General features: G+C 77.2%; 52 protein-coding genes and 4 tRNA genes (2 of these 56 cut by a window edge). 37 read left to right on the top strand and 19 right to left on the bottom strand.

The annotated features are described in order from the left end of the window. On the bottom strand, positions 1–1,007 hold the 5' portion of the coding sequence (locus tag D5H78_RS08180) for a nicotinate phosphoribosyltransferase (RefSeq protein ID WP_218566380.1). The gene continues 262 nt to the left of window position 1, outside the view; the window shows 1,007 of its 1,269 coding nt (coding positions 1–1,007); it begins with the start codon at positions 1,005–1,007; its stop codon lies off the left edge, out of view. A 68-nt stretch (positions 1,008–1,075) separates the two neighbouring features. Here D5H78_RS08180 and clpS point away from each other — a divergent pair, with 68 nt between their 5' ends. The 11 genes from clpS to D5H78_RS08125 all read left to right on the top strand — a co-directional run bounded on the left by clpS (position 1,076) and on the right by D5H78_RS08125 (position 9,222). Beyond that, positions 1,076–1,387 (top strand): ATP-dependent Clp protease adapter ClpS, encoded by a 312-nt coding sequence (gene clpS / locus D5H78_RS19975; protein WP_245941618.1) that lies wholly within the window; start codon positions 1,076–1,078, stop codon positions 1,385–1,387. Further along, positions 1,388–1,927 (top strand): DUF2017 domain-containing protein, encoded by a 540-nt coding sequence (locus tag D5H78_RS08170; protein ID WP_119949876.1) that lies wholly within the window; start codon positions 1,388–1,390, stop codon positions 1,925–1,927. It abuts the gene before it with no gap. Between the two features lie 18 nt (positions 1,928–1,945). Beyond that, the gene (locus tag D5H78_RS08165; protein ID WP_119949875.1) at positions 1,946–2,371 is read left to right on the top strand and encodes a M67 family metallopeptidase; all 426 of its coding nucleotides are present in this window, start codon (positions 1,946–1,948) and stop codon (positions 2,369–2,371) included. A gap of 63 nt (positions 2,372–2,434) precedes the next feature. Further along, positions 2,435–2,719, top strand: coding sequence for a MoaD/ThiS family protein (locus D5H78_RS08160; RefSeq protein WP_119949973.1), 285 nt, complete (start codon positions 2,435–2,437; stop codon positions 2,717–2,719). Positions 2,720–2,722: 3 nt separating this feature from the next. After that, on the top strand, positions 2,723–3,670 hold the full coding sequence (locus D5H78_RS08155; RefSeq protein WP_119949874.1) for a PLP-dependent cysteine synthase family protein: 948 nt from the start codon (positions 2,723–2,725) through the stop codon (positions 3,668–3,670). A gap of 79 nt (positions 3,671–3,749) precedes the next feature. After that, positions 3,750–4,556, top strand: a complete 807-nt coding sequence (gene murI / locus D5H78_RS08150) for a glutamate racemase (RefSeq protein WP_119949972.1) — start codon at positions 3,750–3,752, stop codon at positions 4,554–4,556. Next, a complete protein-coding gene (locus D5H78_RS08145; RefSeq protein WP_119949873.1) occupies positions 4,553–5,299 on the top strand; it encodes an MBL fold metallo-hydrolase in 747 nt (248 codons plus the stop codon). Before murI ends, D5H78_RS08145 begins: the two co-directional genes overlap by 4 nt. Positions 5,300–5,321: 22 nt before the next feature. Further along, positions 5,322–6,041, top strand: a complete 720-nt coding sequence (rph, locus tag D5H78_RS08140; RefSeq protein WP_119949872.1) for a ribonuclease PH — start codon at positions 5,322–5,324, stop codon at positions 6,039–6,041. After that, entirely contained in the window at positions 6,038–6,643 is a 606-nt protein-coding gene (gene rdgB / locus D5H78_RS08135; RefSeq protein WP_119949871.1) for an RdgB/HAM1 family non-canonical purine NTP pyrophosphatase, read from the top strand. The genes rph and rdgB overlap by 4 nt, the downstream gene beginning before the upstream one ends. 133 nt (positions 6,644–6,776) lie before the next feature. Beyond that, a complete protein-coding gene (locus D5H78_RS08130; protein WP_119949870.1) occupies positions 6,777–8,420 on the top strand; it encodes a molybdopterin-dependent oxidoreductase in 1,644 nt (547 codons plus the stop codon). Positions 8,421–8,529: 109 nt separating this feature from the next. Next, positions 8,530–9,222: a fasciclin domain-containing protein gene (locus tag D5H78_RS08125; RefSeq protein ID WP_119949869.1), complete on the top strand. Its 693-nt coding sequence runs from the start codon at positions 8,530–8,532 to the stop codon at positions 9,220–9,222. Between the two features lie 58 nt (positions 9,223–9,280). Here D5H78_RS08125 and D5H78_RS08120 read toward each other — a convergent pair. Together D5H78_RS08120 and bcp are read right to left on the bottom strand one after the other, a co-directional pair. Continuing rightward, positions 9,281–9,365: transfer RNA gene (locus D5H78_RS08120), tRNA-Leu, on the bottom strand. 60 nt (positions 9,366–9,425) lie between these two features. Further along, complete coding sequence (gene bcp / locus D5H78_RS08115; protein WP_119949868.1) at positions 9,426–9,896, bottom strand: thioredoxin-dependent thiol peroxidase; 471 nt, start codon at positions 9,894–9,896, stop codon at positions 9,426–9,428. Between the two features lie 209 nt (positions 9,897–10,105). Between bcp and D5H78_RS08110 the strand changes: the two genes are divergently transcribed. From D5H78_RS08110 to D5H78_RS08080, 7 genes are all read left to right on the top strand, one after another. Further along, positions 10,106–11,146, top strand: a complete 1,041-nt coding sequence (locus D5H78_RS08110; RefSeq protein WP_119949867.1) for an energy-coupling factor ABC transporter permease — start codon at positions 10,106–10,108, stop codon at positions 11,144–11,146. Further along, complete coding sequence (gene cbiQ, locus D5H78_RS08105; protein ID WP_218566358.1) at positions 11,147–11,947, top strand: cobalt ECF transporter T component CbiQ; 801 nt, start codon at positions 11,147–11,149, stop codon at positions 11,945–11,947. Further along, on the top strand, positions 11,944–12,738 hold the full coding sequence (locus tag D5H78_RS08100) for an energy-coupling factor ABC transporter ATP-binding protein (protein WP_119949866.1): 795 nt from the start codon (positions 11,944–11,946) through the stop codon (positions 12,736–12,738). The genes cbiQ and D5H78_RS08100 overlap by 4 nt, the downstream gene beginning before the upstream one ends. Before the next feature lie 81 nt (positions 12,739–12,819). Then, positions 12,820–13,143, top strand: a complete 324-nt coding sequence (locus D5H78_RS08095; RefSeq protein ID WP_218566357.1) for a DUF3618 domain-containing protein — start codon at positions 12,820–12,822, stop codon at positions 13,141–13,143. Between the two features lie 7 nt (positions 13,144–13,150). Next, on the top strand, positions 13,151–13,666 hold the full coding sequence (locus tag D5H78_RS08090) for a DUF427 domain-containing protein (protein ID WP_218566356.1): 516 nt from the start codon (positions 13,151–13,153) through the stop codon (positions 13,664–13,666). Between the two features lie 103 nt (positions 13,667–13,769). After that, positions 13,770–14,075 (top strand): GroES family chaperonin, encoded by a 306-nt coding sequence (locus D5H78_RS08085; RefSeq protein WP_119949968.1) that lies wholly within the window; start codon positions 13,770–13,772, stop codon positions 14,073–14,075. A 35-nt stretch (positions 14,076–14,110) separates the two neighbouring features. Then, positions 14,111–15,493, top strand: coding sequence for a cytochrome P450 (locus D5H78_RS08080; protein WP_119949865.1), 1,383 nt, complete (start codon positions 14,111–14,113; stop codon positions 15,491–15,493). 57 nt (positions 15,494–15,550) lie between these two features. Here the strand turns inward: D5H78_RS08080 and D5H78_RS08075 are convergent, their stop codons facing one another. The 3 genes from D5H78_RS08075 to D5H78_RS08065 all read right to left on the bottom strand — a co-directional run bounded on the left by D5H78_RS08075 (position 15,551) and on the right by D5H78_RS08065 (position 16,155). Beyond that, complete coding sequence (locus D5H78_RS08075) at positions 15,551–15,742, bottom strand: hypothetical protein (protein WP_119949864.1); 192 nt, start codon at positions 15,740–15,742, stop codon at positions 15,551–15,553. 94 nt (positions 15,743–15,836) lie between these two features. Then, positions 15,837–15,908: transfer RNA gene (locus D5H78_RS08070), tRNA-Lys, on the bottom strand. A 67-nt stretch (positions 15,909–15,975) separates the two neighbouring features. Next, positions 15,976–16,155, bottom strand: a complete 180-nt coding sequence (locus D5H78_RS08065; RefSeq protein ID WP_119949863.1) for a hypothetical protein — start codon at positions 16,153–16,155, stop codon at positions 15,976–15,978. A 116-nt stretch (positions 16,156–16,271) separates the two neighbouring features. Between D5H78_RS08065 and D5H78_RS08060 the strand changes: the two genes are divergently transcribed. Further along, positions 16,272–17,792, top strand: a complete 1,521-nt coding sequence (locus D5H78_RS08060) for a cation:proton antiporter (protein ID WP_119949862.1) — start codon at positions 16,272–16,274, stop codon at positions 17,790–17,792. A gap of 3 nt (positions 17,793–17,795) precedes the next feature. Here the strand turns inward: D5H78_RS08060 and D5H78_RS08055 are convergent, their stop codons facing one another. Continuing rightward, a complete protein-coding gene (locus D5H78_RS08055) occupies positions 17,796–18,974 on the bottom strand; it encodes a glucose-1-phosphate adenylyltransferase family protein (RefSeq protein ID WP_119949861.1) in 1,179 nt (392 codons plus the stop codon). Between the two features lie 122 nt (positions 18,975–19,096). Between D5H78_RS08055 and D5H78_RS19070 the strand changes: the two genes are divergently transcribed. Both D5H78_RS19070 and pcaD read left to right on the top strand, forming a co-directional pair. Continuing rightward, on the top strand, positions 19,097–20,050 hold the full coding sequence (locus D5H78_RS19070; RefSeq protein WP_165865652.1) for a Gfo/Idh/MocA family protein: 954 nt from the start codon (positions 19,097–19,099) through the stop codon (positions 20,048–20,050). Then, positions 20,047–20,820, top strand: coding sequence for a 3-oxoadipate enol-lactonase (pcaD, locus tag D5H78_RS08040; protein ID WP_119949859.1), 774 nt, complete (start codon positions 20,047–20,049; stop codon positions 20,818–20,820). Before D5H78_RS19070 ends, pcaD begins: the two co-directional genes overlap by 4 nt. Here pcaD and D5H78_RS08035 read toward each other — a convergent pair. The 3 genes from D5H78_RS08035 to orn form a co-directional block, all read right to left on the bottom strand. After that, the gene (locus tag D5H78_RS08035; protein WP_119949858.1) at positions 20,817–23,594 is read right to left on the bottom strand and encodes an FAD-binding and (Fe-S)-binding domain-containing protein; all 2,778 of its coding nucleotides are present in this window, start codon (positions 23,592–23,594) and stop codon (positions 20,817–20,819) included. The two genes, pcaD and D5H78_RS08035, sit on opposite strands and share 4 nt — an antisense overlap. A 130-nt stretch (positions 23,595–23,724) precedes the next feature. Further along, positions 23,725–23,800 (bottom strand) — tRNA-His (locus D5H78_RS08030). A gap of 64 nt (positions 23,801–23,864) precedes the next feature. Beyond that, positions 23,865–24,485 carry an oligoribonuclease gene (gene orn, locus D5H78_RS08025; RefSeq protein ID WP_119949857.1) on the bottom strand — a complete coding sequence of 207 codons (621 nt, stop codon included), beginning with the start codon at positions 24,483–24,485 and terminating at the stop codon, positions 23,865–23,867. A gap of 38 nt (positions 24,486–24,523) precedes the next feature. Between orn and D5H78_RS08020 the strand changes: the two genes are divergently transcribed. Next, the gene (locus tag D5H78_RS08020; RefSeq protein WP_119949856.1) at positions 24,524–25,819 is read left to right on the top strand and encodes a cation:proton antiporter; all 1,296 of its coding nucleotides are present in this window, start codon (positions 24,524–24,526) and stop codon (positions 25,817–25,819) included. A 48-nt stretch (positions 25,820–25,867) separates the two neighbouring features. On the opposite strand, the gene D5H78_RS08015 is transcribed toward D5H78_RS08020, so the two are convergent. Next, positions 25,868–26,944 carry an aldose epimerase family protein gene (locus D5H78_RS08015; RefSeq protein WP_119949855.1) on the bottom strand — a complete coding sequence of 359 codons (1,077 nt, stop codon included), beginning with the start codon at positions 26,942–26,944 and terminating at the stop codon, positions 25,868–25,870. A gap of 52 nt (positions 26,945–26,996) precedes the next feature. Continuing rightward, positions 26,997–27,860, bottom strand: a complete 864-nt coding sequence (locus D5H78_RS08010; RefSeq protein WP_218566355.1) for a carbon-nitrogen hydrolase family protein — start codon at positions 27,858–27,860, stop codon at positions 26,997–26,999. A gap of 164 nt (positions 27,861–28,024) precedes the next feature. Here D5H78_RS08010 and D5H78_RS08005 point away from each other — a divergent pair, with 164 nt between their 5' ends. From D5H78_RS08005 to chrA, 3 genes are read left to right on the top strand one after another with little or no spacing between them, the layout of a single operon-like run. Beyond that, positions 28,025–28,555 (top strand): Chromate resistance protein ChrB, encoded by a 531-nt coding sequence (locus D5H78_RS08005; protein ID WP_119949853.1) that lies wholly within the window; start codon positions 28,025–28,027, stop codon positions 28,553–28,555. Beyond that, positions 28,552–28,983 carry a chromate resistance protein ChrB domain-containing protein gene (locus tag D5H78_RS08000; protein ID WP_119949852.1) on the top strand — a complete coding sequence of 144 codons (432 nt, stop codon included), beginning with the start codon at positions 28,552–28,554 and terminating at the stop codon, positions 28,981–28,983. The genes D5H78_RS08005 and D5H78_RS08000 overlap by 4 nt, the downstream gene beginning before the upstream one ends. After that, positions 28,980–30,368 (top strand): chromate efflux transporter, encoded by a 1,389-nt coding sequence (chrA, locus tag D5H78_RS07995; protein ID WP_119949851.1) that lies wholly within the window; start codon positions 28,980–28,982, stop codon positions 30,366–30,368. Before D5H78_RS08000 ends, chrA begins: the two co-directional genes overlap by 4 nt. Positions 30,369–30,426: 58 nt before the next feature. On the opposite strand, the gene D5H78_RS07990 is transcribed toward chrA, so the two are convergent. Continuing rightward, positions 30,427–30,499, bottom strand: a tRNA-Arg gene (locus tag D5H78_RS07990). Between the two features lie 174 nt (positions 30,500–30,673). Between D5H78_RS07990 and D5H78_RS07985 the strand changes: the two genes are divergently transcribed. The 4 genes from D5H78_RS07985 (at position 30,674) to D5H78_RS07970 (ending at position 34,915) form a co-directional block, all read left to right on the top strand. Continuing rightward, positions 30,674–31,174, top strand: coding sequence for a single-stranded DNA-binding protein (locus D5H78_RS07985; protein WP_119949850.1), 501 nt, complete (start codon positions 30,674–30,676; stop codon positions 31,172–31,174). A gap of 78 nt (positions 31,175–31,252) precedes the next feature. Beyond that, positions 31,253–32,923, top strand: coding sequence for an energy-dependent translational throttle protein EttA (ettA, locus tag D5H78_RS07980; protein WP_119949849.1), 1,671 nt, complete (start codon positions 31,253–31,255; stop codon positions 32,921–32,923). Positions 32,924–33,143: 220 nt separating this feature from the next. Beyond that, positions 33,144–34,445 carry a dicarboxylate/amino acid:cation symporter gene (locus D5H78_RS07975; protein ID WP_119949967.1) on the top strand — a complete coding sequence of 434 codons (1,302 nt, stop codon included), beginning with the start codon at positions 33,144–33,146 and terminating at the stop codon, positions 34,443–34,445. 26 nt (positions 34,446–34,471) lie between these two features. Then, complete coding sequence (locus tag D5H78_RS07970; RefSeq protein ID WP_119949848.1) at positions 34,472–34,915, top strand: acyl-CoA thioesterase; 444 nt, start codon at positions 34,472–34,474, stop codon at positions 34,913–34,915. Between the two features lie 246 nt (positions 34,916–35,161). Here D5H78_RS07970 and D5H78_RS07965 read toward each other — a convergent pair whose 3' ends face one another. Both D5H78_RS07965 and D5H78_RS07960 read right to left on the bottom strand, forming a co-directional pair. Next, positions 35,162–36,769 carry a glycoside hydrolase family 13 protein gene (locus tag D5H78_RS07965; protein ID WP_177891165.1) on the bottom strand — a complete coding sequence of 536 codons (1,608 nt, stop codon included), beginning with the start codon at positions 36,767–36,769 and terminating at the stop codon, positions 35,162–35,164. Continuing rightward, positions 36,766–37,272 carry a globin gene (locus D5H78_RS07960; RefSeq protein ID WP_119949847.1) on the bottom strand — a complete coding sequence of 169 codons (507 nt, stop codon included), beginning with the start codon at positions 37,270–37,272 and terminating at the stop codon, positions 36,766–36,768. Before D5H78_RS07960 ends, D5H78_RS07965 begins: the two co-directional genes overlap by 4 nt. A 61-nt stretch (positions 37,273–37,333) precedes the next feature. Here D5H78_RS07960 and D5H78_RS07955 point away from each other — a divergent pair, with 61 nt between their 5' ends. Then, complete coding sequence (locus D5H78_RS07955; protein WP_218566353.1) at positions 37,334–38,893, top strand: DUF1800 domain-containing protein; 1,560 nt, start codon at positions 37,334–37,336, stop codon at positions 38,891–38,893. A 5-nt stretch (positions 38,894–38,898) separates the two neighbouring features. Then, positions 38,899–40,173 carry a DUF1501 domain-containing protein gene (locus D5H78_RS07950; protein ID WP_119949965.1) on the top strand — a complete coding sequence of 425 codons (1,275 nt, stop codon included), beginning with the start codon at positions 38,899–38,901 and terminating at the stop codon, positions 40,171–40,173. 52 nt (positions 40,174–40,225) lie between these two features. Here D5H78_RS07950 and D5H78_RS07945 read toward each other — a convergent pair whose 3' ends face one another. Beyond that, entirely contained in the window at positions 40,226–42,409 is a 2,184-nt protein-coding gene (locus D5H78_RS07945; protein WP_133412023.1) for a putative bifunctional diguanylate cyclase/phosphodiesterase, read from the bottom strand. Positions 42,410–42,502: 93 nt separating this feature from the next. Beyond that, positions 42,503–44,056, bottom strand: a complete 1,554-nt coding sequence (locus D5H78_RS07940; protein ID WP_119949964.1) for an SDR family oxidoreductase — start codon at positions 44,054–44,056, stop codon at positions 42,503–42,505. Positions 44,057–44,209: 153 nt separating this feature from the next. Here D5H78_RS07940 and D5H78_RS07935 point away from each other — a divergent pair, with 153 nt between their 5' ends. Both D5H78_RS07935 and D5H78_RS07930 read left to right on the top strand, forming a co-directional pair. Further along, entirely contained in the window at positions 44,210–45,874 is a 1,665-nt protein-coding gene (locus tag D5H78_RS07935; RefSeq protein WP_177891163.1) for a S8 family serine peptidase, read from the top strand. A 110-nt stretch (positions 45,875–45,984) separates the two neighbouring features. Then, the gene (locus D5H78_RS07930; protein ID WP_119949844.1) at positions 45,985–48,537 is read left to right on the top strand and encodes a putative bifunctional diguanylate cyclase/phosphodiesterase; all 2,553 of its coding nucleotides are present in this window, start codon (positions 45,985–45,987) and stop codon (positions 48,535–48,537) included. Here the strand turns inward: D5H78_RS07930 and D5H78_RS07925 are convergent. Both D5H78_RS07925 and D5H78_RS07920 read right to left on the bottom strand, forming a co-directional pair. Beyond that, entirely contained in the window at positions 48,513–49,664 is a 1,152-nt protein-coding gene (locus D5H78_RS07925) for a mechanosensitive ion channel family protein (protein WP_119949843.1), read from the bottom strand. The two genes, D5H78_RS07930 and D5H78_RS07925, sit on opposite strands and share 25 nt — an antisense overlap. 38 nt (positions 49,665–49,702) lie before the next feature. After that, entirely contained in the window at positions 49,703–51,835 is a 2,133-nt protein-coding gene (locus D5H78_RS07920; RefSeq protein ID WP_119949842.1) for a prolyl oligopeptidase family serine peptidase, read from the bottom strand. Positions 51,836–52,012: 177 nt separating this feature from the next. Between D5H78_RS07920 and D5H78_RS07915 the strand changes: the two genes are divergently transcribed. The 4 genes from D5H78_RS07915 to malQ form a co-directional block, all read left to right on the top strand. Next, positions 52,013–52,543, top strand: a complete 531-nt coding sequence (locus D5H78_RS07915; protein WP_119949841.1) for an HNH endonuclease — start codon at positions 52,013–52,015, stop codon at positions 52,541–52,543. 69 nt (positions 52,544–52,612) lie between these two features. Then, positions 52,613–52,984, top strand: a complete 372-nt coding sequence (locus tag D5H78_RS07910) for a hypothetical protein (protein WP_133412022.1) — start codon at positions 52,613–52,615, stop codon at positions 52,982–52,984. 45 nt (positions 52,985–53,029) lie between these two features. Then, complete coding sequence (locus tag D5H78_RS07905) at positions 53,030–54,484, top strand: amidase (protein WP_119949839.1); 1,455 nt, start codon at positions 53,030–53,032, stop codon at positions 54,482–54,484. A gap of 73 nt (positions 54,485–54,557) precedes the next feature. Beyond that, positions 54,558–56,469, top strand: the 5' portion of a protein-coding gene (gene malQ, locus D5H78_RS07900) for a 4-alpha-glucanotransferase (protein ID WP_119949838.1). Its footprint extends 233 nt past the window's final position; only the first 1,912 of its 2,145 coding nucleotides appear in the window; the start codon lies at positions 54,558–54,560; its stop codon lies beyond the right edge, outside the window.

Here is a 56,469-nt window from a genome sequence, read left to right as displayed (position 1 = left end):
TGCTTGCGCCCGCCCACCGACGGCTTGCCCGCGGACCGCTTGGCGACCGGCACGAGCGGCGCGGCCGGGTCGTCCGAGGTGGCGCGCGCCACGAGCTTGTAGACCATGCCGGCCGTCGGGGCGCCGGAGCCGGTGACCAGGCGGGTGCCGACGCCGTACCCGTCGACGGGCGCGGCCGCGAGCGCGGCGATGGCGTACTCGTCGAGGTCGCTCGTGACGACGATGCGGGTGCCGGTCGCGCCGAGCCGGTCGAGCTCGGCGCGCACCTCGTGGGCGAGGATCGCGAGGTCGCCGGAGTCCAGGCGGACCGCGCCGAGCCCCGGGCCCGCGACCTCCACGGCGGTGCGGACGCCCCGGAGGGTGTCGTACGTGTCGACGAGCAGGGTGGTGCCCGTGCCGAGCGCGGCCACCTGGGCGGCGAAGGCCTCGCGCTCGGTGTCGTGCAGCAGCGTGAAGGCGTGCGCGCTGGTGCCCGTCGTCGGGATGCCGTGCCGGCGCCCCGCCTCGAGGTTGCTCGTGGCCGCGAAGCCCACGACGTACGCCGCCCGCGCCGCCGCCACCGCGGCCTCCTCGTGAGTGCGGCGCGAGCCCATCTCGATGCACGGGCGCCCGCTCGACGCGCACGTCATGCGGCTGGCCGCCGAGGCCACGGCGCTGTCGTGGTTGAGGACGCTGAGCACGAGCGTCTCCAGCAGCACGGCCTCGGCGAAGGGCGCCTCGACGACGAGCACCGGCGAGCCCGGGAAGAAGCACTCGCCCTCGGCGTAGCCCCAGACATCGCCGGAGAACCGGTAGTCGGCGAGCCAGTCGCGGGTCTCGCGGTCGATGCCCGCGCGCTCGAGCTGGGCCAGCTCGTCGGGGCCGAACCGGAAGCGCGCGACCGCCTCGAGGAGGCGGCCCGTCCCCGCGACGACGCCGTAGCGGCGGCCCGGCGGCAGGCGGCGGGCGAAGACCTCGAAGACCGAGCGCCGGTGCGCCGTGCCCGCGCGCAGCGCCGCCTGGAGCATGGTCAGCTCGTAGTGGTCGGTGAGCAGGGCGGGGGAGGCCGTCACGGGGCCAGCCTAGAGTTGGGGCCGTGACCGCCCCCGCCGTGCTCGCCTCCACCGCCCCGGTGGAGCTCGACGAGCCCGTCGCGGAGGGCGTCGTCGCCCCCGACCACCCCTGGGTGTGCATCGTCTGGAACGACCCGGTGAACCTCATGAGCTACGTGAGCTGGGTCTTCCGGACCCACTTCGGCTACAGCCGGGAGAAGGCCGACGAGCTCATGCTCGACGTGCACCAGGAGGGCCGCGCCGTGGTGTCCAGCGGCACCCGCGAGGAGATGGAGCGCGACGTGGAGGCCATGCACGGCTACGGGCTGTGGGCGACCCTGCAGAAGGACGACTGAGTGGGCGGCAGGTTCCGCGCCTCGCGCGGCGGCGTCAGCGTGTCCTTCACCGAGGTCGAGGTCACGGTCCTGCGCCAGCTGCTCGGCGAGCTGCTCGAGCTCCTGGCCACGCGCGACGACGGCGAAGCCGCCGACCCGCTGGCGGCCATGGTCGGCATCGGCACCGAGACCCGGCGCCCGGAGGACCCGGCGCTGGCCCGGCTGTTCCCCGACGCCTACCGCGACGACCCCGACGCCGCGTCGGACTTCCGCCGCTACACCGAGGCCTCGCTGCGCGAGCGCAAGACCGCGGCGGCCCGCACCGCGCTGGCGACCCTGGACGACGGCCCCGGCCGGCGCACCCTCGACCGCGGGGCGGCCGTCGCCTGGCTCGGCACGCTCAACGACCTGCGCCTGGCCATGGGCGAGCGCCTGCACATCACCGAGGACTGGGAGGCGGACCTGGCCGACCTCGCCGAGGACGACCCGCGGGCGTACGCCGTCGCGGTCTACGACCTGCTGACCATGATGCAGGACTCCCTCGTCCACGCCCTGGACTAGACCGCCTACCCTCGCCCCGTGCTGACCATCGACCGGGCGACGTACGACGCGATCTGGGCGCACGCGCGCGCCGACCACCCCGACGAGGCCTGCGGGGTCGTCGCGGGCCCCGCGGGCTCGGACCGGCCGGCCCGCTTCGTCCCGATGGCCAACGCGGCCCGCTCGCCCACGTTCTACGAGTTCGACTCGATGGACCTGCTGCGCCTCTACCGCGCGATGGACGCCAACGACGAGGAGCCGGTCGTCGTCTACCACTCGCACACCGCGACCGAGGCGTACCCGTCGCGCACCGACGTCTCGTACGCCTCCGAGCCGGGCGCCCACTACGTCCTCGTCTCGACCCGCGACCCCGCCGTGGAGGAGTTCCGCTCCTTCCGCATCGTCGACGGCGAGGTCACGGAGGAGCCCGTGCGGGTCGTCGAGGCCTACGGCGCGGTGGAATAGCGGACGGGACGGGCCCGGTTGGCCCCCCTGGACGACCCGTACGAGCACCTGGAGCAGCGGCCGATGGCCATCGACGTCAGCATCCCGACGATCCTGCGCACCTACACCGACGGCGCGAAGGCCGTGGCCGTCGAGGCCGACGGCGGGTCGAGCACGCTCGACGACGTCTTCGCCGTGCTCGACGCGCAGCACCCCGGCATCCGCGGGCGCCTCGTGGAGGACGGCAAGCTGCGCCGCTTCGTCAACGTCTACCTCAACGACGAGGACGTCCGGTTCCTCGGCGGGCTCGAGACCCCGGTCGCCGACGGCGACAACGTGACGGTCCTGCCCGCCGTCGCCGGCGGCTGAGCCGTGCGGTTCGACTCGCTCCTGGACTCCCTCGGCGGCACGCCGCTCGTCGGGCTGCCCCGCCTCTCGCCCTCGCCCGAGGTGCGCCTCTGGGCCAAGCTCGAGGACCGCAACCCGACGGGCTCGGTCAAGGACCGGCCCGCGCTGCGCATGGTGCAGGAGGCGGAGCGGTCGGGCCTGCTGCGGCCGGGGGCGACGATCCTCGAGCCGACCTCGGGCAACACCGGCATCGCGCTGGCCATGGTGGCCAAGCTGCGCGGCTACTCGTGCGTCATGGTGATGCCGGAGAACACCTCGGTCGAGCGGCGCCAGCTGCTCGAGATGTGGGGCGCGCGGATCGTCCCGTCGCCGGCGGCCGGCGGGTCCAACGAGGCGGTGCGGGTCGCCAAGCGCCTGGCGCAGGAGAACCCCGACTGGGTGATGCTCTACCAGTACGGCAACCCGGCGAACGCGCTCGCGCACTACGAGACCACCGGGCCGGAGATCCTCGCGGACCTGCCGACGATCACGCACTTCGTCGCGGGCCTCGGCACCACCGGCACGCTCATGGGCGTCGGGCGGTACCTGCGCGAGAAGGTCCCGGGCATCCGGGTCGTCGCGGCCGAGCCGCGCTACGGCGAGCTGGTCTACGGCCTGCGCAACATCGACGAGGGCTTCGTCCCCGAGCTGTACGACGCCTCGGTGCTCACCACCCGCTTCTCCGTCGGCCCGCGCGAGGCCGTGCGCCGCACCCGCGAGCTGCTGGAGCAGGAGGGCGTGTTCGCCGGCATCTCCACCGGCGCGATCCTGCACGCGGCCCTCGGCGTCGCCGCGAAGGCCGTCAAGGCGGGGGAGCGCGCCGACATCGCGTTCGTCGTCTGCGACGCCGGGTGGAAGTACCTCTCGACGGGGGCGTACGCCGGCACGCTCGAGGAGGCCGAGGAGGCGCTCGAGGGGAGCCTCTGGGCCTAGCCCGCGGGGGCGGGGCGTGGCGGACGACACGCTCCCGGACCGGCGACGGGCCGCGGCGCGGCGCCTACCCTCGGTCCTCGTGGCGGACGCACCCATCGGCATCTTCGACTCCGGGGTCGGCGGGCTCACCGTGGCGCGCGCGGTCCTGGACCAGCTGCCCCACGAGCAGGTGCACTACGTCGCCGACACGGCCCACCAGCCGTACGGGCCCAAGCCCATCGCGCAGGTGCGGGCGTACGCGCTGGACGTCATGGACCACCTCGTGCACGACGGCGGGGTCAAGGCGCTCGTCATCGCCTGCAACAGCGCGTCCGCCGCGGTGCTGCGCGACGCCCGGGAGCGCTACGACGTGCCGGTCGTCGAGGTCGTCCTGCCCGCCGTCCGCACCGCCGCCGCCGCCACCCGCTCGGGGCGGGTCGGGGTCATCTGCACGCAGGCCACGCGCACGAGCCGGGCGTACGACGACGCCATGGCCGGCAACGTCGGCATCACCCTGACCACGCAGGCGTGCCCGCGCTTCGTCGAGTTCGTCGAGCAGGGCGTGACGAGCGGCCCGGAGCTGCTGCGCGTCGCGCACGAGTACCTCGACCCGGTCGCCGCCGCGGGCGTCGACACGCTGATCCTCGGCTGCACGCACTACCCGCTGCTCACCGGCGTCATCTCGTACGTCATGGGCAGCGGCGTCACGCTCGTCAGCAGCGCCGAGGAGACGGCGAAGGACGTCTACAAGGTGCTCGTCGAGGGCGACCTGCTGCGCGACCCGGCGCTGCCGCCGCCGGTGCACACGTTCACCGCGACCGGCGACGTCCGGCTCTTCACCGAGCTCGGCCAGCGCTTCCTCGGCCCGGAGATCGGGCTCGGCGCCGCCGCCGGGGCCCTCGCGTGAGGCTCACGGTCGTCGGGTGCAGCGGGTCGTTCCCCGGCCCCGACGGGCCCGCCTCCTGCTACCTCGTCGAGGCCGACGGGTTCCGCGTGCTGCTCGACCTCGGCAACGGCGCGCTCGGCGCCCTGCAGCGGTACCTGCCCCTCGACGACGTCGACGCGGTCCTGCTGTCCCACCTGCACGCCGACCACTGCCTGGACCTCTGCCCGTTCTACGTGGCGCGCAGGTACCACCCGGACGGGCCGCGCCGGCGCATCCCCGTCCTCGCGCCGGCCGGGGCCGCGGACCGGATGGCGCGGGCGTACGACCTCGAGCCGCAGCCGGGCATGCACGGCGAGTTCGACTTCCAGGACTGGCAGGAGGGCAGCCGCGCGCTCGGGCCGTTCGCCGTCACGGTCGCGCGGGTCAACCACCCCGTCGAGGCGTACGGGATCCGCCTCGAGCACGCCGGCCGGTCGCTGACGTACTCGGGGGACAGCGACGACTGCCACGCGCTGTCCGCGCTCGCCGACCGGACCGACCTCTTCCTCTGCGAGGCCGCCTTCCACGAGGGCCGCGACGCGGTGCCGGACCTGCACCTCACGGGCCGGCGGGCCGCGCAGGTCGCCGCCCGCGCGGGCGTCGGGCGGCTCGTGCTCACCCACATCCCGCCGTGGAACGACCGGATGCGCACCCTCGCCGAGACCGACGGCGTGTACGACGGCCCGGTCGAGCTCGCGCAGCCGGGCGCGTCGTACGAGGTCTGAGGGCGCCTCTAGGGTCGGTCGCATGACCCGACCCGACGGCCGCGCCCCCGACCAGCTCCGCCCCGTGAGGTTCACCCGGGGGTGGCTCGACCACGCCGAGGGCTCCGTGCTCGTGGAGTACGGGCGCACCCGCGTGCTGTGCGCCGCGAGCGTGACCGAGGGCGTGCCGCGGTGGCGCAAGGGCTCCGGGCTCGGCTGGGTGACGGCGGAGTACGCGATGCTGCCGCGCGCGACGAACACGCGCGGCGACCGCGAGTCGGTGAAGGGCCGCGTCGGCGGGCGCACGCACGAGATCTCGCGGCTGGTCGGGCGCTCGCTGCGCGCCGTCGTGGACTACCGGGCGCTGGGCGAGAACACCATCGTCCTCGACTGCGACGTGCTGCAGGCCGACGGGGGGACGCGCACCGCCGCCATCACCGGGGCGTACGTCGCCCTCGCCGACGCCGTCGCCTGGCTCGGCGCGCGCACGAAGCTGCCGGGGCAGCCGCTGACCGGGTCGGTGGCGGCGGTGAGCGTCGGCATCGTCGACGGCGAGGCGCGCCTGGACCTGCCGTACGAGGAGGACGTGCGGGCCGAGACCGACATGAACGTCGTCATGACCGGCGACGGGCGGTTCGTCGAGGTGCAGGGCACCGCGGAGGGGGCGCCGTTCGACCGCGCAGAGCTCGACGTGCTGCTGGGCCTGGCCGAGGGCGGGTGCGCCGAGCTCGCGCGCCTGCAGCGGGAGGCGCTGGCCTCGTGACTCGGCTCGTGCTCGCCACCCGCAACGCCCACAAGGTCGAGGAGCTGCGCCGCATCCTCGGCGCGGCCGGGCTCGACGTGGAGCTCGTCAGCGCGCTGGACTTCCCGGACGTGCCCGACGTCGCCGAGATCGGCGCCACCTTCGCCGAGAACGCGCTGCTCAAGGCCCGCGCCCTCGTCGGGGCCACCGGGCTGCCGGCCGTCGCCGACGACTCCGGCATCGCCGTCGACGCGCTCAACGGCATGCCCGGCATCTTCTCCGCCCGCTGGGCGGGGCGGCACGGCGACGACGCGGCCAACCTCGCGCTGCTGCTCGCCCAGACGGCCGACGTGCCGGACGAGCGCCGGGGCGCGGCCTTCGTCTGCGCGGCCGCGCTCGTCACGCCGGCGGGCGAGGAGCGCGTCGTGGAGGGCGTGCTGCGCGGCACCCTCGCCCGGGAGGGGCGCGGGGCCGGCGGCTTCGGCTACGACCCGGCGTTCGTCCCCGAGGGCGAGGTGCGCACCACCGCCGAGCTCGACCCGGCGGAGAAGGACGCGATGAGCCACCGCGGGCGCGCGTTCCGCGGGCTCGCGCCGCACGTCGCGGCGGTGCTGGCGGGCTGAGCGGGCCCTGGGGATCCGCAGAAGGCGCCCTTCTCGCGCTAGAGGCGCGAGGAGGGCGCCTTCTGCGGATCCCCCGGAGGCGCAGTGGCGGACGCCACCCGTCCGCGGGGGGCGGTGGCGGCGAACCAGGGGCGTGAGCACCGACCAGCAGGCCCGTCCGGCACCGCAGCAGCCCGCGAGCAGCGCTCGGGGCGTGCGCGCGGCGGGGGCGCTGTGCGGGGTGCTCGCCGCGGCCGTCACGCTCGGGGTCGCCGAGCTGGCCGCCGCGCTCGTCGGGCGCACCGCGTCGCCCGTCGTGGTCGTCGGCGGGGCGTTCGTGGACCGGACGCCGCGCTGGCTCAAGGAGTACGCGATCCGCCGGTTCGGCGAGGACGACAAGGCCGTGCTCGTCGGCGGCATCCTCGTCGTCCTCGTGCTCGTCGCCGCCGCGCTGGGCGCGGTCGCCGTGCGGCGGCTGCGGGTCGGGTACGCGGGCGTGGCCCTCCTGGGCGCGGTCGGCGCGGCGGCGGCGCTCAGCCGCCCGCAGGCGCAGCCGCTCGACGCGCTGCCCTCGCTCGCCGGCGCCCTCGCGGGCGCCGCCGCCCTGCACGTGCTGCTGGTGTCCGCCGTGCCCGGTCGGCCGGTGGACCGCAGCGGGGCGCGGCGGGCGGTGCCCGGGGCGCGACGGGTGCGCGAGCGCCTCGCCGCCGGCGACCGCCGGGGCGGGCTCGACCGGCGGGGCCTGCTGCTCGCGGGCCTCTGGTCCGGCGTCGTCGCGGTGGCGGCCGGCGGGCTCGGCCGGGTGCTGCTGCGCCGCTCGGACGCCGCCGCCTCCCGCGCGGCCGTACGGCTGCCGCGCCCCGCGAGCCCGGCACCACCGCTGCCGGCGGGCGTCGAGGTCGCCGCGGACGGCGTGGCGCCCTTCGTCACGCCGAACCGGTCCTTCTACCGCGTCGACACCGCGCTCGTCGTGCCGCAGGTGCGGGCCGAGGACTGGTCGCTGCGGGTGCACGGCATGGTCGAGCGCGAGCTGCGCCTGGACTTCGCCGAGCTGCTCGCCCGCCCGCTCCTCGAGCGCGACATCACCCTGACCTGCGTGTCGAACGAGGTCGGCGGCCCGCTCGTCGGCAGCGCCCGCTGGCTCGGCGCCCCCCTCGCGGACCTGCTCGCCGAGGCGGGCGTGCGCTCGGGGGCCACGCAGCTCGTCGCGCGCTCCGTCGACGGGATGACCATCGGCACGCCGGTGTCCGCCGTCATGGACGGGCGCGACGCCCTGCTGGCCGTGGGGATGAACGGTGAGCCGCTGCCGGCGCAGCACGGCTTCCCCGTGCGCATGGTCGTGCCGGGGCTGTACGGCTACGTCTCGGCCTGCAAGTGGCTCGTCGACCTGGAGCTGACGACGTTCGACGCGTACGACGCGTACTGGGTCGACCGGGGGTGGGCCGAGGAGGCGCCGATCAAGGTGTCGTCCCGGATCGACACCCCGAAGGCCTTCGCCCGGGTCGAGCCCGGCACCACCGTGCCCGTCGCGGGGGTGGCGTGGGCGCAGACCCGCGGCATCGCGCGGGTCGAGGTGCGGGTCGACGGGGGCCCGTGGCAGGAGGCCCGCCTCGGCGCGTCCGCCGGGGACGACACGTGGCGCCAGTGGGTGTGGCCCTGGGCCGTCGAGGGCGGCGGCAGCCACACCCTGCAGGTCCGGGCCACGGACGCGGACGGCGTCGTGCAGGTGGAGGAGCGCGCCACCCCGTTCCCGTCCGGGTCGACGGGCTGGCACAGCGTCGTCGTCACCGGCGGCTGAGCGGCGGGACCCATCCGTCGGGCGCGCAGCACCGAACCACCACCGCAAGCAAGCACACGCACCACGAAGCCAGCAGCAGCGTCCTGCTGCTCCCCCGAGGAGGACACCCATGATCCGCACGCGCCTCACCGCCGCCGCCGCCCTGTCCGTCCTCGCGCTCGGGCTCACCGCCTGCGGCGACGACGCCGAGAGCTCCACGGGCAGCGGGTCGACCGCGCCCGAGACGTCGATGGAGCAGCCGATGGGGACGCCGATGGCGACCCCGTCGGAGGACGGCACGGAGACCCCGATGGAGGGGGCCATGGCCGGCGGGCTCGTCGGCCCGGGCTGCGCCGACTACGCCGCGCAGGTGCCGACCGGTGCCGGCTCGGTCGAGGGCATGGCGCAGGACCCGGTGGCGACCGCGGCGAGCAACAACCCCCTGCTCACCACCCTCGTGTCGGCCGTGAGCGGCCAGCTCAACCCGGACGTCGACCTCGTCGACACGCTCAACGGCGGCGAGTTCACGGTCTTCGCCCCCGTCGACGACGCCTTCGCGCAGGTCCCGCCCGCGACCCTCGAGGCGCTCAAGACCGACAGCGCCGCCCTGACCGAGGTGCTGACGTACCACGTCGTGCCCGGCCGGCTCTCGCCCGAGCAGGTCGTCGGCGCGCAGACCACGGTGCAGGGCCAGCAGGTCGAGGTGACCGGCAGCGGAGACATGCTCAAGGTCGGCGACGCCGACGTGGTCTGCGGCGGCGTCCAGACCGCCAACGCCACGGTCTACCTCATCGACGGCGTCCTCACCCCGCCGGCGGGCTGACCACCGGCGCAGCGACGGCCGGTCCCCGCGAGGGGGCCGGCCGTCGCTGCTCGCGCGCTGGTGCGGGAGGAGGGACTCGAACCCTCACGCCCGAGGGCACGGGATCCTAAGTCCCGCGCGTCTGCCGGTTCCGCCACTCCCGCCCGGCCGCGAGGGTACGCCGTGCGCACCCGGCGCGGCGGGCGCGGCGGGCCAGCGCCGCGTCAGGCGTCGACGCCCAGCTCCTTGCGCAGGCGGGCCACGTGGCCGGCGGCCTTGACGCCGTACATGGCCCGCTGCACGACCCCCTGCTCGTCGAGCACGACGGTCGAGCGGATCGTGCCGGTGACGGTGCGCCCGTAGTTCTGCTTCTCGCCCCAGGCGCCCCACGCCTCCATGACCTCGTGCCCGGGGTCGGACAGCAGCGGGAAGGTGAGGCCGTCGCGCTCGCGGAAGCGGGCGAGCTCGGCCGGCTCGTCGGGGGAGACGCCGAGCACGGCGTACCCGGCGCCCTGCAGCGACGCGAGGCTGTCGCGGAAGTCGCAGGCCTGCGTGGTGCAGCCCGGGGTCATGGCCCGCGGGTAGAAGTAGACGACGACCTTGCGCCCGCGCAGCGACGACAGCGCCACCGGCTGCCCGTCGGCGTCGGGGAGGGTGAAGTCGGGGGCCTGGTCGCCGGGCTCGAGCCTGCTCACGGGGTCGCTCCTGGGTGTCTGCGGGTGGGTTCGGGGTGGCTGCGGGGTGTCTGCGGGGGTCTGCGGGTGCCGCTGCCGGGACAGCGGCCGCCGGGGCGCGCGGCGCCACCGTAGGGGACCGGCCGCGCGGGCGCGCACCGGCTTGTTGCGAGGGTTTCGCAGGTGCGAGCGGCTGGCCTATGCTCCAGCGCGGAGGCAGGAGGTCCCCCATGCACGTCCCCGACGGTTTCCTCGACGTCCCGACGTCCGCCGCCACCGCGGTGGTCGCCGCCGGCGCGGTCGGTGCGGCCCTGCGCCGCTCCCGGGCCGAGCTCGACGAGCGCACCGCGCCGCTCGCGGGGCTCACCGCCGCGTTCGTCTTCGCGGTCCAGATGCTCAACTTCCCCGTCGGCGTCGGGACGAGCGGGCACCTCATGGGCGGGGCGCTGGCCGCCGTGCTCGTGGGCCCCTGGACGGCGCTGCTGTGCCTCACCGTCGTGCTCGTCGTGCAGGCGCTGCTCTTCGCCGACGGCGGCACGACCGCGCTGGGCACGAACGTCCTGCTCATCGGCGTGGTCACCGTCGTCGTGGGTTGGGCGGTCACCCGGGCCGCGCTCGCGGTGCTGCCGCGCCGGCCCCGCTCGGTCGTGCCCGCCGCGGCGCTCGGCGCCCTGGTCTCGGTGCCCGTCGCGGCCGCCGTCTTCGCCGGCCTCTTCGCCGTCGGCGGCGCCGCGGACCTCCCGGTCGGCACCCTGCTCGCGACGATGGTCGGCTGGCACCTGCTCATCGGCGTCGGCGAGGCGGTCATCACCGGCCTCACCGTGAGCGCCGTCGTCGCCGTGCGGCCCGACCTGGTGCGCGCCGCGCGCGGGCTCGCCCCGGCGCTCGTGCTGCGCGACGCGCAGGGCCGCGAGACCTCCGCCCCGGTGCCGGTGGCGGCCCCCCGCCGCGTCGGGCGGCGCGGCGTCCTGCTCGGCGGCACCGCGGTGACGCTGCTGCTCGCGGGGGTCGTCAGCGCCTGGGCCAGCTCCAGCCCCGACGGGCTCGAGCGCGTGGCGGAGGACCGCGGCTTCCTCGACACGGCCCGGGAGCACGCGGTGACCTGGGGGCTCGGGGACTACGGCGCCGTCGGGGGCATCCCGGTGGGCGTGGCCGGGGTCCTCGGGGTCGCCGTCGTGGTGATCGTCGGCACGCTGCTCTTCCGCCTCGTCGCGGCCCGGCGCCCCGACGCGGCCGCGCCCCGGGGCGAGCGGGAGCGGGCGGGGGTCTGAGTGGCCGTCGCCCACGCGCACGGCCCGGTGCGGGCGGCCCGCCCGGCACCGGCCGCCGCCCGGCCGCAGGACCCGGTGAGCGCGCTGCCGGCGCACCTCGCCGTGCCGGCGCTGCTCGGCTTCGTCGCGGTCGTGGTGGCGACGCCCTGGTCGCTCGCCCCGGCGTTCGCCGGCTACGCCGCCCTGCTCGTCGCCGTCGCCGTGCTGGCGCGCGTGCGGCCCGCGGCGTTGCTGCGCCGGATGCTCGTCGAGGTGCCGTTCGTCGTCTTCGCGCTGCTGCTGCCGTTCGTCGCGACCGGGCCCCGCACCGAGGTGCTCGGCGTCGCCGTGTCGAGCAGCGGGCTCGCCGCCGCGGGCGCGCTGCTGGCCAAGGGCACGCTCGGCGTCGCCGCGTCGGTGCTGCTCGCGCTCACCACGCCGCCGCGCGAGCTGCTCCTCGGCCTGCGCCGCCTGCGCGTGCCGCCCCTGCTCGTGGAGATCGCCTCGTTCATGGTCCGCTACGGCGACGTGGTGCTCGCCGAGATGCGCCGGATGCGCGTGGCCCGGGCCTCGCGGGGCTTCCAGGCGCGGCACCTCGGCCACGCCCCCGTGCTCGCCCGGTCGGCGGGCGCGCTCTTCGTCCGGTCGTACGAGCGCGGCGAGCGCGTGCACCTGGCGATGCTGTCCCGCGGCTGGACGGGCTCCATGCCGGTGCTCGACGAGGCCCCCACCCGCCGTGCGGACGCCCTGCGCGCCGCGCTCCTCCCGGCCGGCGCCCTCGCGGTCCTGCTCGCCACCGCGCTCGCCACGACCCTCGCGTGACCGTGCCCGCGCTGCGGGTCGAGGGGCTCGCCTACGCCTACCCCGACGGGCACCAGGCCCTCTTCGGCGTCGACCTCGAGCTCGCGCCGGGGGAGCGGGTCGCCCTGCTCGGGCCCAACGGCGCCGGCAAGACGACCCTGGTCCTGCACCTCAACGGCATCCTCACCGGCGGGGCCGGCACGGTGCAGGTCGGCGGCCTGCGCCTGGACCCGCGCGACCGCGCGGCGGTCGCGGAGGTCCGCCGGCGCGTGGGCGTCGTCTTCCAGGACCCCGACGACCAGCTGTTCATGCCGACCGTGCGCGACGACGTGGCCTTCGGCCCGGCGAACGCCGGGCTGCGCGGCGCCGAGCTCGACGCGCGGGTCGCCGAGGCGCTGGCGGCGGTCGGCATGCAGGGCGTGCAGGACCGCCCGCCGCACCACCTGAGCTTCGGGCAGCGCCGCCGCGTCGCCGTGGCCACGGTGCTGGCGATGCGCCCGCAGGTGCTCGTCCTCGACGAGCCGTCGAGCAACCTCGACCCGGCCAGCCGCCGCGAGCTCGCCGAGGTCCTGCTCGGCCTCGACGTGACCGTGCTCATGGTGACCCACGACCTGCCGTACGCCCTCGAGCTGTGCCCCCGCTCGGTCGTCCTGTCCGGCGGGACCGTCGTCGCCGACGGGCCCACCCCCGACCTGCTGGCCGACGCGGAGCTGCTGCGCCGGCACCGCCTCGAGCTGCCGTTCGGCCTCGACCCGCGGGCCGTGCGCCCGCCGGCCCGCGGGGGCCGCGCCGGGGGCATGGGCCCGGCCTGACGGGGGCAGAGCAAGCGCTAGGGTCGGCGACCGAGCCGACCACCGCGCGCCCCTGCGCGCCCGACGACGACGGAGGTGCCCGTGGCCGAGCAGAGCTCCTCGGACCTGACCCTGCAGGCGCGAGGAGGCCCGCTCGGACCCGAGCCGACCGGCCCGCGCCCCAACCGCTCCCCGGAGCAGATCGAGCGCGACATCAAGGCGACGCGCGCCCGCCTCGCCGGCACCGTCGACGACATCGCCGAGCGGGTCGCGCCGAAGACCCTCCTCGCCCGGGCCAAGGAGTCCGCGCGCGCCCAGGTCGTCGACCCGGTGACCGGCCAGCCGCGCTACGAGCGCCTCGGCGCCGTCGCCGGCGTCGTGCTGCTCATCGTCACGGTGCGCGTGGTGCGCGCCCGCCGGCGCTGAGGCGGCCGTGAGCAGGGCGCTCCCGCCCGGGGTCGTGCCCGAGCCGGCCGGCCCCGGGCAGGAGAGCGTCTGGGACTACCCCCGCCCCCCGCGCCTGGAGCCGGCGGGGCGCCACGTCGTCGTCGAGCTCGGCGGCGTCGTGGTCGTCGAGACCCGCGACGCGCTGCGGGTGCTCGAGACGAGCCACCCGCCCGTCTACTACCTGCCGCTGGCCGACGCCGCGCCCGGGGCCCTCGTCCCCGGCGCCGGGCGCGTCTCGCTGTGCGAGTACAAGGGCTGGGCGCGCTCGTGGACCGTCGTGGCGGGCGGGCGCCGCGAGGTGGACGCCGGCTGGGACTACCCCGACCCCGTCCCCGGCTACGCGGCGCTGCGCGGGCACGTCGCCCTCTACGCGGACCGGATGGACCGCTGCCTCGTCGACGGCGAGCCCGTCCGGCCGCAGCCCGGGGGCTTCTACGGCGGCTGGGTCACCTCCTGGGTCCGCGGGCCGGTCAAGGGCGGCCCGGGGTCGTACGGCTGGTGACGGTAGCGTCGAGCGGGTGAGCGCCCCCGACGACCGCACCACCAGCACCCGCCCGGGCACCCGCCCCGCCCCGGGGGACGACGACGCCGCGCTGCCGGTGCGCATGCTGCACGACCGCGTGCTGGTCCTCGTCGACGCCGAGGCGGGGGAGCGGCGCTCCTCGGCCGGCATCCTCATCCCGGCGACGGCGAGCCGGGGCAAGCGGCTGTCCTGGGCCGAGGTGCGCTCCGTCGGCCCGCACGCGCGCAGCGTGCAGGCGGGGGACCGCGTGCTGTTCGACCCCGAGGACAAGGCGGAGGTCGAGGTCGGCGGCCGCGAGTACGTCCTGCTGCGCGAGCGCGACCTGCACGCGGTGGCCGCGCAGCGGCTCGAGGACGGCGGCGACGGGGCCACCGGCCTCTACCTGTGACGGCGGACCCCGCGCCGGTCCCCGTACGGGGGAGGGTGGGCACCCGCCCGCGCACCGCGCCCGGGCCCGAGGGGCTCGACATGCTCCGCGCGGTGCCGCGCACCCGCGCGGACGCGCCCGGGTTCCTGCTGGAGGTGCAGCGCCGCTGGGGCGACGTCGTGCAGTTCCCGGTGCCGCGGCCCACGACGTTCCTCGTGAGCCACCCGGACGGGGTGCGCCGGGTCCTGCAGGACGGGCACAAGGCCTACGACAAGGCGACGGTGCAGTACCGCACGCTCAGCGCGGTGTCGGGGCGGGGGCTGCTGACGAGCGACGGCGAGCTGTGGCGGCGCCAGCGCCGGCTCGCCCAGCCCGCCTTCCACGACCGCACCCTCGTGGCCGTCGCCGAGCGGACGGGGGCCGCGGCGCGGCGCCAGCTCGAGCGCTGGGCGGGGGTGCGCGACGGCGCCGTCGTGGACGTCGACGCCGCGATGATGCACACCACCCTGGACGTCGTGGGCGGGACGTTCTTCGGCGCGGACCTGACCGGGGCCGGCGGGGCCGGGGGCGGCGCGGGCACCGCGCAGGGCCTCGTCGACGCGGTGCTCGCCGCGCTCGAGGTCGTCGTCGCGCGGGCGCGGACGCCGCTGCCGGCGCGGGTGCCGCTGCCCGGGGACCGGCGCCTCGCCCGCGCCCTGGCCACCATCGACGGGACCCTCGCGGGGGTCGTCGCCGCCCGCCGGGCCCGCGGGCCGCGGCCCGCGGGCGCCGACCCGGACCTGCTCGACCTGCTGCTCGCCGCCACCGACGGCGACGGGCCGATGGACGACCGGCAGCTGCGCGACGAGCTCGTCACCGCGCTGGTCGCGGGCCACGAGACCGTGGCGTCGGCGCTCACCTGGACCTGGCACCTGCTCTCGCGCGACCCCGCCGCGGCCCGCTGGCTGCACGAGGAGCTCGACGCCGTGCTCGGCCCGGACGAGGTGCCCGGCCACGAGCACGTGCCCGCCCTGGTGCGCACCCGCGCGGTCCTCGACGAGGCGCTGCGGCTCTTCCCGCCGGCCTGGGTCGTCACCCGCCGGGCGCTGCAGGACGACGTCGTCGGCGGGTACGCGGTGCCCGCCGGCTCCCTGGTCATCGTGAGCCCGTGGGTGGTGCACCGGCACCCGGGGGCCTGGGCGGACCCGGAGCGGTTCGACCCGGCGCGGTTCCTGCCCGAGCGCCGGGGGACGGTCGTGCGGGGGGCGTACCTGCCCTTCGGGGCAGGGCCCCGGCTGTGCATCGGGCGGGGCGCCGCGCTCGTCGAGGGCACCCTGCTGCTCGCCGCGCTGGCGCGGCGGGTCGGGCTCGAGGCGGTGCGCGCCCGGGTGGGCGTCGACGCGCTCGTCACGCTGCGCCCGCGCGACGGGCTGCCGCTGCGGCTGCGCCGCCGGGCCTGAGGGCCCGGCGGCGCTGCGGGGCCGCGGGGTCGCGGGGTCGCAGGGTCGCAGGGTCGCTCAGACGACCCCGAGGACCACGAGCAGCAGGATCACCGCGATCACGAGCGCGAGGATGGCGATGGTGCGGGTCGTCACGGGGACCTCCGGTGCCGGTGCCGCCCCCGGGCGGGGCGACCTCTGGGTCCTCGTCGTCCCCCGGGCGGCACCGGGCCATGCGCGCGGGCCGGACCCGTCGCCCGTACGGGTCAACGCCGGGACGCAGCGTCACGACGGCAGGGGCGCACGGGCCCGGGAACGCCGGTGGGCGCCCTCCAGGAGGAGGGCGCCCACCGGTCGTCACGGGTGCGCCGCCAGGGACTCGAACCCCGAACCCGCGGATTAAGAGTCCGCTGCTCTGCCATTGAGCTAGCGGCGCGTGCGAGGAAGGACATTAGCAGGCAGGGGGCCCGCGCACGAAACCGGCCCCCGCCGCGCCCCGCCCCTCAGGCGGCCCACCAGGCGTCGGCCGGGACGCCCTCGGCGTCGAGGATCTCGCGCGAGGCCGGGCCGTCGGCCAGGCACAGGTCGAGCAGCAGGGTGAGCGGCACGTGGTGGGCCAGCAGGCTCATCACGGGGTCGCCCGGCGAGGTCGCCGCCGGGACGCCGGTGCGGGTGGTGTCCATGCCTCGATGATCGGCGTCACTCTGCGTGAGGTGTTGCTCCGCACGGGTGGGACGGACGGCCCGGGACCGCACCGCCGCGCGACTGCCCGCCCCCGTCCGGGGAAGCCTGCCGCCCCGTGGGGACCCTCGAGGTGCTGCTGCTGCTCCTGCTCGCGGCCGCGCTGCTGCCGGCGCTCGCCGAGCGCACCGGGCTGCCCGCCCCCGTGCTCACCACCTGCGCCGGCGCCGTGCTCGCGCTCGTGCCCGCGGTGCCGCGGCTCGAGGTCGACCCCGAGCTCGTGCTGCCGGTCCTGCTGCCGCCGCTCATCTTCGCCGCGGCCTCGCGGGTCAGCACCCGCGCGCTGCGCCGCGACGCCGCGGCGCTCGTCAGCCTCGCGGTGCTCCTCGTGCTCGTCACGACGGTCGCCGTCGCCCTCGCCGTGCGCCTCGTCGACCCGACGCTCCCGCTGGCGGTGGCGGTGCTGCTCGGCGCCGTCGTCTCCCCGCCGGACCCGGTCGCCGCGAGCTCGGTCGCGGGCCGGGTCGGGCTGCCCCGGCGGCTGCTGGACCACCTGGAGGGCGAGGGCCTCTTCAACGACGCGACGGCGCTCGTCGTCTTCCAGGCCGCGCTCACCGTCGCCGCCGGCGGCGCGCTGACCCTCGGCGGCACCGCGCGCCTCGTCCTGCTGTCCACCGTCGCCGGGGCGCTGCTCGGGCTCGCCCTCGGCCGCCTCGCCAGCGCCCTCCTCGAGCGCCTCGACGACCCCCGCGCGGAGGTGCTGCTCACGGTGCTCCTGCCGTACGGCGCCTTCGTCCCGATCGACCTGCTCGGCGGCTCGGGCGTCGTCGCCGTCATCGCGGCGGGCCTGTACGTCGGCCAGTTCGGCGCCGGCTCGCTCTCCCCGGCCGGGCGGCTGCAGGGCGGCGCCGTCTGGGGCGCGCTCGAGCTCGCGGCGACCGGCGTCGCGTTCGGCCTGGTCGGCGCCGAGGTCGTGCAGGTGCTGCAGGACCGCCCGCCGGGCGGCACCCAGCTCGCGGCCGCCGCGGTCGTCTGCGCCACCGCGGCGGCCGCGCGGCTGCTGTGGGTCGCGCCCGCCGGGCTGCTCCTGCGCCGGGCCGGGCGCCTGCAGGGCGGGGTGTGGCGCGAGTCCGTGGTCATCTCGTGGGCCGGGATGCGCGGGGTCGTCACCGTCGCGACCGTGCTCGCCCTGCCGGAGGACCTGCCGGGGCGCAGCACCGTGCAGGTCTGCGCCCTCGCCGTCGTCCTCGTCACCCTGCTCGGGCAGGGCCCCACGCTCGCCCCCGTCGTGCGGGCCCTCGGGGTCACCGGCGAGGACGACGTGGCGGCCGAGGTCGAGCGGCTGCGCGGCGAGGCCGCCCGCGCCGCGCTCGCCCGGCTCGACGACCTCGTGGCCGAGGGCCGGGTCGAGACCGGGGAGGCGGAGCGGGTGCGGCGGGCGTACGGGTGGCGGCGCGACGCGCGGCGGGCGGCCGCCGACGGCGACCCGCGCCTCGAGCGGCACGCCGAGGTGCTGCGCGCGCTGCACGACGCGGAGCGCGACGTGGTCCTCGAGCGCCGCCGCAGCGGCAGCGCGCCCGACGCCGTCACCTCGGTGGTGCTGCGCGACATCGAGGCCCGGGCGCTGCGGGGGCGCTAGCGGTCAGTCCTCCGGCGGCTCCGGGTGCACGGCGCCCTGCGGCACCCGCTGCCCCGCCCCGACCGTCGTGCGCAGGCCGACGAGCGTCACCGCACCGGGCCCGCCGACCTGCGCGTCGGGCCCGACCTCCACGCCGTCGTCGAGGACGCTGCGCTCCACGCGCGCCCCGCGGCGCACCACGGCCCCGGGCAGCAGGACGCTCTCCACGACCGTCGCCCCGGCCTCGACGACGGCTCCCGGGGACAGGACCGAGCGGGACACGCTGCCGGCGACGGTCGCGCCGGGGGAGACGAGGGCGTCGGAGACCTCCGCGCCGTCGTGCAGGCGGGCGGCCCCCCAGCCGCGGGTGTGCGTGCGGACCGGCCACGCCGGGTCGTCCAGCACGATCCGCGGCGGGCCGGCCAGCAGGTCCATGTGCCCCTCCCAGTACGACTCCACGGTGCCGACGTCGCGCCAGTAGCCGTCGAACCGGTGCTCCCGCGCCCGGCCCTGCTCGACGAGGCGGGGCAGGAGCTCGTACCCCAGGTCGGTGAGGCCGTCCTCGCCGGCGTCCGCCGCCAGCTCCTCGAGCAGGTCGAGCACCGGACCGGGGTCGAGCACGAAGACCTCGTTGCTCACCAGGTCGCCGCGCGGCTCGTCGGGCTTGTACACGTAGTCGACGATCCGCCCGTCCTCGGCCTGCACGACGCCGTAGCGGCCCGCGTCGGCCGGGTCCACCCGCGTGGTCACCATGGTCACGGCGTCGCCGGAGGCGAGGTGCTCGGCCACGACGTCCGCGTAGTCGAGCCGGTAGACGGCGTCCGCGCTCACGACGACGAGGGCGTCCGGACCGAACTCCCGCACGAGCTCGGCGTTGCGCCACAGGGAGTCGGCGGTGCCGGCGTGCCAGCCCCCGCGCGCGGTGCCCTGGTGCGGCGGGATGACGAGCAGGCCGCCGGTGGTGCGGTCCAGGTCCCAGGGGCGCCCGCTGGACAGGTGGTCGTTCAGCGAGGTGGTGTGGAACTGCTGGGACACCCACACGTCCGCGATGCCCGAGTGCAGGCAGTTGCTCAGCGGGAAGTCGATGAGCCGGTTCACCCCGCCGAAGGGCACCGCCGGCTTGGCGCGGTCGTGCGTGAGCAGCTGGAGGCGCCCGCCGGCGCCGCCGGCGAGGACGAGGACGAGGGTGCGGGGCGGTGCCACGGTGGCCTCCGGGAGCGCGTGCGGTTGCGGGTGTCGGCGCCGTACCCCGGGGCAGGCAGGGCCACGCCCCGGGGCGGAGGCCGCCGCGGGGCCGTACGGTGCGGTGGACGAGGAGGTGCTGCGTGGGCGGCTGGGGCGGTGCGGTGCGCTGGGGGTTCCTCGGCGCCGGGCGGATCGCGCGCGAGCTGGCGCCGGTGGTGCACGCGTCGCGCGGCGCCTGCCTGCAGGCGGTCGCGTCGCGCGACGTCGAGCGGGCCCGGCGGCTGCGCCCGCGCGGGCGGGCGTACGGGAGCTACGCGGCGCTGGTCGCGGACGACGACGTCGACGCGGTCTACGTCGCCCTGCACCACGACGCGCACGCCGAGTGGGTGGTCGAGGCGCTGCGCCACGGCAAGCACGTGCTCTGCGAGAAGCCCCTCGGGCTCGACGCCGGCGAGGTCCGGCGCATGGCCGACGCGGCGCGCGAGGCGGGCCGGCTGCTCGTCGAGGCGTCCTGGTACCGCTGGCACCCGCGCACCCTGCGCGCGGAGGCCCTGCTCGCCACCGGCGCGGTCGGGGAGGTGCGGCGGGTCTGGACCGGCTTCACCGGCCGCGTCGAGGAGGGCGGCTTCCGGCACGACCCGGCGCACGGCGGCGGCGCGCTGCTGGACGTCGGCTGCTACGCCGCCTCGGCGGCGCTCTGGGCGACCGGCTGGCAGATGCTCGAGGCGGTCAAGAGCGTGGAGCTCGAGCGCGGGCCGACCGGCGTGGACCTGCGCGGGACCGCCCTGCTGCAGCTCGGCCTGGCCACCGCGGAGGTGCGCTTCGCCATGGCCGACGACGTGCAGCAGTGGCTCGCGGTCGAGGGCGACGACGGGCGGCTCGACGTCGTCGGCAGCCCGTACAGCTCGCGCGCGGAGCCCTCGGTCCTGCTCGTCGGGGGGCACGCCGAGCACTTCGCGCCCGTCGACCCGTACCAGCTCATGGTCGAGGGGGTGTCCGGCGCGGTGCGCGGCGACGTCGACGAGGTGCTCCCGCTGGAGCAGTCGCTGCGCACCGCCGAGCTGCTGGACGCGGTGCGGGGGAGCGCCTCGTGAGCGTCGACCTGCACCACGTCGTCGAGGGGCCCTCGGACGCGCCGGTGCTCCTGCTCCTCGGCAGCCTCGGCAGCGACCTGTCGGTCTGGGAGCCCCAGCGCGCCCTCGCCGGGTCGCTGCGCCTCGTGCGCGCGGACCTGCGCGGGCACGGCGCCTCGCCGGTGCCGCCCGGCCCGTACGCCCTCGAGGAGCTCGCCGACGACGTCGTCGGCCTGCTCGACCGCCTCGACGTCGACGTGGCGCACGTCGCGGGGATCTCGCTGGGCGGGATGGTCGCGCAGGCCGTCGCCGTGCGCGCCCCGGAGCGCGTGCGCTCGCTGGCGCTGCTGTGCACGTCGGCCCGGACCGAGGACCCCTCGCCCTGGCACGACCGGGCGGCGACCGTGCGCCGCGACGGGCCGGGCGCCCTCGCCGCGACGGTCGTCGGCCGCTGGCTCACCGCGCCGTACGCCGCGGCCCACCCCGAGGTCGCCGCGCGGCTGCGGGCCATGGTCGCGGCGACCCCCGCCGAGGGGTACGCCGGCTGCTGCGAGGCCGTCGCCGGGCTCGACCTGACCGCCGAGCTGCCCCGCGTCGAGGCGCCCGCGCTCGTCGTCTCCGCGGCCCAGGACGCTTCGCTGCCCCCGGAGCACCAGCGGCGCATCGCGGACCTGCTCCCGCGCAGCCGGCTCGTCGAGCTCGAGGGCGTCGCGCACCTCGCGAGCGTCGAGCGGGCCGACGACGTGGCCCGGCTGCTGCGCGACCACGTGCAGGACGCCCAGCGGCGCTAGCGGGTCGCCTCCTCCACCAGCTCCAGCAGGTGCCGGTACGGCCGCCCCGTCGCCCGGGTCATCCCGACCTCGCAGGTGCGCCCCGTCGAGGCGTACGCGTCGAACGCGCGCCCCTCGAGCTCGCGGGCCTCGGGCGCCGTCGCGCTCGCGGTGAGCTCGGGGTGCAGCATCCCGCGGTCGCCGGCGAAGGCGCAGCAGCGCCAGGCCCGCGGCACGACGACCTCGTCGGCGACCGCCCGCGCCAGGGCCAGCACGGCCGGCCCGGTGCCGGCGCGGGTGGACGAGCAGGTCGGGTGCAGCGCGAGCGCGCCGAGCCGCCGGGTGACCGTGAGCCGGGGGAGCACCTCGGTCGCCACCCAGGCGACGGCGTCGAGGACCGGCACCCCGTCCAGCCCGGCGAAGCCCTCGGCGCAGGACGACGCGTCGGTCACGACCGGGACGGCGCCGCCGCGGGTCGCGGCGCGCAGCACGGGCACGACCCGCTCGCGCACCCGCGCGTGCCCGGCGGGCAGGCCCTTGGAGGACCACGGCGTGCCGCAGCACAGGTCCGCGACCCCGTCCGGCACCGCGAGGCGCAGCCCGGCGCGCGCGGCCAGGGCCCGTACGGCCGCCTCGACCCCCGCCCCGTCCCCGGCCGGCGCGAACAGCGCGCCGAGGCAGGAGGGGACGAACACGGCGTCGGGCCGGTCCTCGCGCAGCGCCCGGCGCGGCCGTCCGCCCGCGGGCAGGTCGGCGTCCCAGCGCGGCACGCGGTCCGCGCCCAGCACGGCCCGCCCGGCCCGGGTGGCGCCCGCGGCGGCGGGCGGCACGGCCGTCGCCGCGTCGAGGGCGCGGCCCATCGTGCGGGTCGCCGCGCCCCAGTGCCCCGCGAGCGCGGACCACGCGCGCTGCTCGACCCGGGTCGCCGACTCCGCGCGCAGGCGCTTGACGAGGTCCCCCGTGTTGATGAGCACCGGGCAGGCGGTGGCGCACATGCCGTCGACCGCGCAGGTCTGCACGGCGTCGTAGTCGTAGTCCTCGCGCAGCGCGCGGGCCAGCGCGGCGTCGCCGGCGGCCTCGGCCGCGGCGATCTCGCGGCGCAGCACGATGCGCTGGCGCGGCGTCGTCGTGAGGTCCTGGCTCGGGCACACCGGCTCGCAGTAGCCGCACTCCACGCAGCGGTCCACCTCGGGCTCCACCTGCGGCACCGTCTTGAGGTGCCGCACGTGCGCGGCGGGGTCGTCGCTGACGAGCACGCCGGGGCTCAGCGTGCCGCGCGGGTCGCACAGCGCCTTGACCTCGCGCATGACGGCGTAGAGCTCGTCGCCGAACTGGCGCCGGACGTACGGCGCCATGACCCGCCCCGTGCCGTGCTCGGCCTTGAGGGTGCCCCCGTGGCCGAGGACGACGTCGACCATCTCCTCGGTGAACGCCTCGTACCGCGCGGGGGCCCGCCCGTCGGGGAAGCGCTCGACGAGCATGAAGTGCAGGTTGCCGTCCTTGGCGTGCCCGAAGGTCACGGTGCCCTCGTAGCCGTGGCGCGCGTAGAGCACGTCGAGGTCGTCGCAGGTGTCGGCGAGCGCGGCGACCGGCACGGCCACGTCCTCGAGCAGCGCCGTGGTGCCGGAGGGGCGGGCGCCCGCCACTGCGGCGTACAGGCCCTTGCGGATGTGCCACAGCGCGGCGCGCCCGGCCGCGTCGCCGCTGAGCCGGGCGGGTGCGGCCAGCGGCAGGCCGGCGACGAGCCGCTCCGCCGCCGCGACGCGCCCCGCCAGCTCGTCCGCGTCGGAGGACTGCCACTCCACGAGCAGCGCCGCGTGCCGGCGCACGTCGAGCCCGCGCAGCACGGCGTCGGCCCGGGGGTCCCGCTGCGCCACCCGCAGCGCCTGCGCGTCCAGCAGCTCGACGGCCGCCGGCCCGGCGTCGACGAGCGCCGGCACGGCGTCCATGGCGTCGCGGAGGCTGTCGAGCACGAGCAGCCCGGTCGCGGCGAGGGGGTGCACGGGCACGGTGCGGAGCACCGCGCCGGCGACGAAGCCGAGCGTCCCCTCGCTGCCCACGGCCAGGTGCGCCAGGACCTGCACCGGGTCGTCGTGGTCGACGAAGGAGTTGAGCCCGTAGCCCATGGTGTTCTTCATCGCGTACTGCGCGGCGATGCGCCGCAGCGACCCCGGGTCGCTGCGGACCCGGTCGCGCAGGCGCAGCAGGCCCGCGTGCAGGCCGGGCTCGAGGGCCCGCAGCCGCGCGTCGGCGTCGGGCGCGCCGGAGTCCACGACCGTGCCGCTCGGCAGCACGAGGACGAGCGACTCCAGGGTCCGGTACGCGTTCGCCGTGGTCCCGCAGGTCATGCCGCTGGAGTTGTTCGCCAGGACCCCGCCGACGGTGCACGCCGACTCGCTGGCCGGGTCCGGGCCGAGCCGGCGCCCGTACGGGGCCAGCGCGGCGTTGACCTGGCGCAGCACCGCGCCGGGCTGCACCCGCACCCGGGCGCCGCCGTCGAGGACCTCCAGCCCGCGGAAGTGCCGGCGCACGTCGACGAGCAGGTGCTCGGTGACGCCCTGCCCCGACAGGCTCGTGCCGCCCGAGCGGAAGGTCAGCGGCAGCCCGGCGGCGGAGCAGGCGCGCAGCAGGGCGGCGACCTGGTCGGCGTCGCGCGGGGTGGCCACGGCGCGGGGGACGAGCAGGTAGTGCGAGGCGTCGTGCGCCAGGCGCCGGCGGTGGCTCTCGCGCTCGCTCACCGCGCCGGGCAGCGCGCCCGCCAGGCCCGCGAGGGCCTCCTGCACCGGTGCCGCCACGCCGCGCCTCCCGTCGTCCCCGACCGTCGGGCGACCCTAACCCGGGGGGCGAGGCGCGCGGTGGGGGCGGGAGGGGGCTCGCCGCGGCTCCCGCGACGGCGCGGAGCGCCCGCGGGAGCGGCGGCGGAGGTGGGGTGAGCGACGGGACTTGAACCCGCGACCCCCGGGACCACAACCCGGTGCTCTACCAGCTGAGCTACGCCCACCACGGCGCGCGGCTCGACGCCGCGCGCAGCAGGAGGAGCATAGCGGGTCGTGCGGGCCCGCTCGTCACGCGCTCCCGGGCTCCTGCGCCGCCTCGCGCACCACGCGCTCGGCGACGGCCCGCGCGGTCGCCGAGTCGGGCCCGGGCTGCGGCACGAACAGGGCGTCGCGGTAGTAGCGCAGCTCGCGCACGCTCTCGCGGATGTCGGCCAGCGCGCGGTGCCCGCCCTCCTTCTTCGGCGAGGCGTAGTAGACCCGCGGGTACCAGCGCCGGGCGAGCTCCTTGACCGAGGACACGTCGACCATGCGGTAGTGCAGGTGCGCGTCGAGCGCCTTCATGTCGCGGGCGATGAAGCCGCGGTCGGTGGCGATGCTGTTGCCGCACAGCGGCGCCTTGCGGGGGTCGGGCACGTGCTCGCGCACGTACGCCAGCACCTGCTGCTCGGCGTCCTCCAGCGTGGTGCCGTGCGCCAGCTCGTCGAGCAGCCCCGAGGCGGTGTGCATCTCGCGCACGACGTCCGGCATGGTGGCCAGCGCGGCCTCCGGGGGGCGCACGACGACGTCGACGCCCTCGCCGAGGACCCGCAGGTCCGCGTCGGTCACGAGCGCGGCGACCTCGACGAGCGCGTCGCGCCCGAGGTCCAGCCCCGTCATCTCGCAGTCGATCCACACCAGCCGGTCCGTCATGGGGCTCACCCTAGGTGCCGCTGGGTAGGGCACCGCCGATGGACGCGACCTCCCTGGCCTACGCGGCCGCCGGGTCCGGCGCGCTCCTCGCGGCGCTGCTGCCGCGGGCGCTGCGCTCGGCCCCCGTCTCGATGCCCATGATCTTCCTCGCGCTGGGGGTCGTGGGCTTCGCCGTCGTCGACGGCCTGCCCACGCCCGACCCCGTCGAGCACGCCGCCTCGACGACCCACCTGAGCGAGGCGGCGGTCATCGTCGCGCTCATGGGCGCGGGGCTCGCCCTGGACCGCCCGCCCTCGTGGCGCGGCTGGTCCTCGACCTGGCGCCTGCTCGGCATCACCATGCCGCTGACCATGCTCGCCGTCGGGTTCGGCGGCTGGTGGCTCCTCGGGCTCGGCGTCCCCGCCGCGGTGCTCCTCGCCGCGGTCGTCGCGCCGACCGACCCGGTGCTCGCCACCGAGGTGCAGGTCGGCGAGCCGAGCGGCGAGGAGGACAGCGAGGACGAGCCGCGCTTCGCCCTCACCTCCGAGGCCGGGCTCAACGACGGGCTGGCGTTCCCCTTCACGTACGCGGCCATCGCGATGCTCACCGCCGGCACCGCGGCGCCGTCCGCGTGGCTGGGGGAGTGGCTGCTCGTCGACGTGCTCTGGCGCGGCGCGGTGGGGGTCGTGGGCGGCCTGCTCGTCGGCCGGGTGCTGGCCCGGCTGTTCTTCCACTCGCGCATCGCCTCGCTGCGCCTGGCCGAGGAGGCCGAGGGCTTCGTCGCGCTCGCCTGCACCTTCCTGGCGTACGGCCTCACCGAGCTGGCCGAGGGGTACGGCTTCGTCGCGGTGTTCGTCTGCGCCTGCACGATCCGGGCGGCCGAGCGCGACCACGGCTACCACCAGGTCATGCACCAGTTCATCGAGCAGGTGGAGCGCCTGCTCACGGTGGCGGTGCTCGTGCTGCTCGGCGGGTCCGTCGCCGACGGGCTCTTCGCCGACCTGGGTTGGCAGGAGTGGGCGCTGGCGCTGGGGACGCTGCTCGTGGCCCGCCCCCTCGCCGGCTGGGTCGGGCTGCTCGGCGGGCGGACCGGCCCGCGCGAGCGCTTCGCCGTCGCCTTCTTCGGGGTGCGCGGGATCGGTTCGGTCTACTACCTGGCCTACGCCACGGAGCAGACCGGCTCACCCCAGGTCGAGGGCCTGTGGGGCGTCACCGGGCTGGTCGTCGTGCTCTCGGTCGTGCTGCACGGGGTCACGGCGAGCCCGGTCATGCGGTGGGTCGACCGCGAGCGGGTGCGCCGCGCCTCGCGCCTCACCGGCGGGCGCGACCCGGACCTGCCCACGGTCAACGTCTGACCCCGGCCCCGGCCCCGGCCCCGGCCCCGACCCCGGGCAGGGACCGGCTCAGGGCAGGGTCGAGAAGCGGTGCTCCGTGCGGGACCGGTACGTCTCGCCCGGGCGCAGCACCGTGGAGGGCCGGTCCGGGTGGTTGGGGGAGTCCGGGGCGTGCTGGGTCTCCAGGCACAGCCCGTCGCCCTGGCGGTAGGTCCCGCCGCCGATCCCGACGAGGCCGCCGTCGAGGAAGTTGCCCGAGTGGAACTGCACGTCCGGCTCGGTGCTCCAGACCTGCATCCGCCGCCCCGACGCGGGGTCGTCGAGCTCCGCGGCGAGCGCGAGGTCCTCGCCGTCCGACGGCTCGTCGAGCACCCAGTCGTGGTCGTAGCCCAGGCCGAGCAGCAGCTGCGGGTGCGGGTCGCGCAGCCCGGCGCCGACGCGGGTCGGCGCGCGCAGGTCGAGCGGCGTCCCCTCGACGTCGAGCAGGCGGCCCGTGGGCACGAGCCCCTCGGCGACCTCGGTGACGCGCGAGGCGGGGATGCGCAGCAGCTGGTCCTCGACGCTGCCGCTGCCCTCGCCGCCGAGCGCGAAGTACGAGTGGCTGGTGAGGTTGACGACGGTCGGCGCGCTGGTCGTGGCCTCGTAGCGCACCGACCAGGTCGACGGGCCGACCTCGTACACCACGCGCACGGACAGCTCGCCGGGGAAGCCCTGGTCGCCGTCGGGGCTGACGAGGGTCAGCTCGAGCGCGGCGGCGCCGGGGGCGGCGGCGTCGACCGGGCGCGCGTCCCAGACGCGGGAGTGGAAGCCGCCCGGGCCGCCGTGCAGCGCGTTGGGGCCGTCGTTCGCCGGGACCCGGTGCTCGGTGCCGTCGAGGACGAAGCGCCCGCCGCCGAGCCGGTTGCCGTAGCGCCCGATGAGCGCGCCCATGTAGCGCCCGGGGCCGGCGTAGTCGGCGGGCGCCGGCAGGCCGAGCACGACGCTGCGCGCGCGGCCGTCGCGGTCGGGCACCTCGAGCGACTGGACGATGCCGCCGAGGGTGAGCACCCGTGCGACCAGGCCGCCGTCGGAGGCGAGCGTCCAGCGCTGCACGGGCAGCCCGTCGGCGGTGCGGCCCGCGTCCTCGCTGCTGGTCCTGGCGGCCACGACGGCTCCCCTCCTGGGCGGCGCGCCCCCGGACCGGGGGCGGGCCGCCACGCTAGCGGGGGACCCCGACGAGGGAGGCGTACGCCCCCGGGCGCCGGCCGGCCAGGTGGTCGACGCCGCGCCGCGCGGCGCCGACCTCGCCGGCCACGTCGACCTCGGCGACGGCGAGCCCGGCCTTGGCCCAGGTGCGCGCGAGCACCTCCCCGCCCGGCCCCACGACCTTGGCCTGGCCGACGAAGCGCAGGCCGCCGTACGAGCCGGTCTGGTTGGCCGAGGCCAGCACCACCTGGTTCTCCGCGGCGCGGGCGCAGTCGTAGAGGTCGAACAGCCGCGACTGGCGGTCCTGCGAGAGCCGGCTGACCCGGGCGCCGACGCGGGTCGGCCAGGCGCAGAGGCTCGCGATGACCTCGGCGCCGTCCACCGCCAGGGCGCGGGCGGACTCGGGGAACACCTTGTCGTAGTCGACGAGCATCCCGAGGCGCCCGACCGGGCTGTCGAACGCGGTGAAGCCGTCGCCCGCGAGGTACGCGTCCGCCTCCCCGGGCGGGCGGTGGACCTTGCGGTGCCGGCCGAGGACCCCGTCGCCGCTCACGGCCACCGCCGCGTCGTAGCGGCCGCCGCCCTCGGCGGCCTCGCAGTAGCCGACGCAGACGACCATCGCCCCGGCGGCCGCGCCGACCCGCAGCAGCACGGGGTCGTCCGGCTCCAGCGCGGGCGGCAGGGCGGCCGGGTCGGGCTGGCGCAGGTCGGGCAGGTAGCCGCCCAGCGCGCCGTCCGGGAGCACGAGCAGCGAGGCACCCGCGTCGCGCGCGTGCTGCACGATCGTCGTCACCCGTTGCAGGTCGAACTCGAGGCTGCGCCCGAAGTGCGCCGCGGCGGCGGCGATGCGCACCGCTCCGGCGCTCGTCGAGGTCACGGGAGGAGTCCACCCCGCCGGTGTTTCCGCTGCGTCTCGCGCGGATCAACCTGCGGTGTCGGTGCCGCTGCGTGCCCGTCCCGTGGCGCCCCGTGCTAGCCACCGGCGCCGGAGGGGGTGCCGGACCGCTGGACAGGGCAGTGCGACCGTGGTTGCATGCGACCGTGGTCGCACAGGAGAGCCCCGGCGAGTGGGTGCTGCTGCAGTACCGGCTGCCGCGCGAGCCCTCGACGCCGCGCAGCGCGGTCTGGCGCAGGCTGCGCGCGCTGGGCGTCGCCCAGCTCGGCGACGGCCTCGTCGCCCTGCCGCACGACGCCCGCACGCGCGAGCAGCTGGACTGGGTCGCGGCCGAGGTCCGCGAGGCCTCGGGAACGGCCGCGCTCTGGCTGGCGCGGCCGGCGACGGCCGCCCAGGAGGCCGAGCTGGCGCGCACGATGGCGCGGGCGCGGGCCGAGGAGTACCGCGCGGTGCGCGACGAGGCGCTGGCCGGGCTGCAGCGCACCGGCGGAGCGGGTGCCGCGTCCCTGCCCCCGGCCGAGCACGCCCGGCTGGTCAAGCGCCTGCGCGCCGAGCTGCGCCGGGTGCGGCGCCGCGACTTCTCCGCCCCGCCCGAGCGCGCCGAGGCCGTCGCCGCGGTCGAGGAGCTGGCGCGCGCCGCGGCCGCCGCTCCCGTGGCGGCGGGGCGGCACCCGTGAGGTGGGCGACGCGCGCCGGCGTGCACATCGACCGGGCGGCGTGCGCCTGGCTGCTGCGGCGGTTCGTGGACCCCGGGGCCGTCTTCGTGTTCGTCGCCGACCCCGCGCAGGTGCCCGCCGACGCGACGCCGTTCGACGTGCCCGGCGTCGACCTCTCCCACCACGGCCGCGACTGCAGCTTCGAGACGGTCCTGCGCCGCTACGAGCTCACCGACCCGGTCCTGTGGCGGATCGCGGCGCTGGTCCACGAGGCGGACCTCGACGACGGGCGCTACGACGCCCCCGAGGCCCCCGGCTTCGACCTCGCCCTGCGGGCCCTGTCCATGGTCGAGGGCGACGAGCGGGTCCTCGAGCTGACCGGCCCGCTGTTCGACGGCGTGTACGAGTTCTTCCGGCGCGAGCTGCTCCTCGGGAGGGAACCCTCATGACCCACGGCGAGACCGCCCCCGCACCCCTGCGGCGCGGCGAGGACGTCGTCCCGTTCCGCGAGGCGGTGCGGACCTGGTTCGCGATCTCGCTGCAGACGTTCGGCGGGCCCGCGGGCCAGATCGCCGTGATGCAGCGGACCCTCGTCGACGAGAAGCGCTGGATCGGGCAGCAGCGGTTCCTGCACGCGCTGAGCTACTGCACCCTGCTGCCCGGCCCGGAGGCGCAGCAGCTCGCGATCTACGTCGGGTGGCTGCTCAACGGCCGGCGGGGCGGGCTCGTGGCCGGGACGCTCTTCGTGCTCCCGGGCGTCGTCGCGCTGCTCGCCCTGTCCGCCCTCTACGTCGCCGCCGGCGACACGACCGTGGTCCGGGCGCTGTTCGCCGGCCTGGCGCCCGCGGTGCTCGCGGTGGTGGCCCAGGCGGTGGCCAAGGTCGCCGGGCGGGCGCTCGGGCACCCCGCGCTCGTGGCAGTGGCCGTGGCGGCCTTCCTCGCGCTCACGCTGCTCGGCGTGCCGTTCCCGGCCGTGGTCGCGGCGGCGGCCGCCGCCGGTTGGGCGCTGGGGCGCTGGGTGCCGGGGAGCATGCGCCCGCGCCCGGCCCACGGGGCGTCCTCGGACGGCCCGGCGCCCCTGGTCCCCGACGACGCGCTGCACGCCGAGCGGCCGAGCCGCGCGCACGCGGTGCGCGTGCTGCTCGCGGGCCTCGTGGCCTGGGGCGTCCCGGTGCTCGCGGTCGCCGCGCTCACCGGCACCGGCAGCGTGTTCACCGAGCAGAGCCTGTTCTTCTCCGGCGCCGCGCTGGTCACCTTCGGCGGCGCGTACGCCGTCCTGGCGTACGTCGCCCAGCAGGCCGTCCAGGTCTACGGCTGGCTGGCGCCCGGGGAGATGGTGCGCGGCCTCGCGCTGGCCGAGAGCACGCCGGGCCCGCTCATCATGGTCGTGCAGTTCGTGGCCTTCCTCGGGGCGTACCGCGACCCGGGCTCGCTCGACCCCTGGGTCGCCGGGGTGCTCGCCTCGCTGCTCACCACGTGGGTGACCTTCGTGCCCTGCTTCGTGTTCATCTTCCTCGGCGCCCCGTACGTCGAACGGCTGCGGGGCAACCGGGCGCTGTCCTCGGCCCTCGCCGGGATCACGGCGGCGGTCGTCGGCGTCATCGCCAACCTCGCCCTGTTCTTCGCCCTGCACACGCTGTTCGCCGAGACCCGGGTGCTCGAGCAGGGGCCCTTCCGCCTCGAGGTGCCCGAGCTCGCGAGCGTCGAGCCGGTGCCCGTCGGGATCGCGCTGCTCGCCGCGCTCCTGCTGCTGCGCCTGCGCTGGTCGGTGCTGCGCGTCCTGGGCGCCTGCGCGCTCGTCGGCGTGGCCGCCGGGCTGCTCGGGCTGGTCTGACCCGCTGGGCTGCGGCCCGGCCCGGCCCGGCCCGGTCGGGCGGGGCGCGGGGGCGGGGCGCGCCCGGCAGGGATCGAACCTGCGACCGACGGATTAGAAGTCCGCTGCTCTGTCCGCTGAGCTACGGGCGCCCGAGGGGGATCGTACGGCGGGGCTCCGGCGCGTCGTCCACAGCGCGCGCGGGGCGCCGTCGTCCACAGCCGGCGGGCCGGGCCCGGCGGGCGGGGGCCGCGCCGGCGCAGGGTCGCAGGACCGCGGCGCCCGCCGCGGCGCACCGCCCCCGAGCCCGACGAGAGGCGCGACCCATGACCCTGAGCAAGCCCCGGCTGACCCTGGCCGGCAACCTGACCCGCGAGCCGCGGGTGCTGTCCGAGGAGCCGCCGCGCGTGGCCTTCGGCCTGGCCGTCAACCCCGAGCGGCGCGACGCCGCGAGCGAGCAGTGGGTGCCCGACGGCGACGTGCAGTACTACGACGTCGTCTGCTTCGGCGCCCTCGCGGCGAACGTGCGCGAATCGCTGAGCAAGGGCGACCCGGTCCTCGTCGTCGGCGGGCTCCGCCGGCGGGGCTGGCAGCGCGCCGACGGCTCGGACGGGACGACGTACGAGATCGCGGCCGACGCGGTGGCGCCGGACCTGCGGCGCGGGACCTCGCACTTCCGGCGCACCCGGCGCGGCGCGCCCGCCGAGGCCCGGGCGGCGGACCCGGCCGGGCAGGAGGAGGGCGCCGCGGGGGAGGTGGCCGCGGGGGAGGTCGACGGGGGGCCGGTGGTCGTCGACCTGCGGACCGGCGAGCTGGTCGACGCCTGAGGCCCGGGCGCGGCGAGCGCCCCCGGACCGCCGCCCGGCGGTCCGGGGGACGGGCCCGCACCGACTAGGCTCGAACGCATGGCGGAGTTCATCTACACGATGCGCAAGGCGCGCAAGGCCCACGGCGACAAGGTCATCCTCGACGACGTCACGCTGTCGTTCTACCCGGGGGCCAAGATCGGCGTGCTCGGCCCCAACGGCGCCGGCAAGTCGACGGTCCTGCGCATCATGGCCGGGCTGGACCAGCCGTCCAACGGCGACGCCATGCTGTCCCCGGGCTACTCGGTCGGCATCCTCATGCAGGAGCCCGAGCTCGACGAGACCAAGGACGTGCTCGGCAACGTCCAGGAGGGCGTCGGGGAGGTCAAGGCCAAGCTCGACCGGTTCAACGCGATCTCCGAGGAGATGGCGAGCCCCGACGCGGACTACGACACGCTCCTCGCCGAGATGGGCGAGCTGCAGGAGCAGCTCGACCACGCGGGCGCCTGGGACCTCGACTCCCAGCTCGAGCAGGCCATGGACGCGCTGCGCTGCCCGCCCGGCGACGCCGACGTCAGCGTGCTCTCCGGCGGCGAGCGGCGCCGGGTCGCGCTGTGCAAGCTCCTGCTGAGCCGCCCCGACCTGCTCCTGCTCGACGAGCCGACCAACCACCTCGACGCCGAGAGCGTGACGTGGCTCGAGCAGTTCCTCGAGCGCTACGAGGGCACCGTCGTCGCCGTCACCCACGACCGGTACTTCCTCGACAACGTGGCCCAGTGGATCCTCGAGCTCGACCGGGGCCGCGCCTACCCCTACGAGGGCAACTACTCGACGTACCTCGAGACCAAGCAGTCCCGCCTCAAGGTCGAGGGGCAGAAGGACGCCAAGCGCAAGAAGCGCCTCGCCGAGGAGCTCGAGTGGGTGCGCTCGAACGCCAAGGCCCGCCAGACCAAGAGCAAGGCGCGCCTCGCCCGCTACGAGGAGATGGCGGCCGAGGCCGAGAAGATGCGCAAGCTGGACTTCGAGGAGATCCAGATCCCGCCGGGCCCGCGCCTGGGCAACGTGGTCATCGAGGCCAAGGGCCTGACCAAGGGCTTCGGCGACCGGCTGCTCATCGACGACCTCACCTTCTCGCTGCCGCGCAACGGCATCGTCGGCGTCATCGGCCCCAACGGCGCCGGCAAGACGACGCTGTTCAAGATGCTCGTCGACCAGGAGTCCCCGGACGCCGGCGAGCTCAAGGTCGGCGAGACCGTCGACATCTCGTACGTCGACCAGAACCGCGGCGGCATCGACCCCAAGAAGTCGCTGTGGGAGGTCGTCTCCGACGGCCTGGACTACATCCAGGTCGGCAACGTCGAGGTGCCGAGCCGGGCGTACGTGAGCGCGTTCGGCTTCAAGGGCCCGGACCAGCAGAAGCCGGCGGGCGTGCTCTCCGGCGGCGAGCGCAACCGGCTCAACCTCGCGCTCACCCTCAAGCACGGCGGCAACGTCCTGCTGCTCGACGAGCCGACCAACGACCTCGACGTCGAGACCCTGTCGTCGCTGGAGAACGCGCTGCTCGACTTCCCGGGCTGCGCCGTGGTCGTCAGCCACGACCGCTGGTTCCTCGACCGCGTCGCGACGCACATCCTGGCGTACGAGGGCGACTCCGACTGGTTCTGGTTCGAGGGCAACTTCGAGTCGTACGAGAAGAACAAGCTCGAGCGGCTCGGGCCCGACGCGGCCCGCCCGCACCGGGTGACGTACCGCAAGCTGACGCGCGACTGACGTCGGGCAGGTCACACGGCACGGGGCGGCCACGGGGGAAGAGACCCCCGGGGCCGCTCGTTGCCACCACCGGCATGGGCATCTTCAGGCTGACCTCGCGGCGCACGGTCGACTACGGCCGTCGCGTGACCTGCGCCTGTCGCGGCTGACCGCTCCTCCTCGACCGTCAGCCCGTCAGCCCCGCTCCACCAGGAGACCCGTGTCCACCGTCCTCGCCCCCGTGCGCCGCACGCCCTTCTGGGCCCAGGTGCTGCTCGGCCTCGTGCTGGGCCTCGTCCTCGGGCTCATCGCCCGCGCCTACGACGTCGCCTGGCTGGCGACCACCCTCGACGAGGTCGGCTCGGCCTTCGTCGGCCTGCTGCGCCTGCTCGTCCCGCCGCTGGTGTTCACCGCGGTCGTCGCGAGCATCGTCAACCTCCGCGGCGTCGCGAACGCCGCGCGCCTCGCCGGGCGCACCCTGCTGTGGTTCGCCGTCACCGCCGCCGTGTCGGTCACCCTCGGCATCGTCATCGGCCTGGTCACCGACCCCGGCCGCAGCGTCACGCTCTCCACCGAGGGCGCCACCGCGCCGGAGACCACCGGCTCCTGGACCGACTTCATCGGCCAGCTGCTGCCGCAGAACCTCGTCGGCGCCTTCGGCCCCGACGGCAGCGTCCTGTCGGTGCTCGCGCTCGCCATCGCCACCGGCGTCGCGGTCCTCGCGGTCGGCCCCGAGCGCACCAAGCCGTTCACCGACCTCGTCGACGCCGTCCTCGCCGTGGTGCAGAAGGTGCTCTGGTGGGTCATCCGCCTGTCGCCGCTGGGCACGCTCGGCCTCATCGGGCGCTCGGTCGCCGAGTACGGCTGGGACCTGCTCGGCCCGCTCGCGACCTTCGCCGTCGACGTCTACGTCGGATGCCTCGTCGTGCTGCTCGTGGTCTACCCGCTGGTGCTGCGCTTCGCCGCCGGCCTGAACCCGGTCAAGTTCTTCGCCGGCGCGTGGCCCGCCCTGCAGCTCGCCTTCGTCTCGCGCAGCTCGGTGGGCACCATGCCCGTCACCCAGCGCGTCACCGAGCGCCTCGGCGTGCCCAAGGAGTACGCCTCCTTCGCCGTGCCGCTGGGCGCGACCACCAAGATGGACGGCTGCGCGGCCATCTACCCGGCGCTCGCGGCGATCACCGTCGCGCAGCTGTTCGGCGTCAGCCTCGGCCTCGGCGACTACCTGCTCATCGCGTTCGTCTCCGTGGTCGGCTCGGCCGCGACCGCCGGCCTCACCGGCGCCGTCGTCATGCTGACGCTCACGCTGTCCACGCTGGGCCTGCCGCTCGCCGGCGTCGGCCTGCTCCTCGCGATCGACCCGATCCTCGACATGGTCCGCACCATGACCAACGTGGCCGGCCAGGCGCTGGTCCCCGTCGTCGTCGCGGCCCGCGAGGGCGTGCTCGACCGCAGTGCGTACGACTCCGTGCGCGCGTTGGAGGACGTCGTGCTCGAGGCGGCCCCGGCCGCAGGGGTGCGCGCGGGGGACCCCGTCCGCGCCTGAGCGGGCCTCTGGCACCCTGTCCGGCCATGACGCGCTACACGTTCGCCTGCCCCATGCGCTGGTCGGACATGGACGCCTACGGGCACGTGAACAACGTCCGCTTCCTCACGTACCTCGAGGAGGCGCGCGTGGAGATGTTCGTCGCGCTGCACCGCGAGCAGCAGGCGCGCGCGGCGACCGGCACGAGCGAGGACGCCGCCCTCCTGGAGGGCGGCGTCCTCGTCGCGCGGCACGAGATCACGTACAAGGCGCCCCTCGTGCACCGCACCGCACCGGTGCCCATCGACGTGTGGGTGCGCACGATCGGCGGCGCGTCGTTCGAGCTGGGCTACAGCGTCCACGACGACGAGGGCTCCACGGTCTACGCGACCGCCACGTCGACCCTCGTCGCGTACGACTTCCGCAGCGCCCGCCCCCGGCGCCTGCTGGACTACGAGCGGGCGTACCTCGAGCGGTACCTCGAGGCCTGAGCCGACCCCATGAGGGGCACCCCCAGGCGCCGCCGTCGCCATGAGGGGCACCCTCAGGCCCTCCGTCGCCATGAGGGGCACCCTCAGCAGACTCGACTCTGCTGAGGGTGCCCCTCATGCGTCGCGGGTGCCTGGGGGTGCCCCTCATGGGTGACGCAGGGGCGGGTCCCGAAGGCGCACCGTGCGCAACCTGCGCACGGTGCGCACCCTGAGCGACGTCGCGGGGGCGCGGGGGCGCGGGGGCGCTCAGCCCAGCCGGTACCAGGCGGCGGTGTCCGGCGGCAGCACCGCGGGGTCCGCGAGCTCCTCGCTGGCGAGCAGCGGCGCGCCGTACGCGGGCAGGGCGAGCGGGCGCGAGGACAGGTTCACCGCGCAGACGATTCCCGGGTCGCGGGCGAAGACGAGCGTGCCCTCGGGGGAGTCGAGCCAGCGCAGGGTGCCGTCGCCGAGCGACACCTCCTCGCGGCGCAGGCGCAGCGCCGAGCGGTAGAGCGCGAGCACCGAGGACGGGTCGCCCTGCTGCGCCTCGACCGACAGGCCCGACCACGCGGCCGGCTGGGGGAGCCACGAGCCGCCGGGGCCGAAGCCGTACGAGGCGCCGTCGCGGGTCCACGGCACCGGCACCCGGCAGCCGTCGCGGCCGCGCTCGGTGCGCCCGCTGCGCTCCCACACCGGGTCCTGCAGGACCTCCTCGGGCAGGTCGGTGACCTCGGGCAGGCCGAGCTCCTCGCCCTGGTAGACGTACGCCCCGCCGGGCAGCGCGAGCATGAGCAGCGCGGCGGCCCGGGCCCGGCGCAGGCCCTGCGCGCCGCCGCCGTAGCGCGTGACGTGCCGGACGATGTCGTGGTTCGACAGCACCCACGTCGACGGGGCGCCGACCTCGTCGAGGGTCTCGATGCAGGTGTCGACGACGCGGCGCAGCGCGGCGGCGTCCCACGGCGCCTTGACGAAGTCGAAGTTGAAGCACTGGTGCAGCTCGTCGGACCGGACGTAGCGGGCCAGCCGCTGCGGGGTCGCGACCCACGCCTCGCCGACGGCCATGCGCTCGCCGTCGTACGCGTCGAGGACCTCGCGCCACGAGCGGTAGACCTCGTGGATCTCGTCGCGGTCCCAGAACGGGTGGTCGGTGCGGTCGGTGTGCCCGAGGAGCTGCTGCTCCTCGCCGACGTCCGGCATCTCGGGGTCCTTGGTGAGCCCGTGCGCGACGTCGATGCGGAAGCCGTCGACGCCGCGGTCGAGCCAGAACCGCAGGATCGCCAGGAACTCCTCGCGGACCTCCGGGTTCGCCCAGTCGAGGTCGGGCTGCTTGACGTCGAACAGGTGCAGGTACCAGTCCCCGTCGGGCAGGCGCTCCCAGGCCGGGCCGCCGAACACCGACATCCAGTCGTTCGGGGGCTCCTCGCCGGCGGGGCCGCGGCCGGGGCGGAACACGTACCGCGCCCGCTCGGGCGAGCCGGGACCGGCGGCGAGCGCGGCGCGGAACCACGCGTGCTCGTCGGAGGTGTGGTTGGGGACGAGGTCGACGACGACGCGCAGGCCCAGGGCGTGCGCGTCCGCGACGAGCGCGTCGGCGTCGGCGAGCGTCCCGAACTGCGGCTCGATGTCGCGGTAGTCGGCGACGTCGTAGCCGCCGTCGGCCATGGGGGACGGGTAGAACGGGGTGATCCACACCGCGTCGACCCCGAGGTCGCGCAGGTACGGCAGCCGCGAGCGGATGCCGGGCAGGTCGCCCACGCCGTCGCCGTCGGCGTCGGCGAAGCTGCGGACGTACACCTGGTAGATCACCGCGTCGCGCCACCACGGCACGGGGGCCGCGGCGGGGGACGACGACGGGGCGGGGAGGGCTTCGGTCACGGGCCGCTAGTCTGCCCGCCCGGCCCGCGCGGGGTGAGACCGAGGTCCTGCGGGGTGGGCACCGTCGCCGGGTGGTCGGCGTCCACCTGCACGTTGACGAGGCTGTCCGCGGCCATGACGAGGTAGTCCCACAGGGCGCGCTCGGCGTCGGGGGCCAGCCGCGCCTCGTCGACCGCGACCCGCATGCGGCGCAGCCACGCGTCGCGCTCGGCGGTGCCGATGCGGAACGGCCCGTGCCGCATCCGCAGCCGCGGGTGGCCCCGCTGCTCGGAGTACGTCCGCGGCCCGCCCCAGTACTGCTCGAGGAACAGGGTGAGCCGCTCGCGCGCCGGGCCCGGGTCGTCCTGCTCGGGGTAGAGCGGGCGCAGCACGGGGTCCTCCCACACGCCCTCGTAGAAGCGCTCGACGATCCGCGCGAAGGTCTCGTGCCCGCCGACGGCCGCGTAGAAGGCGGGGCCCGGGCGGGCGGGGTCGGGGCTCACCCCGTGCGTCGGCTCGCTCATGCCCCCATCATCGCCCGTCCGGCGTACGCACCCGGGGGGCGGGCGCGCCGAAGCACAGGGGGTGAGCCCTGCCACCAGCACGACCCGCCGGCGCTGGGTCCCGCGCCTGCGCACCGCACCCGCCGCGACGGCCCCGGCGACGGGCGCCCCCGCACCCGCCGCGCCCGCCCAGGTCGCCACCACGTCCCCCGCCCCCGGCGCCGCCTGGACGGTCGCCGACCCGCTGCTGCACCTGCTGCGCCGCGCGACGTACGGCCCGACGCCGGCGTCGGTGGCGGCGGCGCGCGCCCTCGGCGCGGGCGCCTGGCTCGAGCAGCAGCTCGCCCCCGGCAGCATCCCCGACCCGGTGTGCGACGAGGTCGTCGGCCGGCTGGAGGGCCTGCGCTGGGAGATCTGGGAGGTCCGCGACCGCCTGTCCAGCTTCGGCAGCTGGACGATGATGGGCCGCCTCACCACCGCGGCCGTCGCGCGCGCCGTGTGGAGCGAGCGCCAGCTGCTCGAGGTCATGGTCGACTTCTGGGGCAACCACCTCAACGCGACCTGCCCCTCGAGCGAGGTCTGGGACAACCGGGCCCACTACGACGAGACCGTGCTGCGGCGCCACGCGCTCGGCACCTTCTCCGACATGCTCGTGGCGGCCACCACGCACCCGGCGATGCTGCGCTACCTCGACGGCGCCTCGTCCACCGACCGCGCGCCCAACGAGAACCTCGGGCGCGAGCTGCTCGAGCTGCACACGGTCGGCATCGGCGCGGGCTACACCGAGGCCGACGTCCGCACGAGCGCCCTCATCCTCACCGGCCTGTCGGTCAACTCGGACTCGGGGGAGTACCAGTACAAGCCGTGGAACCACTGGGTCGGCCCCGTGTCGATCCTCGGGTTCAGCCACGCCAACGCCACCGAGGTCGGCGGGCACGACGTGGCGGTGGCGTACCTGCGGCACCTCGCGGCGCACCCGTCGACCGCCCGGCACCTCGCGCACAAGCTCTGCGTGCGCTTCGTGGCCGACGAGCCCCCGGCCGCGCTGGTGGACCGCCTCGCGGCGCTCTACCTCGCCGAGGGCACGGCGATCGTGCCGGTGCTGCGCGCCCTCTTCACGAGCCCCGAGTTCGCCGCGTCCGTCGGGGCCAAGACCAAGCGGCCGTACGAGGACCTCGTCTCGACCCTGCGGGTCCTGCAGGTGCGGCCGGAGGCCACCGGCACGAAGGGCATGGACGCGTTCGGCTGGCAGGCCGAGGGCCTGGGCCAGCGGCCGCTCGCGTGGCCGGCGCCGAACGGCTACCCGGACGTCGCCGCCGCGTGGCAGTCCCCGGCGATGACGCTCGGGCGCTGGAACATGCACCGCGCGCACGTCGACGCCTGGTGGTCGAAGGAGCTGACCCGGCCCACGCCGCGCCAGCTGCTGCCCGCCACGCTCCCGGCGACGTACGGCGAGCTGGTCGACGCGATGTGCCTGCGCCTGGTCCAGCGGACGGTCGCGGCGCCGCAGCGCGCGGCCCTGCTCGCCTTCCTCGGCAAGACCGCGAGCACGGCGGTGAAGCCCACCGACGGCGCCGTGCAGTGGAACCTCGGCGAGCTCGCCGCCCTCATCCTCGACAGCCCCTACTTCCAGGTCCGGTGACCCCGATGAGCGCTCCCTGCACCTGCCCCCACGAGACGCCCGCCCCGACCGGCATGAGCCGGCGCACGCTGCTGCGCGGCGCGGCCGCCGTGGCCGGCCTCGCCGCGCTGGAGAGCACGACGCTCTCGACGCGCCTGGCCTTCGGCGCGACGGCGTACACCGGCGACGTCCTCGTCGTCCTGTCGCTGCGCGGCGGGTTCGACGGCCTGTCGTGCGTGGTCCCGCACGGCGACCCCGCCTACTACGCCAACCGGCCCGGCATCGGCGTACCGAAGGCGGCGCTGCTGGCGCCGGACGCGATGTTCGGCCTGCACCCCGCCATGGCGCCGCTGCTGCCGTTCTGGCAAGCCGGCACCTTCGGGGCCGTTCACGCCGTCGGCCAGGCCTCGCCCACGCGCTCGCACTTCTCCGCCATGGAGGAGATGGAGCGGGCCGCGCCCGGCTCCTCGGCGCGCACCGGCTGGCTCGACCGCACCCTCGGCCTCAGCGCCGCGACAAGCGCTTTCCAGGGCACGTACGTCGGCAGCGGCGGCTCGCCCTCCGCCTTCGCCGGCCCCGTCGCCGAGATGGCGATGCGCAGCGTCGACAGCTTCAGCCTCAGCGGGGTGGACGCCAAGAACCGCGCCCGCTGGGAGACGGCGCTCAAGGCCATGCACGACGGCGCCCCGCCCGTGCTCGCCGCGCCCGCCGCCACGACCCTGGCCGCCACCGCGACCACCGGCGCGCTCGCCGCGCAGGGCTACGCGCCCGCCAACGGCGCGGCCTACCCCTCGGGCGGGCTCGGCTCGGCGCTCAAGGAGGTCGCGCGCCTGGTCAAGGCCGGCGTCGGCCTGCAGGCGGCGGCGGTGGACTACGGCGACTGGGACATGCACGCGGGCCTCGGCCGCGCGGACTCCGGCTGGATGCGCGACAAGCTCACGGAGCTGTCCAGGGCCCTCGCCGCGTTCGCCACCGACCTCGGCCCGGCGATGTCCGGCGTCACCCTCGTCACCCTGTCCGAGTTCGGCCGCCGGGTGAAGGAGAACGCGTCCGGCGGCGTGGACCACGGGCACGGCAACGCCGTGCTCATGCTCGGGGGCGGGGTCGTCGGCGGCCGGGTGCACGGCACCTGGCCGACGCTGGCGGCCGGCGCGCTCGTCGGCGGCGACCTGCGCGGCACCACGGACTACCGGGCGATCCTCGGCGAGGTGCTGCAGAAGCGCTGCGGGGCGGGCTCGCTCAGCACGGTGTTCCCGGGCCTCGCGGCGACGACGTCCGGGGTCGTGCGCGCCCGGTCCTGACCGGTGCGCGGGCCGCAGGGCGCCGGCGCTCCAGGAGCGCCGGCGCCCCCGCTCACGACGCGGGGCTGGGCGCCGGCTGCCGGGGCCGCGCCCAGGCCGCGAGCCGCTCCGGCGGCAGCGGCCGGGCCAGGTGGTAGCCCTGGCCGTACCGCCACCCGGCGCGCACGAGCAGGCGCTGCTGCTCCGCGGTCTCGATGCCCTCCGCGACGCCGTACAGCCCGAGGCCCTCGGCCAGCCGGGCGACGGCCTCGACGACCGCGCCGGCGCGCGGGTCGGGGAGCGGGTCGACGAACGAGCGGTCGAGCTTGAGCCCGTCCACGGGCAGGTGCAGCAGGCGCCCCAGCGACGAGTAGCCCGTGCCGAAGTCGTCCACCGAGACGGGGACGCCGCGCTCGCGCAGCCCCTGCAGCACCGGGACGGTGCGCTCGGGGTCCTCCATGACCGCCGACTCGGTGAGCTCCACGGCCACCCGGTCGTACGGGACGCTGTGCCGCGCCACCGCCGCGTCCAGGGTCTCCAGGAGCGGGCCGTGGCGCAGGTGCCGCGCGCTGACGTTCACCGTGACCACGCCGACGTCGAGGCCCTGCCCGCGCCAGGCGGCGAGCTGGGCGACGGCCCGGTCGACGACGAGCTCGCCGAGCGCCACGACGAGGCCGCCGGACTCGGCGAGGGGCACGAACACGTCGGGCCCGACCCGCCCGTGCAGCGGGTCCTCCCACCGCGCGAGCGACTCCACGCCCACGACGGCGCCGGTGCGCAGGTCGACGATCGGCTGGTAGTGCAGCTCGAGCGCGCCGTCGGCCAGGGCGCGGCGCAGGCGGGCGAGCAGGCTCAGGCGGGCGGTCGGGTCGTCCGTCCGGGCGTCGTAGACGGCCGCGCCGCCGCGCCCGGCGCGCTTGGCCCGGTACATCGCGGCGTCGGCGTGCGCGAGCAGCTCGACGGCGTCCTGGGCGTCGGACGGGTAGAGGCTCACGCCGAGCGAGGCGCCGACCCCGTCCCGCACCTGCTCGCCGGTCCCGACGAGCGGGGCCGCGAGCCCGGCGCGCAGCGCCGCCGTCACCGCGACGGCGTGCTCGGGGCCCACCCCGGGCCCGTGCAGCACCACCATGAACTCGTCGCCGCCGTGGCGGGCGATCAGCGAGCCGGCGGGCGCCTCGGCGCGCAGGACGTCCGCCACGTGCGCGAGCAGCCGGTCCCCGGCGCCGTGCCCGTGCGCGTCGTTGATGTCCTTGAAGTCGTCGACGTCGAGGTAGAGCAGCGCGACCTGCTCGCCCCGCTCCTGCGCCGCCGCGAGGACGTCGGCGAGGTCGCGCTCGAGCGCGGCCCGGTTGAGCAGCCCGGTCAGCGGGTCGTGGTACGCGAGGTGCGCGAGCCGGTCCTCGAGCGCCCGGCGCTCGGAGATGTCCCGCAGGTAGCCGGTGAAGCGGGGCTCGCCGTCGACGTCGCTGCGCGTCATCGTCAGCTCCACCGGGAGCCGGCTGCCGTCGCGCCGCACGGCCTCGAGCTCGAGGCGCCGGCCGAAGCGGCCCGAGGGCTCCTGCTGCGCGTTGCGGGCGACGCCCGCGTCGTGCCCCGCCCGCATCTCCGGCGGCACCACGAGCGACGACAGCGGCACCCCGAGCGCCTCCTCGCGGGCCCAGCCGAAGCTCACCTCGGCCGCGCGGTTCCACTCGGTCACCCGTCCCCGGGCGTCCATGACCACGACGGCGTCCATCGCGGTGGCGAGCACGGAGCGCGTGGTCTCGCGGCTGCGGCGGGCCTCCCGCAGCGAGGCGCGCAGCGACACCTCGCTCACCGCGCTGGCGGCGAGGTCGCGCAGGACCTGCGCGTCGTCCTCGGTCCAGCCGTGCGGGAGGCGGTCCACGACGCAGAGCACGCCCAGCACCCCGCCGCCCGGGGCCAGCAGGGGCTCGCCGAGGTACGCCCGGACGCCGTGCGCCTCGAGCCGTGCGGGGTCGGTCGCGCCACCCAGGCGCCGTACGTCCTCGACCGCGACGGGGCGCGCCTGCGCGGCGACCCGTCCGCACAGGTCGGCGACCGCGGGGAACCGCTCCGGCAGCGGCGCGTGGTCGCTGCGCTGGGACAGCACGTGCTGCTCCGGCCCGTCGAGGAGGGACAGCAGCGCGACGGGCGCCCCGCAGGCGGCGGCGGCCGCCCGGGTCAGGCGGTCCAGGGCCGCCCGGTCGACGTCGCCGAGCCGCAGCCGCGGCCGCGCGGGCCCTCCCTCGTCGTGCACGTGCAGCACCGCGCCCCCCGGGTCGGCGCGCCCGCGGGTCGGGCGCAGCGCGGTCCATGATCGACAGGGCAGCGCCGCACCTTGAGCGACGGGTCAGGACGTCGCGCTGCGGACCTCCCGGCCCGACGCCGTGCGCGGGTCGGTGCCCGAGCGCTCCAGCTGCTCGGCGGCCACCGCGACGTTGCGCTGCATCTCCCCGAACACGATGCCGTGGAACGGCCAGACCGAGGCCCAGTACGCGTGCCCGGCCAGCCCGTGCGGGTGGAACAGGGCGCGCTGGCGGAAGACGGTGCGCCCCTGCTCGTCCCGCTCGACGAGCAGCTCGAGCCACGCCAGTCCCGGCACCCGCATCTCCGCGCGGAGCCGGATGAGGCGCGGCTCGTCGACCTCCTCCACCCGCCACCAGTCCAGGGCGTCGCCGACGTAGAGGTCGTCGGGGTCGCGCCGGCCCCGGCGCAGCCCGGGCCCGCCCTGCAGCCGGTCGAGCAGCCCCCGCACCCGCCAGGCGAGCGGGAAGGAGTACCAGCCGCGCTCGCCGCCGATGCCCTCCAGGACCCGCCAGAGCGACTCCGGCGAGGCGTCGACGACGCGCGAGCGGTCGTCGGTGTAGAGGCTGCCCCCGGCCCAGTCCGGGTCGCTGGGCAGCGGGTCGCTGGGGGCGCCGTACGTGGTCGCCGACGACCAGCGCGTCGGCACCTGCAGCTCGCGGATGCGCGTGAGGGCGAGCTCCACCGCGCGGTCGAAGCCGACGAGCCCGCCGGGCGGGTCGGGGACGTACTGCGCGATGTCGTGCTCGGAGCACACGACCGTGTTGCGCAGCGACTCCACGAGCGGGCGGGCGATGGCGTTCGGCACCGGCGTGATGACCTCGACCCAGTGGCTCGACAGCCGGGGGGTCAGCACCGGCACCGGGACGATGAGCCGCTTGCGCAGCCCGGCGATGCGCGCGTACCGCTGCATCATCTCCTCGTACGACAGCACGTCCGGACCGCCGATGTCGAAGGTGCGGCTCACCTCGGGCGGCAGCTCCGCGGCGCCCACGAGGTAGCGCAGCACGTCGCGGATGGCGATCGGCTGGATCCTGCTCTTGACCCACTTCGGGGTGACCATGGCCGGCAGCCGCTCGGTGAGGTAGCGCAGCATCTCGAAGGACGCCGAGCCCGAGCCGATGATGACCGCGGCGCGCAGGACGGCGGTCGGGCGCGTGGAGTCCAGGAGGATCTCGCCGACCTCGGCCCGCGAGCGCAGGTGCTGGCTCAGCTCCTCGTCCTCGGGGAGCAGCCCGCCGAGGTAGACGATGCGCCCGGTGCCCGCCGCGCGGGCGGCGCGGGCGAAGGTGCGCGCCGTGGTGCGGTCGGTGATCTCGAACGACGGGCCGGTGCCGAGGGCGTGGATGAGGTAGTACGCGACGTCGACGCCCTCCAGCGCCCGGCGGACCCCCTCGGGGTCGGTGGCGTCGGCCTCGACGACCTCCACCTCGCCGGCCCACGGCTGGTCGCGCACCTTCGCGCGCGCCCGGGTCATCACCCGCACCCGGTAGCCGGCGGACAGGAGCTCGGGGACGAGGCGCCCGCCGATGTAGCCGGTCGCGCCGGTGACGAGGCACAGCCGCCCCGGGCGGGCGGGCGCAGGACTGGGGTCCGTCATGGCGTCGAGCCTCCCCCGGGACGGGCCGTGCTGCACCCGGGGAGCCCGCACGACCCGTACGGCCCTGCGCCCGGGACCATCGGCCCGGGCCGCGCGGGTGGACCCGGGGCCCAGCCCTTGATGCGGAGCGTGACTGTCTCGACACTCGACGTCATGAGCACGGAAGCCACCTCCCGGGCGCCGCAGCGCGCCCCCCACCTCGCCAGCACGTCCTGGCGGGGGACCGCCCGGCGCGCGCTGGCCGCCGGGCTCGCCACCGGGGCCGCCCTGGGCGTCGCCGGGCCGGCCGCCGCAGCCGGGCCGGAGCCGCGGCCGGCAGCGGTCCAGCCGCTGAAGGACCGGTGGGGCGACGACACCACGGGCGAGGGCGGCAAGGCCGCCGCCCTCGACGGGGTGTGGCGCGCCGAGCGCGACCTCGGCTCGCTGTCCACGATCACCCGGGCCTACGGGGCGCAGGCCGTGTGGGCCACCCGGGACGCCGCGGGGCGCACCGTGACCGGCAAGGGCGTCACCGTCGCGGTGATCGACACCGGCGTGGCCGCGGTGCCGGGCCTCGACGCCCCCGGCAAGGTGCTCAACGGCCCCGACCTCAGCTACGACAGCCAGCAGGCCGGGACGCGCTACGTCGACGGCTACGGCCACGGCACGCACATGGCGGCGATCGTCGCCGGGCGCGACAGCGCGGTCCGCGCCGGCACCGAGCGCGACCCGCGGCACTTCGTGGGCGTGGCGCCGGACGCGCGCATCCTCAGCGTGAAGGTCGGCGCGAGCGACGGCGGCGCCGACGTCAGCCAGGTCATCGCCGCGGTCGACTGGGTCGTCGCCCACCGGGCCGAGACCGGCACGCGGGTCATCAACCTCTCGTACGGCACCCTCTCGCAGCAGCCCGCCGCGGTGGACCCGCTTGCCCGCGCCGTCGAGAACGCCTGGCGCAAGGGCATCGTGGTCGTGGCCAGCGCCGGCAACGACGGGCTGGCCAGCCCGCGCCTGGCGATGCCCGCCGAGGACCCGTACGTCATCGCCGTCGGGGCCGTCGACCACCGCGGCACGCCGGACCCCCGGGACGACCAGGTCGGGTCCTTCACCAACGGCGGCAGCACCGCCCGCCGCCCCGACGTGCTCGCCCCCGGCAAGTCCGTGGTCTCGCTGCGCGTGCCGGGCTCGGACGCCGACCGCCACCACCCGGAGGGGCGCCTGCCGGGCGACGCCGCCGGCCGCTTCTTCCGCGGCAGCGGCACGTCGCAGGCGGCGGCCGTGGTCTCCGGCTCGGTCGCCCTGCTGCTGCAGGCCCGCCCGTCGCTGACCCCCGACCAGGTCAAGGCGCTCCTGCGCGGCACGGCCGACCCGCTGGCGGTGGGGCACCCGGCGATGGGCGCCGGCGTCATCGACCTCAAGGGCGCCCTCGCTGCTCCGGCCCCCACCGCGCGGCAGGCCTGGCCGGCCTCCACCGGCCTCGGCACCCTCGAGGCGAGCCGCGGCGGCGACCACGTCGTCGACCCGGCGAACGGCCGCGCCCTCTTCGGGGAGGTGGACGCCCTCGGCGCCCCCTTCAGCTCCGCGCGCTGGGTGGCGGCCTCGACCGCCGGCACGGCGTGGTCCGGCGGCGCGTGGAACGGGCGCACCTGGACGGGCACCGGCTGGGCCACGGGCGGGTGGGCCCCCGCGGCCTGGACCGGCACCTCGTGGTCCGGCCTCGACTGGTCGACGCGCAGCTGGTCGGCCGACGCCTGGGCCGCCCGCAGCTGGCGCGGCACCGACTTCCTCGCCCGCAGCTGGCGGGGCAGCACCTGGCTGGCGCGCAGCTGGCGCGGCTTCTGACCGACCCCCTGCCGTCCGTGGTGGGCGGGGTCGTGGCGGCGGGGACGCGTCCGGGGGGCGCGTCCCCGCCGTCGTGCTCAAGCGGGGCGGCGGGGCGCCGATGGTGGGCCGTGGGGAAGATCGTCGAGCGGTGCCGCCGCCTGCGCGTCGAGCCGGTGCACGCGCTCGTGGCGCTGCAGGCCGCGCTGGCCGGCGGCGTGCTGCTGCTCACCCCCGGGGCCGGGAACGCCTCCGCGCTGTGGTGGTGGGCGCTGCTGCCGCTCTTCGCCGCGGCCGAGGTCCTCGTCGTCCACGTGCCGACCGAGCGCAGCTCGCACGCCCACACGCTCCGCGAGGTGCCGGCCGTCCTCGGGCTGGTCTTCCTCGCCCACCACGACTACGTCCTGGCCCACGTCCTCGGCAGCACGCTGGCGCTGCTGCTCTGGGCGCGCCAGCGCGGGACCAAGCTCGCCTTCAACGCCACGATGTTCGCCCTCGAGGCGTCCGTCGGCAGCGCGCTGTACCCCCTCCTGCTGGGCGGGGCCGAGGCGTCGGACCCGCGGGGCTGGACGGCGGCGCTGGCCGCGGTCCTCGTGACCGACCTGCTGGCCGCGGCCGCCGTGACCGCCGCCATCAGCGCGTCGGAGGGCCGCTACGACGGCCAGCTGCTCCGCGAGGCGCTGCGCGGGGGCCTCGTGGCGGCGATGATCAACACCTGCCTGGCGCTGCTCGTGGTGGTGCTCGTGCTGGAGAGCCCGGGCGCGCTGCCGCTGCTCGGCGCCGTGCTCCTGCTGCTCGTGGCCGGGTACCGGGCGTACGTCCGGCTCGGCAGCGGGTACGGGCGGCTGCAGCTGCTCTACCGCTTCGTCGGCGCCGCGCAGCGCCCGGGCGAGGGCGGCGCCACGGCGGCCGCCCTGGCGGAGGACGCGCGGGAGCTGCTCCGGGCGGACCGGGCCGAGCTCGTGCTGCTCCCGGGGGCCGGCGGGCCGGGCGCGCGGACCGCGGCCGTGCGCGACGGCGGTGTGAGCACCCGGGACTGGGACGGGTCGCCGGCGCCCGACGACGCGTGGTGGCGCCCCGCCCTGGACGGCGAGCCCGTCCTGCTGCGCCACGCGGGCCGCCCGCGCGGCACCGGCGACGGGCCGGCGGCGGCCCCCCGCGACGGCATCGCGGTGCCGCTGCGGGCCGAGGGGGTGCGCGGCGCGCTCGTCGTCGCCGAGCGCCTCTTCGAGGAGGAGACCTTCAGCCAGCAGGACCTGCGGCTCCTGGAGACCCTCGGCGCGCACGCCGCCGTGGCCCTGGACCGCGCGCGCCTCGTCGACCGGCTGCGCGCGGTCGCCGCGCAGCGCGAGCACGAGGCCCTGCACGACGCCCTCACCGGGCTGCCCAACCGGCGCTGGCTCACCGCGCAGCTGGACGCCCTGCTGCGCGCCGGCGACGCGGGCGCCCTCGTACTGCTCGGGCTCGACGACTTCCGCGACGTGAACGACACCCTCGGGCACAGCGCGGGCGACGCCCTGCTGCGCAGCGTCGCCGACCGCCTGCGGACCGCGGCGCCCGGGGCGGTGGCCCGCCTCGGGGGCGACGAGTTCGCGGTCCTGCTGCCCGGGGTCGCGGTCGACGCCGCCGTGGACGTCGCCGCGGCGCTCGCGCACGGGGTCGGGCGCGCGGCTGACGTGCAGGGCCTGGCGGTCACGGTGCAGGCGAGCGCCGGCGTGGCCGGCCTCGGCGCCGGCCGCGGCCCGGGGCCCGCCGGGGGCCCCGCGACCGCGGAGGCGCTGCTCTCCGCGGCGGACGTGGCGCTGTGCCGGGCCAAGGAGCGGCGCAGCGCCGTGGAGGCGTACCGGCCCGAGGACGGGGAGGCGACGCGGCGGCGCATGGTGCTCGCGCGCGACCTGCCGCGCGCCCTGGAGGACGGCATCGAGGTGTGGTTCCAGCCGCAGGCGCGCGCCGCGGACGGCGCGGTCACCGGTGCGGAGGCGCTGCTGCGCTGGGAGCACCCGCGCTACGGGGCCGTCCCGCCGCCGGAGGTGGTCGCGGTGGCGGAGCGCACCGGGCTGCTGCGCCGCCTCACCGACCGCGTCCTCGCCGCGGCGCTCGCGGCGCGCGCCGACTGGGCGCGGGCCGGGCACGAGCTGGACGTCTCGGTGAACGTCACGGCGGCGGACGTGGCGGACGAGGGGCTCGTCGCCGCCGTCGCCGCGGCGCTCGCCGGCACCGCCACGCCGCCCGCGCGGCTCACCGTCGAGATCACCGAGAGCGGCGCCATGGAGGACCCCGAGCGGTGCCTCGCCGTGCTCGACCGGCTCGCCGGCCTCGGCGTGCGCCTGAGCGTCGACGACTTCGGCACCGGGCACAGCTCGCTGGCCTACCTCGACCGCCTGCCGGTGCACGAGGTCAAGGTGGACCGCTCCTTCGTCGCACGCCTGGACGCGGCCGGCTCCGACGCCACCGTGGTGCGCACCACCGTGGCGCTGGCGCACCAGCTGGGGCTGCAGGTGGTCGCGGAGGGCGTGGAGGTCCCCGCGCAGTGGCGGGCGGTCGCCGACCTGGGCTGCGAGCTCGTGCAGGGCTACGGGCTGGCCCGGCCCCTGCCCCCCGAGGCGGTCCTCGCCTGGCTCGACGCGCACCGGGCCGGGGCAGGACCGGGCCTGCGGGGTCAGCCCGCCGCGTCGCGCGGCTGAGCGCCCGCACCCTCGGCGCCGGGCCCCTGCGCGCCCGTCCACATCATCCGCTGGAACGGGAACGGCACGCCCTCGCGGTCGAAGGCTGCGGTGATGCGCTGGCGCAGCTCGCGCGCGACGTCCCACTGCTTGAGCGGCACCGTCTTGACCACGGCGCGCACGACGAGGGCGTCGGCCGTGGTCGCCTCCACGCCCCACACCTCCGGCTCCTCGAGCACCAGCTCGGCGAAGGCGGGGTCCTCGGCGAGGGCGTGCGCCTCGGCCTGCATGATCGAGCGCACCTTCGCCACGTCGGTGCCGGGCGCGACCTGCATGTCGAGCACCGCCCGCGCCCAGCCCTGGCTCATGTTGCCGACGCGCAGGACCTCGCCGTTGCGGACGTACCAGACCGTCCCGTCGACCGACCGCAGCCGGGTGATGCGCAGGCCCACCGCCTCGACGCTGCCGGACGCCTCGCCGAGGTCGACGACGTCGCCGACGCCGTACTGGTCCTCGAGGATCATGAACATGCCGGACAGGAAGTCCTTGACGAGCGTCTGCGCGCCGAAGCCGAGCGCCACGCCGAGGATCCCGGCGCTCGCCAGCAGCGGCGCGATGTCGAGGCCGAGCTCGGCGAGCACCATGAGCCCGGCGATGGAGAAGACGACGCCGGTGGTGACGCTGCGCAGGACCGAGCCCATCGTCTCCGCGCGCTGCTTGCGGCGCTCGGACACCAGGGGGCTGTCGTAGAGCAGCTCGCGCGCCTTGCCGCGCTGCAGCGCACCGGGCACCGTGCCCTCGCCGACCCGGGCGGCCAGGCGGGTGATGAGCCGGTGCAGCAGCCGGCGCAGGACGACCGCCACGAGCAGGACGAACAGCACCGTCGCGGGCTTGGCGACGACCCAGTCCGAGGAGCGCGCGAGCCACTCGCTGCCGGTCACGTCGTAGACCCGCCGGCACAGGGACTCCGCCTGCGCCGGGTCCTGCCAGCACGCCAGGCCCGGGGTCGCCTCCTGGTCGTCGCCGGTGAGGCGGGCCACGAGGTCCTCCAGCGACGGCGTCGCGGCGCCCGAGGGCGTCGGCGTCGGGGCCGGGACGGCGGCGCCCGGGGTGGCGGCGGGCGCGGGGGCGGCGAGCGGGGACGGCACGGGGTCCTCTCGGGGACGGGGTCGGGTCGCGGTCGAGGCTAGCCAGCGGCGCCCAGGGGCAGGCCGGTGCGCGCCGCGGCGAAGGCGAGGGAGTCCGCGCTGAGCGCCACGGTGCGGGTCACCGAGCGCGCCCCGTGCCCGACGTCGCCCTCGCGGCGCAGCAGCACCGGGCGCGGTCCGCTGGTCGCGTGCTGCAGGGCGGCGCAGAGCTTGCGCGCGTGCAGCGGGTCGACGCGGGTGTCGCCGTCGAAGACGGTGAAGAGCACCGCCGGGTAGTCGACCCCCTCGCGCACCCGGTGGTACGGCGAGTACGACAGCAGCCAGCCCAGCTCCTCGGGGTCCTCGGCGGTGCCGTACTCGTCGTTCCAGGTCGCGCCGAGCCCGAACCGCTCGTAGCGGACCATGTCGAGCAGCGGCGCGCTGCAGACGACGGCGGCGAACAGGTCGGGCCGCTGCGTCAGGGCCGCGCCCACGAGGAGCCCGCCGTTCGACCCGCCGCTGACCGACAGCTGCTCGCGCGTCGTCCACCCCTCGGCCAGCAGGTGCTCGGCGGCGGCGTGGAAGTCGTCGAACACGGCCTGCTTGTGCTCGCGCATGCCGGCCCGGTGCCACGCCTCGCCCTCCTCGGAGCCGCCGCGCAGGTTCGCCACCACGTAGACCCCGCCGGCCTCGACCCACGCGAGCGTGCTCGCGGAGTAGCCCGGGGCCAGCGGCACGCCGAACCCGCCGTACCCGTAGAGCACGGTCGGGCGCGGGCGGTCGGGGCCGTCGCCGTCGGCCGCCGGGGACACCACGAACATCCGCACCCGCGTGCCGTCCGCCGAGCGGTAGACGACCTGGCGCGTGCGCACCGGCGGCACCTGCACGGAGCCCGGCGGGCGGGCCCAGACCGAGACCTCGCCCGTCGTGGCGTCGTAGCGGTGCACCGTCGGCGGCGTCACGTGGTCCGTGTAGGAGAACCAGGCCTCGTGCCCGCCCTCGGGCCGCTCGCGCAGCCCGCCGACCGACCCCAGGCCGGGCAGGTCGAGCGAGCCCCGGCGCGCCCCCGTCGCGAGGTCGTGCACGCTCACCTCGCCCACGGCGTGCCGCGTCCACGAGACCAGCAGCAGCGGCTCGGCGAGGGCCTCGCCGTCGAGGACCGCGTAGGACTCGAGCACCGCCTCGGGGTCCTCCGGGACCAGGTCGCGCCACCCCCCGTGCGCCGGGTCGGCGGGGTCGGCCACCGCGAGGCGGCCGCGCGGGGCGTCGCGGTCGGTCAGGACGTACGCCCGCCCGTCGCGCCCCACGTGCAGCGAGGTCTGCGCGTCCACCCCCTGCTGGACCGGGCGCAGGTCCGGCGCCCCCGGCGAGGACGCCGACAGGTCGGCCAGCCACAGGTCGTTGCGCGGCGCGGTCCCGGCGGACGCCGACACGGCCAGCCAGCGCCCGTCGAGGCTCACCGAGACCCCGTAGTAGTTGGTCCTCTCCAGGCCGGCCCCGAGGACCTCGACGTCCTCGGCGGGGTCGGTGCCCAGCCGGTGCAGCCACACCCTCCGGTGGTACTGCTCCTCGCCCGCGGGTACCTGCTCCGGCGCCAGGCGCCGGACGTAGTAGTACGCCCGCCCGCCCGGCAGCCAGGCCACCGGGGAGTAGCGGGCGCGGTCGACCGGGCCGTCGACGACCTCGCCGGTGGCGACGTCGAGCACCCGCAGCACCGACTCCTCCGTGCCGCCCTCGGACACCTGGTACGCCAGCAGGCCGCCCTCCTTGCTCGGCTGCCAGGCGTCGAGCGTGGTGAGGCCGGACGGGTCCAGCGCGACCGGGTCGACGAGCACCCGCTCCGTGCCGTCGGGGTCGACCGTGAGCAGGACGCCGTGCTCCTGCCCCGCCGTGCGGCGCACGAGGAAGCGCCGCTCGCCGCGCCAGACCGGGGGCGACTCGACGCCGGCGCCCAGCAGGGCGCGCAGGCGCCCGCGCAGGTGCTCGCGCCCGGGCAGCGCCTCGAGCCGCGCGGCGCACAGGGCGTCCTGGGCCGCCGACCAGGCGGCGGTGCGCGGGTCGTCGGGGTCCTCGAGCCAGCGGTAGGGGTCGGCCACCCGGTGCCCGTGCAGCTCCTCGACGAGGTCCAGCCGGTCGGCCGGGGGGTAGTCGGGACGGGTCTCGGGCGCGGCGGGGGAGGGCTGGCTCGTCACGGGCGCGAGCCTAGGGCGCGGGACCGACCGGTCGCCGGGCCGCGGCGCGGCGCCGCGCCCGCGCGCACCCCGCCGCGCCCGCGCGCATTGACGGTGGCGGGAGCGGGGTGCGAAGGGCGACACTCGTGCCCAACGCCGGCGTGAGCCACACGCCGGGCGCCCCCGAGGAGGCCCCCGATGGCCCACGCGCTGGTCCTCAACGCGACGTACGAGCCGCTCTGCGTCGTGCCGCAGCGCCGCGCCCTCGTCCTCGTCCTGTCCCGCAAGGCGGTAGCCCTGGAGGCCTCCGGCGTCGTCGTGCGCGCGGCGGCGCTGAGCGTCGACGCCCCGGCGGTCGTGCGGCTCGTGCGGTTCGTCAAGGTGCCCTACCGCGGCCCCGTCCCCCTGACGCGGCGCGCGGTGTTCGCCCGCGACGGGGGGCGCTGCGCGTACTGCGGGGGGTCGGCGGCGACGATCGACCACGTGGTCCCGCGCAGCCGCGGCGGGCGGCACGAGTGGGGCAACGTCGTCGCGGCCTGCCACCGCTGCAACCACGTCAAGGGCGACCGGCACGTGGCCGAGCTCGGCTGGCGGCTGCGCCACCCGCCCGGGCAGCCGGTGGGGCAGGCGTGGCGCATCCTGGGGACGGGGCGCAGCGACCCCTGCTGGGGGCCGTACCTCGCGGCCTTCGGCGGCGAGGACCTCGGCGTCGCCCCCGCCAGCGCGTAGGCGCCGCGGGGGCGGGCAGCCGAGGGGCCCGGGCCGAGGGCGGCCCGGTGGACGCGGGAGGTGGGGGCGGTGCAGCTCCCGGAGGGACCGGGGCCGTGGCTCGCCGCGGCCGCGGCGGCGCTCGCGCTGGGGGCCGGCCTGCGCCGGGCGCCGGGGGTGCTCCGGGCGGCGCCGCGGGTCCCGCCGCGCGACCCGCCGCTGGAGCGGCTGGCCCGCGACCTGCACCGGCTGCTGGGCGAGCTCGAGCGCATCGAGCGCTCCGACCTGCCGGCCAAGGCGGCGCGGCTGCGGGCGACCGCGCTGGCGTACGACGACGTGCTGCTCGCCGCGGCCCGGGCGCTCGAGGCCGTCGACCTGCCGCCGGCGGTCGCGCCGCCGCTGCCCGCGGCGCAGCGGATCGAGGTCGAGGCCGCGCTGGCGCGCCAGGGGCTGCGCTGGTGAGCCGCGCCCGCCGTCCCGTCGGCGGTGGCCGCTAGCGTCCCGCCCATGACCGCCGGGGGCAGCGCGCCGCACGACCTCACCGCCCTGGAGCAGGCTGCCGCGCTGCGCGCGGGCGAGCTCGACCCCGTCGAGCTCGTCGAGCACTACGAGGCGCGCGCGGAGCGCCTCGACGCCGTCGTCGGGGCGTTCGCGACCCGGACCCCGGAGCGGGCCCTGGAGCAGGCGCGCGCGGCCCGGGCCCGGCTGGCCGCCGCGCGGGCCGGCGGCGAGCTCGCGGAGCTGGCCGCCCGGGCACCGCTGTTCGGGGTGCCCGTGCCGGTGAAGGACCTGCACGCCGTGGCCGGCGTGCGGATGCGCGCGGGCTCGCGCGTCGTCGACGTGGTGCCGGAGGTCGACGACCACGTCGTGCGGCGCCTCGCCGCCGCCGGCGCCACGATGACCGGCAAGACGAGCGCGCCCGAGCTCGGCCTGCCCTGCTACACCGAGCCCGACGTGGCCCCGCCCGCCCGCTCGCCCTGGGACCTCGCGCGCTCCGCGGGCGGGTCGAGCGGCGGCGCGGCGGCCGCGGTGGCGGCCGGGCTCGCGCCGGTGGCGCACGGGTCCGACGGCGGCGGCTCGATCCGCATCCCGGCGAGCGCCTGCGGGCTCGTCGGGCTCAAGCCCAGCCGCGGGCGGGTCAGCGGGGGCCCGCTGCCCGGCGCCGTCGGCGACCTCGGGGTGCACGGGCCGCTGGCGCGCACCGTCGCCGACGCGGCCGCGCTGCTCGACGCGATGGCCGGTGCCTGGCCCGGCGACCCGTTCGCGGCGCCGCCGCTGCCGCCGGGGACGACGTTCCTCGCCGCGGCGGGCCGGCCCCCGGGGCGGCTGCGGGTGGGCCGGCACCGGGTGCCGCCGGTGCCCGGCGCGGTGGTCGCGCCGGAGGTGGTCGCGGCGTACGACGCGGCGAGCGCCCTGCTGGAGGACCTCGGCCACGACGTCGAGGAGGTGCCGGCGCCGTTCGGGCCCGACGTCGTCCCGCACTTCGAGGTGCTCTGGTCGGTGTCGGCCCTGCAGGTCCCGCTCCCGCCGGCCGCCGAGCCCCTGCTGCGCCCGCTGACCCGGTGGCTGCGCGAGCGCGGCCGCGCCGTGAGCGGCCTCGGGCTGGCCCAGGCCCAGGGGGCCGGGCGCACCGCGGCGCGCCGCGCGCTCGAGGCCACGGCGGCGTACGACGTGGTGCTCACCCCCACGCTGGCGCAGCTGCCGGCGCCGGTGGGCGGGCTGCGGGACGACGACGACCCGGCCGCGGACTTCGCGGCGCAGAAGGCGTTCACGCCCTTCACCTCCACGGCCAACCTCACCGGCCAGCCGGCGCTCTCGCTGCCGCTGGGGACCACCGCGCAGGGGCTGCCCGTCGGGGTGCAGCTGCTCGGCCGCTACGGCGAGGAGGCCCTCCTGCTCGCCCTGGGCGGGCAGCTCGAGGCGGCGGCGCCCTGGCGGGGGCGGGTGCCCGCGCTGTGGTGACGGACCGCCTCCGGGTCGTCGCGGCGCGGGTGGGAGGATCCTGCGGCCCGCACGCGAGCAGCAGGAGACCCCCGTGACCGCAGACAGCGCCCTCGACGAGCTGGCGAGCTCGTACGGCGTCGCCACCGGCTTCGTCGACTGGCAGGGCCGGCCGACGGACGTGCCCGAGGAGACCGTACGGGCGGTCCTCGCCGCCCTCGGCGTCGACGCCTCCACCCCCGAGGCGGTGCGCCGCGCGGCCGCCGAGCGCGCCGACGCGCCGTGGCGGCGCCTCGCCCCCGTCTGCACCGTCACCCGGCAGGGCCGCGCGCCCTGGGTCCGGGCGCACGTGCCGCACGGCGACCCGGTGCGGGTGCACGTCGAGCTCGAGGAGGGCGGTCGCCGGGAGCTGCGCCAGGTCGACCACTGGGTGGACCCGCGCGAGGTCGACGGCGTCCTCACCGGCGCGGCCACCTTCGAGGTGCCGGGCGACCTGCCGCTGGGCTACCACCGGCTCGTCGCCCGCAGCGGCGAGCGCGAGGAGTCCGGCGCGCTCGTCGTCACCCCCGCGTGGCTGGGGCTTCCCGCGTCCCTCGGGGACCGGCGCGCGTGGGGCTTCACCGCGCAGCTCTACTCGGTGCGCTCGGAGCGTTCGTGGGGCCACGGCGACCTCGCCGACCTCGCCGAGCTCGGCGCCTGGAGCGCCCGCGAGCTCGGGGCGGGCTTCGTGCTCGTCAACCCGCTGCACGCGCCCGACCCGGTCCCGCCGATCGAGCCGTCGCCCTACCTGCCGTCGACGCGCCGCTTCGTCAGCCCCCTCTACCTGCGGGTCGAGGACGTGCCGGAGTACGCCTACCTCGGCGGGCCCGAGCGCTCCCGGGTGCAGCGGCTGGCCAAGGCGCGCCGCGCGACCAACGAGCAGGACGTGCAGCTCGACCGCAGCGCGGTCTGGAAGGCCAAGAGCGCGGCGCTGGCCCTCGTCCACGCGGTGGAGCGCTCGCCGCGGCGCCAGGCGGCGTTCGCCGCGTTCGTCGCGCGGGAGGGGCAGGGCCTCGTCGACTTCGCCACCTGGTGCGCGCTCGCCGAGGTGCACGGCGCCCAGTGGCAGGAGTGGCCGCAGGAGCTGCGCGACCCCCGCTCGCCGGCCGTCGCCCGCGCCCGCGAGGAGCTGCGCGAGCGGGTCGACCTGCACTGCTGGATGCAGTGGGTGCTCGACGAGCAGCTCGCGCGCGCCCAGCGCGAGTGCCTCGAGGCGGGGATGCCGCTGGGCGTGGTCCACGACCTCGCGGTCGGCGTGCACCCCACGGGGGCGGACGCCTGGTCGCTGCAGGACGTCCTGGCCCGCGACGTCAACGTGGGGGCGCCGCCGGACGCCTTCAACCAGCAGGGCCAGGACTGGTCGCAGCCGCCGTGGCGCCCGGACCGGCTCGCCGAGCTGGGCTACGCCCCGTTCCGCGACATGATCCGCACGATCCTGCGCCACGCCGGCGGCATCCGGGTGGACCACGTGCTCGGCCTCTTCCGCCTCTGGTGGGTGCCCGCGGGGGCCGCCGCGGACCGCGGGACCTACGTCCGCTACGACGCCGAGGCGATGGTCGGCGTCCTCGCGCTGGAGGCCGCGCGCGCCGGGGCCGTCGTGGTGGGCGAGGACCTCGGCACGGTCGAGCCGGGGGTGCGCGAGCACCTCGCCGAGCGCGGCGTCCTGGGCACGTCGATCCTGTGGTTCGAGCGCGACGGCGAGGGCCGCCCGCTGCCGCCGGAGCGCTGGCGCGAGCTCACGCTCGCCGCGGTGACCACGCACGACCTGCCCCCGACGGCCGGCTACCTGCAGGGCGAGCACATCAGGATCCGCTCGGAGCTGGGCCTGCTGACGCGCGACGTCGAGGAGGAGCGGCGCATCGACGCCGAGGAGCAGGCGGCCTGGCTCGCGCTGCTGCGCGAGCGGGGCCTCGTGCCCGAGGACCCCTCGCCCCGCGAGGTGGTCGAGGGGCTGCACCGCCTCCTCG

Origin of the sequence: Vallicoccus soli, assembly GCF_003594885.1 — a bacterium.
Lineage (GTDB): Bacteria > Actinomycetota > Actinomycetes > Motilibacterales > Motilibacteraceae > Vallicoccus > Vallicoccus soli.
This window is presented reverse-complemented; position numbering and strand designations above follow the sequence as displayed.

Bases quoted from the DNA above. Each gene is read 5' to 3' on its own strand.
- orn (WP_119949857.1), bottom strand. From the start codon at position 24,485: ATGACGGACCGGCTGGTGTGGATCGACTGCGAGATGACGGGGCTGGAC.
- D5H78_RS08110 (WP_119949867.1), top strand. From the start codon at position 10,106: ATGCACGTCCCCGACGGTTTCCTCGACGTCCCGACGTCCGCCGCCACC.
- D5H78_RS07915 (WP_119949841.1), top strand. From the start codon at position 52,013: ATGGCCCACGCGCTGGTCCTCAACGCGACGTACGAGCCGCTCTGCGTC.
- chrA (WP_119949851.1), top strand. From the start codon at position 28,980: ATGACCCACGGCGAGACCGCCCCCGCACCCCTGCGGCGCGGCGAGGAC.
- D5H78_RS08065 (WP_119949863.1), bottom strand. From the start codon at position 16,155: ATGGACACCACCCGCACCGGCGTCCCGGCGGCGACCTCGCCGGGCGAC.
- rph (WP_119949872.1), top strand. From the start codon at position 5,322: ATGACCCGACCCGACGGCCGCGCCCCCGACCAGCTCCGCCCCGTGAGG.
- D5H78_RS08020 (WP_119949856.1), top strand. From the start codon at position 24,524: ATGGACGCGACCTCCCTGGCCTACGCGGCCGCCGGGTCCGGCGCGCTC.
- D5H78_RS07950 (WP_119949965.1), top strand. From the start codon at position 38,899: ATGAGCGCTCCCTGCACCTGCCCCCACGAGACGCCCGCCCCGACCGGC.
- D5H78_RS07985 (WP_119949850.1), top strand. From the start codon at position 30,674: ATGACCCTGAGCAAGCCCCGGCTGACCCTGGCCGGCAACCTGACCCGC.
- D5H78_RS08085 (WP_119949968.1), top strand. From the start codon at position 13,770: ATGCTGCACGACCGCGTGCTGGTCCTCGTCGACGCCGAGGCGGGGGAG.
- ettA (WP_119949849.1), top strand. From the start codon at position 31,253: ATGGCGGAGTTCATCTACACGATGCGCAAGGCGCGCAAGGCCCACGGC.
- D5H78_RS07935 (WP_177891163.1), top strand. From the start codon at position 44,210: ATGAGCACGGAAGCCACCTCCCGGGCGCCGCAGCGCGCCCCCCACCTC.
- D5H78_RS07940 (WP_119949964.1), bottom strand. From the start codon at position 44,056: ATGACGGACCCCAGTCCTGCGCCCGCCCGCCCGGGGCGGCTGTGCCTC.
- D5H78_RS08160 (WP_119949973.1), top strand. From the start codon at position 2,435: ATGGCCATCGACGTCAGCATCCCGACGATCCTGCGCACCTACACCGAC.
- D5H78_RS07970 (WP_119949848.1), top strand. From the start codon at position 34,472: ATGACGCGCTACACGTTCGCCTGCCCCATGCGCTGGTCGGACATGGAC.
- D5H78_RS08125 (WP_119949869.1), top strand. From the start codon at position 8,530: ATGATCCGCACGCGCCTCACCGCCGCCGCCGCCCTGTCCGTCCTCGCG.
- D5H78_RS07905 (WP_119949839.1), top strand. From the start codon at position 53,030: ATGACCGCCGGGGGCAGCGCGCCGCACGACCTCACCGCCCTGGAGCAG.
- D5H78_RS07960 (WP_119949847.1), bottom strand. From the start codon at position 37,272: ATGAGCGAGCCGACGCACGGGGTGAGCCCCGACCCCGCCCGCCCGGGC.